The organism is Pseudomonas sp. IT-P44, from assembly GCF_949768225.1.
In the GTDB taxonomy this organism is placed as follows: Bacteria; Pseudomonadota; Gammaproteobacteria; order Pseudomonadales; family Pseudomonadaceae; genus Aquipseudomonas; species Aquipseudomonas migulae.
In genome coordinates this window covers 54,774-108,120 of record NZ_CATKQM010000018.1, presented here as the reverse complement: position 1 = coordinate 108,120, position 53,347 = coordinate 54,774, and the positions used below count along the sequence as shown (strand labels likewise).

The window sequence follows — 53,347 nt, the reverse complement described above, 5'->3', positions numbered from 1 at the left end:
AGTCCGTAGAGTGTTGTTCACTATTGTTCATTGTCAACGGTTCGATTGTTCAATTGTTCAGCCGTCGTTGTTCATTTCTGTTCAGCAACGAAAGCGGTTTCACCGCTGTTTCACGGATTTCCAAACCAGATCAACCACTTGCAATTTCTGGCATGAAACTCGCTCTACTGCTCCGGTCGCTTGACTCCAATAATAAAAAGGCCGAGCCATGTCACTCACTCTGGAGCACGTCAGCCGCACCGTCGAGGGCCAGACCTGGATCGACGATGCGTGCCTGAGTTTCGAACCTGGATCCTTCAACGTTTTGCTGGGCCGCACGCTGTCCGGCAAAACCAGTCTCATGCGCCTGATGGCGGGCCTGGACAAGCCCGACAGCGGCCGCATCCTGATGAACGGCGTCGACGTCACCCAGCGCCCGGTGCGTTTGCGCAACGTGTCGATGGTCTATCAGCAGTTCATCAACTACCCGACCATGACGGTGTTCGAGAACATCGCTTCGCCGCTGCGTCAGGCCGGCGTGTCCAACGAACTGATCCAGAGCAAAGTGCTGGAAACCGCGAAGATGCTGCGCATCGAGAAGTTTCTCCAGCGCTATCCGCTGGAGCTCTCCGGCGGTCAGCAACAGCGCACCGCGATGGCCCGGGCGCTGGTCAAGGACGCCGAACTGATCCTGTTCGACGAGCCGCTGGTCAACCTCGACTACAAGTTGCGCGAAGAACTGCGCCAGGAAATGCGCGAGCTGTTCAAGGCGCGGCACACCATCGCCATCTACGCCACCACCGAGCCCAACGAAGCGCTGGCGCTCGGTGGCACCACGACCATTCTTCACGAAGGCCGGGTGATCCAGAGCGGCAAGTCCTCCGAGGTCTATCACCAGCCGCAATCGGTGCTGGCCGCCGAGCTGTTCTCCGAACCGCCGATCAACCTGATGCCCGGGCGCATCGCCGGCAACGAAGTCAGCTTCGCCAATTTCGTTCACTTCCCGTTGAACGTCGATTTGCGTCCGGTGGGCGAAGGCGAGTTCCGCTTCGGCGTGCGTCCGAGCCATATCTCGCTGGTGCCGAGCAACGACGATGACCTCGAACTGGCAGTGACCGTCGAGGTCGCCGAGATCAGCGGCTCGGAAACCTTCCTCCACGTGCGCAACGAGCATTTCCTGCTGGTGCTGCATTTGCCCGGGGTTCACGAATACGACGTCGATGCGCCGATCCGCATCTACATCCCGACCCATAAACTGTTTGTGTTCGATGCGCAGGGGCGGCTGGTCCAGGCGCCCGGTCGCCGTATATCGAGGGTTGCCTGATGGCCGAAATCCGTTTGCAGAACCTCGCCCACAGTTACACGCGCACGCCGAGCGGCCCCGAGGATTACGCGATCCGCGAGATGGATCACATCTGGGAGCAGGGCGGTGCCTACGCCTTGCTCGGGCCTTCGGGTTGCGGCAAGTCAACCTTGCTCAACATCATTTCCGGGTTGCTCAGCCCGTCCCAGGGTCATGTGCTGTTCGACGGCAAAGCGGTCAACGACCTGACCCCGGAGAAGCGCAACATCGCTCAGGTTTTCCAGTTCCCGGTGGTCTACGACACCATGACGGTGTTCGACAACCTGGCCTTTCCGCTGCGCAATCAGGGCATGGCCGAAGCGAAAATTCACAGCAAGGTGCAGGAAATTGCCGAGGTCCTCGACCTCCAGGCGTTGCTGAGCAAGAAGGCGCGCAACCTCACCGCTGACGAAAAACAGAAAGTCTCGATGGGCCGAGGGCTGGTGCGCGATGACGTCTCCGCCATCCTCTTCGATGAACCGCTGACGGTGATCGACCCGCACCTGAAGTGGAAGCTGCGGCGCAAACTCAAACAGATCCACGAGCAATTCAACATCACCATGGTCTACGTCACCCACGATCAACTCGAAGCCTCGACCTTCGCCGACAAGATTGCGGTGATGTACGGCGGGCAGATCGTGCAATTCGGCACGCCACGGGAATTGTTCGAACGGCCGAGCCATACCTTTGTCGGTTATTTCATCGGCAGCCCGGGGATGAACCTGATCGACGTGCAGCCGCAACCGGGCGGTGTCGGTTTTGCCTCGACGCATTTGCCGTTGTCCGAGGCGCAACTGCAACGCATCGCCGCGTCCGAATGGAAAACCCTGAAGGTTGGCATCCGACCTGAGTTTGTACACGTGTGGGACGAACCGTTTGACGACGCGATGCAGGCAAAGGTCGTACACGTCGAAGACCTCGGCACCTACAAGATCATGACCCTGAACCTCGACGGCGTGACGTTGAAAGTGCGGTTGGCCGAAGACAAACCGGTGCCGGAGGGCACGGCGTACATCAGCTTTCCGGCGCAATGGTTGATGGTCTATGCCGACGATTACCTGCTGGAGGTGCTGCCATGAACAAGGTGCAGAACAACAAGGCCTGGTGGCTGGTGCTGCCGGTGTTTTTGCTGGTGGCGTTCAGTGCGGTGATCCCGATGATGACCGTGGTCAACTATTCGGTGCAGGACATCTTCGACCAGTCCAGCCGCTACTTCGTCGGCGCCGACTGGTACAAACAGGTGCTGCTCGACCCACGGCTGCACGACTCGCTGCTGCGTCAGTTCATCTACTCCGGCTGCGTGTTGCTGATCGAAATCCCGCTGGGCATCGCCATCGCCCTGACCATGCCGACCAAGGGCCGCTGGTCTTCCCTGGTGCTGATCATCCTGGCGATTCCGCTGCTGATTCCATGGAACGTGGTCGGCACCATCTGGCAGATCTTCGGCCGGGCCGACATCGGCTTGCTCGGTTCGAGCCTCAATGCGATGGGCATCAACTATAACTATGCGGCCAACACCATGGACGCCTGGGTCACGGTGCTGGTGATGGACGTCTGGCACTGGACGTCGCTGGTGGCGCTGTTGTGTTTCTCGGGGTTGCGGGCGATTCCGGACGTGTACTACCAGGCGGCGCGGATCGATCGGGCATCGGCCTGGGCGGTGTTCCGACATATCCAGTTGCCCAAGCTCAAGAGCGTGCTGTTGATCGCGGTGATGCTGCGGTTCATGGACAGTTTCATGATCTACACCGAGCCGTTCGTGCTCACGGGCGGCGGGCCGGGCAATGCCACGACCTTCCTCAGCCAGACCCTGACGCAAATGGCCATCGGCCAATTCGACCTCGGCCCGGCGGCGGCATTCTCGCTGGTGTACTTCCTGATCATCCTGTTGGTGTCCTGGCTGTTCTATACCGCCATGACTCACTCTGACGCCAACCGCTGAGGTCCGCCATGAGCAAGAGAAAACTCATTCCACTGCTGATCTACATCCTGTTCCTGCTGGTGCCGATCTACTGGCTGCTGAACATGTCCTTCAAGAGCAACACCGAAATCCTCAGCGGCCTGACGCTGTTTCCGCAGGATTTCACCTTTGCCAACTACAAGGTGATCTTCACCGATCCGGCCTGGTACACCGGTTACCTCAACTCGCTGTATTACGTGAGCCTGAACACGCTGATTTCGCTGAGCGTGGCGTTGCCGGCGGCGTACGCGTTCTCGCGGTATCGCTTCCTCGGCGACAAGCACCTGTTCTTCTGGCTGCTGACCAACCGCATGGCACCACCGGCGGTATTCCTGTTGCCGTTCTTCCAGCTGTATTCGTCGATCGGCCTGTTCGACACCCACATCGCCGTGGCGTTGGCGCATTGCCTGTTCAACGTGCCGTTGGCGGTGTGGATTCTCGAGGGCTTCATGTCCGGCGTTCCGAAGGAAATCGACGAAACCGCCTACATTGATGGCTACAGTTTTCCCAAGTTCTTCGTGAAGATTTTCGTACCGCTGATTGGCTCGGGGATCGGCGTGACGGCGTTCTTCTGCTTCATGTTTTCCTGGGTCGAGCTGTTGCTGGCGCGGACGCTGACCTCGGTCAACGCCAAGCCGATTGCCGCGGTGATGACCCGAACCGTTTCGGCGTCCGGCATCGACTGGGGCGTGCTGGCGGCGGCGGGGGTGTTGACCATCCTGCCGGGCATGCTGGTGATCTGGTTTGTCCGTAACCACGTGGCCAAGGGCTTTGCCCTCGGCCGAGTATGAGGAACTGATGATGGAATGGATGAGTTGGACTGTCCCCACAGCGGCGTTCTTCACCGTCATTGGCCTGATTCTGGTGGGCATGACGACGTGGGAACTACGCTCGCCGAGCGTTCTTCGGCGTGGTTTTTTGCCGATTGCCACCACCCGTGGCGATCGGCTGTTTATCGGTCTTCTCGGCAGCGCCTACCTGCATTTGCTGGTAATCGGCGTCACCGACTGGAGCATCTGGGTAGCGTTCGCGTTGTCCCTGGTGTGGCTGTTGGCTGTGATGCGTTGGGGCTAGTCGAATCGCTCGGCAATGTTGCTCCGAAACCCTAAAAGGAGGTCTCTATGTTCGACAAAAACAATAAGCTGCGACATAGCATTTCATTGGCAGCCATGCTGGCACTCAGCGGTTTGAGCGCTTCGGCCTGGGCCGATGCCTACGAAGAAGCTGCGAAAAAATGGATCGGCAGCGAGTTCAAACCGTCCACCCTGACGGCGGATCAGCAGCTCGCGGAACTGAAGTGGTTCATCAAGGCCGCCGAGCCGTTTCGCGGGATGGACATCAAGGTCGTCTCGGAAACCCTGACCACTCACGAATATGAGTCCAAGGTGTTGGCCAAGGCTTTTACCGAGATCACCGGGATCAAGGTGACCCACGATTTGCTGCAGGAAGGCGACGTGGTGGAAAAGCTGCAGACCGTGATGCAGTCGGACAAGAGCATCTATGACGGCTGGGTCAACGACTCGGACCTGATCGGTACGCACTTCCGTTACGGCAAGACAGAATCCATCACCGACCTGATGGCCAATGAAGGTAAAAACTTCACTTCGCCAACCCTGGACCTCAAGGATTTCATCGGCCTTTCCTTCACCACCGCGCCCGACGGCAAGCTCTATCAACTGCCCGACCAACAATTCGCCAACCTCTATTGGTTCCGCGCCGACTGGTTCGAGCGCGCGGACCTTAAAGCCAAGTTCAAGGAAAAGTACGGTTACGAGCTGGGCGTTCCGGTGAACTGGTCGGCCTATGAAGACATCGCCAAATTCTTCAGCGAAGACGTCAAGGAAATCGACGGCAAGCGGGTCTACGGGCACATGGATTACGGCAAGAAAGACCCGTCCCTGGGCTGGAGATTCACCGATGCCTGGTTTTCCATGGCGGGTGGTGGCGACAAGGGCTTGCCTAACGGTTTACCGGTGGACGAGTGGGGCATCCGCGTCGAGGACTGCCACCCGGTCGGTTCCAGCGTGACTCGCGGTGGCGACACCAATGGCCCGGCGGCGGTATTCGCCACCACCAAATACGTCGACTGGCTCAAGGCCTACGCACCACCGGAAGCGGCGGGCATGACCTTCTCCGAGTCCGGCCCGGTACCGTCCCAGGGCAACATCGCCCAACAGATCTTCTGGTACACCGCATTCACCGCCGACATGACCAAACCGGGTCTGCCCGTGGTGAACGCCGATGGCACACCGAAATGGCGCATGGCGCCTTCGCCGCGCGGTCCGTATTGGGAAGAGGGCATGAAGCTGGGCTATCAGGACGTGGGTTCCTGGACGTTCATGAAGTCCACGCCTGAGAAACAGAAACTGGCTGCCTGGCTCTATGCGCAGTTCGTGACGTCGAAAACCGTGTCGCTGAAGAAAACCATCGTCGGCCTGACACCGATTCGCGAGTCGGACATCAACTCGCAAGCGATGACCGACCTCGCACCGAAACTCGGTGGGCTGGTCGAGTTCTACCGCAGCCCGGCCCGCGTGCAATGGACCCCGACCGGGACCAACGTGCCGGACTATCCGCGTCTGGCGCAACTGTGGTGGAGCCACATCGCCGAAGCCGCCAGCGGCGATAAAACCCCGCAACAGGCGCTCGATGGCCTGGCCAAGGATCAGGACGCGATCATGTCTCGCCTGGAACGCTCAAAGGCCCAAGCCACCTGCGCCCCGAAAATGAACCCCGAGCGCGATGCGCAATATTGGTTCGATCAGCCGGGTGCACCGAAACCGAAACTGGCGAACGAAAAGCCTAAGGGTGAAACCGTGAGCTACAACGAACTGCTGAAATCGTGGGCAGATGCGCGTAAGTAAACGGCGGCACTGAGAAAGGCGAACGGCACCGGAAGGTGCCGTTTTTGTGTGTGCCTGATCCATTGCTTTCGCGAGCAGGCTCGCTCCCACAAGTTTGTGCCACATAACGGATATGTAATTTGCACGCCACCGTCACGAAAGGTTCGGCTTGTTACCTTGATCCCGTCAGCTACTTAAACGAGGAATCAAACATGAAACTTGCCCAAATCGGTGCCGTTGCAGCAGCTCTGGTGATGTCTTCTCTGGCGATGGCCGAAGGCGGCGGTGACCGCACCTTCGACAGAATGATGACCGCCAACGACCGCTCCATTGAGCTGTTCGTCGCCAAGGAACAGGCCCGCGATCCGGTCGTCGTCAACGAAAAGAAAGACGAAAAAACCAAAGATCTGTAAGCGTGCCGCATCGCACCAAGCCTGTCATCGAACGCCGATGCCGGGCTTTTTCATGAGTCCGCACTGGAGGGATATGGATATGGAAGGTTTCAAGTTGCTCGCGTTTGCCGGCGTCATGGCCGTGTCTCTGAATGCACTGGCCGAAGGGGGGCGGCGACCGAACCTTTGAGCGCGCGTTTAGCGCCAACGTCAAAGCCATGGAGCAATACGCCGTGAGCCAAGGCAAAGCGGCGCCGGTAGTGAAGGACTATGAATACGGCATGAAGCTGGATGTAGTGAAAATTGTCAGCGTTGTGAAGCCGCAGCCAGCCTGCGCTGTCGCCCCCGCCGCCATGACCTATGAAGATTCGAAAGGACAGCTCAACACCCTCAAATACAGCGTGGTGGGTGCCTGCCGAAACAACGGTGGCTGAGGCCACACAATCCCCCAACAGTGCGTATTTCAATTCGGGGTGTTTAAAGGTTGTTTGGGAGATGGGGAGCCTTCTGTGTAACTAATCCACCTTTAGCTTATGAAGGGGGATTTAGCGCTTTGGCATTCCTTGAATAACCGCGACCCGTTGAGGGACGCGGTTTTTTAGTGTGCTGGATGACTCAGTTTTTGCTGCTCTTTACGATAGAAAACATCATTCCTGTGTAACGAGTCGTCGTCGCTGAGTAATTAAGGTCGCCCACCTTGCGCTCGGTTGGTTCTTTAGCGTCGAAATTCTTGACCGACTCATGGAAAACGTCCATGACCATTTTTTTGTTCTGCTCAACCGGGATGCCAGGGTTGAGTGCTTCAGTGATCGCAAGCAGAACAGAAAATATCTGAAGTGATTGCTCCTCATTTGGTGAGATGTTAAGGATCACCATGTCCACGTTGCCGTCATTTTTATCGATGGTTCCCATCATCGCCAGGTCCTGGCTGAAAGCATGCGAGAACGTGTCGGTGGCCCCACCCGTCTGAACTTCAAAGTCGGCAGTTTTGAATTCCTTGTTGTATCGACCTACCGCGTCGTTGAACGCGTTATGGAACTCATTGACAGTCAAACCCATGGAGTCTGCGGAACGGTTGGCGTTTGCTTCAACAGTTGCCACGGACTCGAAGCCTTGAGTTTTGGGGTTGAGGTAGTCAACAAGAGCAGAGGCCAGAAGCATGAAGCCCAACCCACCCATGAACAAGGTCCATCGTGTCGGGACCTTGCCGGTTTTTTTGCTCTTGAAAACAGTCGGCGCTATCAGCCCGACAACCGCCACCACCAAAGACAGCAATCCAAACAACGCCACCAACCCTATTAGTACCACCACGATTCATTCCTTTTGATTTACAGTTTTAAAGTGATGACATTCTAATATCGCGCATCTGAAAAGCCCACGGCCGTGGAGTCGCAAGCGAGCGGGACCACGCTCCCTCGCTACAAAATCGGTTAATCAGCGGGCGAAAAAAGGCGCCCCGAAGGACGCCAAAGGATTCACCTCTTACCAAAGGAGCAAGGAGCTTCTAAAGGTGAATGGGTATGAAGGGGTAACTCAGAGAATCGCCAGCGGGTATTCGATAATCACCCGCACTTCATCCAGATCCGATTCATACGCAGTGGCGCGGGTATTGGCCTGGCGCAAACGCAGTGACAGGTCTTTCAACGAGCCGCTCTGCACCACGTATTTGACTTCGATGTCGCGTTCCCAGCGCTTCTGGTCGGTCAGCGGATTGCCGTCGGTATCGCGGCGCATGTACACGGCGTTGGCGCTGGAATAGTCGGCGTCGGTGCCACGGGCGTAACGGGTCATGAACGATAATCCCGGCACGCCGTAGGTCGTCATGTCGAGGTCGTAACGCACCATCCACGAACGTTCCTTGGGCGAGTTGAAGTCGCTGTACTGGATGGAGTTGTCGAGGAAGATCGAATCGGATTGGCGCAGATAATCGAAGTCGTCATTGCCGTTGTTGCGCTGGTGCGAGAGGGCCACGGAGTGCGCGCCGAGTTTCACTCCGACGCGGCCGCTCCAGATGTTGTTGTCGAACTCGCCGAGCAGTTGTTTGCCTTCGTCGACAGCCGTGTAGTAGTTCAGGCCGCCTAACAACGACAGGTCATCCGACAGCGGGTACGTCCACGCGCTGCCTGCGTAGTATTGAATCCAGGCATCCTTGAGGCGACTGGAATACAGACTGAAGCTGAGGTTGTTGTTGAGTGCGTAGTCCCCACCGAAGTAACCAATCCACGGCGAATTGACCGGCCCCGCGTAGAACGTCGCGAAGTTTTCGCGCATGTCGCTGGAAACCGGTTGGCTCATCGCATGCAGGCGACCGCCCTGTACTGACAGGCCTTCGATACTGGTATTGGTGGCGGTGACACCCCGGAAGCTTTCCGGCAGCAGCCTGGAGTCGCCTGCCGCGACGACCGGGTTGGAGGGAAAGACATCGCCCACTTTAACCACCGTATCAAAGGCTCGCACTTTCGCCGCGCCCCCGACCTTGGTGTATTCGTCCCGCGCCTGGCCTTCACTGTTGACCGGCAGTACGTCGAACGAACTGCGGCCTCCGTTGCGGCCATCACCGGTATCAAGTTTTAACCCGATCATCGCAAACGCATCGACACCCACCCCGACAGTGCCTTGTGTAAACCCGGATTCAAACTTGCTGATGATGGCGTGGGCCCAGGCTTCGGAATAACCGTTGCCGGTGGGACTGGACTGACCGTCACGGTGATCACGATTGAAGTAGTAGTTGCGGTTGAGCAGCGTCAGGCTGCTGCCTTCGATAAACCCCTCGGCTTTTTCTTCCGCTAACACCAGGGTCGGCCCCGAACCGACCACCACGGCTAAAGCCGCCATCGACATTTTTGTATTGTTAACCATCAAGCACTCCTTGGGATCGGCAGAACTGGAACGTTCTTCGGCGTGGGTTTTATTGTTCGGCGGGAGGGCAGGGCCCACCCGCGTGATCGCCGGGAGACATCGTTGCAATCTGCGGATAACGCCAAGGTGATGGGGTTATTACAATTTCGTCATGTGGGTGGGTACAGCGCGCGGCGACTCAAGTCAGCGCCGCGAGCTGCTCGATGGTCTGGCCAAGGATCAGGACGCGATCATGTCCCGTCTGGAACGCTCGAAGGCCCAAGCCACCTGCGCCCCGAAAATGAACCCCGAGCGCGATGCGCAATACTGGTTCGATCAGCCGGGTGCACCAAAACCGAAACTGGCGAACGAAAAGCCCAAGGGTGAAACCGTGAGCTACAACGAACTGCTGAAGTCGTGGGCAGATGCGCGTAAGTAAACGGCGGCACTGAGAAAGGCGAGCGGCACCGTAAGGTGCCGTTTTTGTTGGTGTCAGATCCAGTATCAGCGACCTGATTGCCCAGTTGGACACGTTCCCGTGTAGGAGCCAGCTTGCTGGCTCCTACACGGGGATTGGGTTCACACGGTTCGAAATTGTAGGAGCTGGCTTGCCAACGATGGACGTCAACGATAACGCGGGCTGTCTGAATGAACGCGTTGTCCGGTCGTTTTTCGCGGGCAAGCCTCGCTCCTACAGGGTTCGGTGTTTGCTTTTGCCTTTCACCACTCATCAGGCCGAGCGTTAGCTCGCCTTCCGCTTTTGATCTGAGCGCCCCCTCGAGAGGCCCACGGAGCAGGACCGGAGCGAGGGCATGCCGAGCCTAGGCGAGGCACCGAACGAAAGGGGCAAGAGCCCTTGGTTACTTGGGGCTCTTCCAAGTGACTCGCCGTAAGGGCGAAACCCATAGCCGCCGTTACCGCAAAAATGGATATGTACGCCGGAGGAGGGGGAAAAACAGCAGAACCAAACCCCACAAACGCAAAAACGGCACCTGAAGGTGCCGTTTCTGTTTTCAACGATCTACCGCTAAGCGATCAACCCGCCAGACCAGCCTGTTGAACCAGAGCCAGCAACGGCTGCGGATACAGCCCGAGGAAGAACGCCAGTACGGCGATGGCCAGCAGCATCACGCCGCCTGCACGTTGTTCCCAATGCAGTTGCGCATCGTGGCGACGCAGGTTTGGCTCCATCAGGTACAGAGTGACCATGACGCGCAGGTAGTAGAAGACGCCGATGGCGCTGCCCAGTACCAGGGAACCAACCAGCCACCATTGGTGCGACTCGACACCGGTGGCGATGATGTAGAACTTGCCGATGAAGCCCGCGGTCAGCGGGATACCGGCCAGGGACAGCATCATCACGGTCAGTACGGCGGTCAGGTACGGACGGCGCCAGAACAGGCCGCGGTATTCGTACAGGGCATCCGCGTCACGGCCGTTGTACGGCGAGGACATCAGGGTGATCACGCCGAAGGCGCCGAGGCTGGTGATCACGTAGGTGACCAGGTACACGCCGATGGCTTCCACGGCCAGACCCTTGCTCGCCACCAGGGCGATCAGCAGGTAGCCGAAGTGCGCGATGGACGAGTAACCCAGCAGACGCTTGAGGTTGCTTTGGGTCAGGGCCAGCAGGTTACCGAACAGGATCGAGGCGATGGCGATGATGGTCAGCACGTCGCTGAGTACACCGCTGCTCGCCGCTGGCGAGATCTGGAACAGACGCACCATCACCGCGAACACAGCGACTTTGGAAGCGGTCGCCAGGAACGCCGCCACCGGGGCCGGAGCACCTTCGTAAACGTCCGGGGTCCAGAGGTGGAACGGTACCAGCGACAGTTTGAACGCCAGACCGATCAGCATCATGCCCAGGCCCATCTGCGCCAGGGAGCTTGGCAGACCGGTGGCCGCGAGGGCCTGACCGATACCGACAAAGCTCAGGCTGCCGGAATCGGCGTAGAGCAGGGCCATACCGAACAACAGGAACGCGGAACCGGCGGCCGACAGCACCATGTACTTGATACCGGCTTCCAGCGAGCGCTTGTTGAAGAAGGCGTAGGCCACCAGACCGTAGACCGGCACCGAGAGCAGTTCCAGACCGATGAACAACCCGGCCAGGTGCTGCGCGCTGACCAGAACCAGGCCACCGGCGGCGGCCATCAGGATCAGCAGGTACAGTTCTTCGCGGTTGCCCGGGTAACCCGAACCGCCATCGCCGAGGTAGGCGTGGGCGAGGGTCACACAGGCCAGGGTGGCGACCAGGATCAGCGCCATGTACAAGCAGGCAAAGCTATCGATCTGCAGCAGTGGGGTCACGGCCAATGGCGCGACTTTCAAGGCTGGCAGGATCGACAGCAACGCCAGGTTCAGGCCCGCCACGGAAATCAGGAAGGTCTGCGAGTGGTTGCGGCGCCAGGCAATCGCCAGCATCACCACGATGATCGTGGCGCTGGTGATCAACAACGGCGCTAGCGCGATAAAGTGTTGAGTCGTGAATTCCATAGCGCTCTTACCGGGCCGAAGCGAGTTGAGTGAAGGCGGTGCCGAGCCATTGCTGCACGCCATGCATCGTCGCAGCAGAGGTATCGAGGAACGGTTGCGGGTACACGCCGATGTAGATCAGCAATGCCGCCAGACCGACCACCATGATCAGTTCGCGACCGTCCATGCCATGCAGCACCGCGTCCGATTTGGCCGGACCGAAGTACGCACGGTGGATCATGATCAGCGAGTAGACCGAACCGAACACCAGGCCAGACGTCGCGATGATGGTGACCAACGGTGCAGCAGGGAAGGTACCGATCAGGATCAGGAACTCACCGACAAAGTTACCGGTGCCCGGCAAGCCCAGCGACGCGGCTGCGAAGAACAGGCTGAGGGCTGGCAGGTAAGCGATCTTCGACCACAGGCCACCCATTTCACGCATGTCGCGGGTGTGGGTGCGCTCGTACAACTGACCGCTCAGGATAAAGAGTGCAGCGGCCGACAGACCGTGCGCCAGCATCTGCATCACCGCGCCCTGCAGCGCCAGTTGGCTGCCGGAGTAGATGCCGATCAGTACGAAACCCATGTGGGAAACGGACGAGAAGGCGATCAGACGCTTGATGTCGGTTTGTGCGAAAGCCAGGAACGCGCCGTAGAAAATACCGATCAGACCGAGGGTCATGGCGATCGGCGCAAACTCGGCCGACGCATTCGGGAACAGCGGCAGGGCGAAACGCAACAGACCGTACGCAGCGGTTTTCAGCAAGATACCGGCCAGGTCGACGGAACCTGCGGTCGGCGCCTGGGCGTGAGCATCAGGCAACCAGGAGTGGAACGGTACGACTGGCAGCTTGACCGCGAAGGCGATGAAGAAGCCGAGCATCAGGATGTACTCGGTGGTCAGCGACATCTTGGTTTTCAACAAATCGGCGTAGTTGAAAGTAATCACGCCGGTGTCGTTGAAGTTGACCAGTACCAGACCCAGGATCGCCACCAACATGATCAGGCCGGAAGCCTGAGTGAAGATGAAGAACTTGGTCGCCGCGTAGATCCGGGTTTTCTTGCCGTCCGAAGAACTGTGACCCCAGAGCGCGATGAGGAAGTACATCGGCACCAGCATCATTTCCCAGAAGAAGAAGAACATGAACAGGTCGAGGGCGAGGAACACGCCGACGACACCGCCCAGGATCCACATCAGGTTCAAGTGGAAGAAGCCAACGTGACGTTGAATCTCTTTCCACGAGCAGAGTACCGAAAGCACACCCAGCAGACCGGTCAGCATGATCATCAGCAGCGACAGGCCGTCGAGGGCCAGGTGCACGCTGATGCCGAAGCGCTCGATCCAGATGTGCTTGAACTCAAGCGCCCAGGTCGGGTCGGCGCCAGGCGCCGGGGCAAATGAATAGTCACCGGTGGCCCACAGCCAGAGGCCGAGGGAGAGCAACAGGGACATGGTGATCAGCGCAATCCAGCGGGGGAGGGTGGCGCCGAAGCGCTCACCCATCCAGCACAGCAGGCCGCCGATGAAGGGGATCAGGATTAGCCAAGGCAGAATCATGACGGGCTCAATTCCTTTCGCAAGTTCGCAAGGTTCATATTCAGACCGCTACCAGCACGATGGCGCCGATGACCAGCACGGAGCCGGCTGCCATCGATGCCGCGTACCAACGCAGTTGACCGGTTTCGGTACGGCTCAGGGCGGTGTGACCGCCTTTGGCCATACGCGGGATCAGACCGATGGTCTGGTCGAGCGGGTCTTTGCGCAGTACATGGCTGATCGCCAGGTATGGCTTGACGAACAGTTTGTCGTAGATCCAGTCGAAGCCCCAGGCAGCGAACCACCAGGCCGAAAGGAAGCGGCCGATGCCGCTGTTGGCGATTGCAGTAACGAAACGACGCTTGCCGAGGAACAGCAACGCGGCCAGCAGGATACCGGCCAGGGCGATGGCGCCCGAGGCGATTTCCAGACTGTGCTTGGCTTCGCCGCCGGCATGGCCGACGCTTTCCGGCAGCACGCCGTGCAGTGGCGGAACGATCATCGCGCCAATGGCGGTGGACAATACGATCAGCACCGACAGTGGCAGCCAGTGAGCGATGCCGTGACCGGCGTGCGCTTCGGTCTTCACTTCACCGTGGAACGCGATGAAGATCAGGCGGAAGGTGTACAGCGAAGTCATGAATGCGCCGACCAGACCTGCGTACAGCAGACCCTGGTTGCCGCTGGCAAACGCTTCCCAAAGGATTTCGTCCTTGGAGTAGAAACCTGCGGTCACCAGTGGCAGGGCCGCCAGGGCCGCGCCGCCGACGATGAAGCTGGCGTAGGCCAGTGGCAGTTTCTTCCACAGGCCGCCCATCTTGAAGATGTTCTGCTCGTGGTGGCAGGCAACGATCACCGCACCGGATGCAAGGAACAGCAGCGCCTTGAAGAAGGCGTGGGTCATCAGGTGGAAGATCGCGCCATCCCATGCGCCAACGCCCAGCGCCAGGAACATGTAGCCGATCTGGCTCATGGTCGAATAGGCGAGGATACGTTTGATGTCGGTCTGAACCAGTGCCGCGAAACCGGCGAGTACCAGGGTCACGCCGCCGACGATGCCTACCAGATGCAGAATTTCCGGCGCCAGGGTGAACAGGCCGTGGGTACGGGCGATCAGGTAGACACCGGCGGTCACCATGGTCGCGGCGTGGATCAGTGCCGAAACCGGGGTAGGACCGGCCATCGCATCCGCCAGCCAGGTTTGCAGTGGCAGTTGCGCGGATTTACCGACAGCGCCGCCCAGCAGCATCAGGGTGGCCATGACCATCCAGAAGTCGCCGGCCTGGAATTTCTGTGGTGCCAGCACCAGCAGTTCCTGGACGTTCAGCGTGCCCAGTTGGGCGAACAGGATGAACAGGCCGATGGCCATGAACACGTCGCCGATGCGGGTCACGATAAAGGCTTTGAGTGCCGCGTTACCGTTGTTGCGGTTGCTGTAGTAGAAACCGATCAACAGGTACGAGCACAGGCCCACGCCTTCCCAGCCGAAGTACAGGAACAACAGGTTATCGCCCAGGACCAGGAACAGCATGCTGGCGATAAACAGGTTGGTGTAGGCGAAGAAACGCGAGTAACCGGCTTCACCGCGCATGTACCAGGACGCGAACAGGTGGATCAGGAAGCCGACGCCGACGACCACACCGAGCATGGTCAGGGACAGACCATCCAGGTACAGCGCGAAGTTCGGCGTGAAGCCTTCCACCGCCATCCACTGCCACAACACCTGGGTGTAGTGACCGCCTTCAGGTGGCGCAACGTTGAACTGCCAGATCACGTAAGCGGTGACGATGGCAGACAGGCCGATGGAACCGACGCCGATCAGCGCCGACAGGTTTTCCGAGAGGCGTCCACGGGAGAACGACAGCAGCAGGAAACCGATGAGAGGGAATACGAAAGTCAGATAGAGAAGATTCATCCGCGCATCTCACTGGCAGCGTCGATATCGAGCGTGTGGAAGCGGCGATACAGTTGCAGCAGGATCGCCAGGCCAATACTGGCCTCGGCGGCTGCCAGGCTGATCACCAGGATGAACATGATCTGTCCATCCGGTTGCGCCCAGCGGCTACCGGCAACGATGAACGCCAACGCGGAGGCATTCATCATGACCTCCAGGCTCATCAGCACGAAGAGAATGTTGCGGCGGACCATCAGGCCGACCAGACCGAGGCAGAACAGGATGCCGGCGACCGCCAGACCATGCTCCAAAGGGATAGCAGGCATCGTCATTGCTCCTTGGCTTCGTTACGGCCCAAGTGGAACGCCGTCACGGCTGCGGCGAGCAGCAGCATCGAGGCGAGTTCGACCACCAGCAGGTACGGACCGAACAGGCTGATGCCCACGGCCTTGGCGTCTACGGTGGTGTGGCCGACGGCCTGGCCGCTCTGGTGACTGAACAGCACGTACAGCAGTTCAGCCAGCAGCAGGGCGCCGAGAATCACCGGGCCGAGCCAGATGCCGGGCTTGAGCCAGACGCGCTCTTGCTGAACCGAGGCGGGGCCCAGGTTCAGCATCATCACCACGAACACGAACAGCACCATGATGGCGCCAGCGTAGGCGATCACTTCCAGAACACCGGCAAACGGTGCGCCGAGGGCGAAGAACGTCATGGCCACGGCGATCAGCGAAATGATCAGGTAGAGCAGGGCGTGCACAGGGTTGGTGTGGGTGATCACGCGAAGCGTGGACACCACAGCGATACCCGATGCGAAATAGAAAGCGAATTCCATCTTTCTTCCTTAAGGCAGCAAGCTCTTCACGTTGATCGGTTCGGCTTCATTCTGCGCGGAGCCTTTCGGCTTCCCGGCAATCGCCATACCTGCAACACGATAGAAGTTGTAATCAGGGTTTTTGCCGGGGCCGGAGATCAGCAGATCTTCTTTCTCGTAAACCAGGTCCTGACGTTTGAACTCGGCCATCTCGAAATCCGGTGTCAGCTGGATCGCGGTGGTCGGGCAGGCTTCCTCGCAGAGGCCGCAGAAAATGCAGCGCGAGAAGTTGATGCGGAAGAAGTCCGGGTACCAGCGACCGTCTTCGGTTTCAGCTTTCTGCAGCGAGATGCACCCGACCGGGCACGCCACGGCGCACAGGTTGCAGGCTACACAACGCTCTTCGCCATCAGGGTCGCGGGTCAGGACGATACGGCCACGGTAGCGCGGCGGCAGGTAGACCGGTTCTTCCGGGTACTGCAGCGTGTCGCGCTTGCGGAAGGCGTGGCCGAAAATCATCACCAGGCTGCGAAGCTGGGTGAAGAAGCCATGCACGATGTCAAATATGTACTTCATGATTCTCTATCCTCACTGAGCCGCGACGGCGGGCGTGTTGAGCAACACGATCGCAGCGGTCACCAGCATGTTGACGAGGGTCAGCGGCAGGCAGAACTTCCAGCTGAAGTCCATCACTTGGTCATACCGTGGGCGCGGAATCGAGGCGCGCAACAGGATGAAGATCATGATGAAGAACGCGGTTTTCAGTGCAAACCAGATGAACGGGATCTGCGGCAGAATGTTGAACGGACCGTGCCAGCCACCGAAGAACAAGGTCACCAGCAGCGCCGAAATCAACACGATGCCGATGTACTCGCCGACGAAGAACATGCCCCATTTCATGCCGGCGTATTCAATGTGGTAACCGTCAGCCAGTTCCTGCTCCGCTTCCGGCTGGTCGAACGGGTGACGGTGAGTCACGGCGACGCCGGCGATGAAGAAGGTCAGGAAACCGAAGATCTGCGGAATGATGAACCACAGGTTCTGCGCTTGGTATTCAACGATGTCGCGCATGTTGAACGAGCCGACCTGGATCACGATGCCCATCAGCGACAGGCCCATGAACACTTCGTACGACACGGTCTGTGCCGAGGCCCGCAAGCTGCCCAGCAGGGCGAACTTGTTGTTACTCGACCATCCGGCGAACAGCACCGCGTAGACCGACAGACCGGCCATGGCGAAGAAGAACAGAATGCCGATGTTGATGTCCGCCACACCCCAGGTCGGGGTGATCGGGATGATCGCGAAGGCAATCAGCAGGGCGCTCATGGCCACGACCGGTGCCAGGGTGAAGATCATCTTGTCGGCGAACGGCGGGGTCCAGTCTTCCTTGAAGAACATCTTGATCATGTCGGCCGCGATCTGGAACGCGCCGAACGGGCCGACGCGGTTCGGACCGTAACGGTCCTGCCAGAGGGCGAGCAGACGACGCTCGACCCAGCTCAGCAGCGCGCCGCACACCACCACGGCGAGCAGAATCACGATGGCCTTGAGGACCGCGATGATCACGTCAATCACTTCAGGCGTGAACCAGGTCATTGAGCTGCCTCCTGCAGACCGTCAACGGATTTGCCAAAGATCGCTGGCGGAATGCCCGCGATACCGGCCGGCAATGCGACCAGGCCAGCACCCAGCTCTTCGTTGATGCGCAGCGGCAGACGCAGGGTCTGGCCGGCAACGTTCAAGCTCAGCAGGGCACCGTCATTGACACCCAGACGGTCGGCTTCGGACTTGGCCAAAGCGACGTAGGCGGCCGGGATGCGTTCCTGAACCGGCGCGGCTTTCGAAGAGTTCTCTTCGCTGCCGAGCAGGTGGAAGAACGGCACGACCTGCCAGGTGCCCGGGGCCGGGTTGAAGGCGCGCGGAACAGCTGCGAACCAGTTCAGCGAATCACCGGTGCTTTCGATCAGGCGGGTGCCCGGGTCGCCAGCGCGGATGTGACCACCGACTTCGTCCTGGAACTTGTTCCAGGCTTGCGGCGAGTTCCAGCCCGGAGACCAGGCGAAAGGCACTTGCTGACGCGGTTCGGCCGAGCCCGAGTAACCTTCCATGGAGAAGGCGAACGCGGTGTCCTTGTCTTGCGGGGTACGCGGTTCGTGCACGTTGATGTCAGCGCGCATGGCGGTACGACCCGAGTAACGCAGCGGTTCGCGGGCAAGCTTCATGCCCTTGATGCGGAACGAGGCGGACGGTGCGGCATCGACGATACGGTTCAGTTGCGGCGTGCTTGCAGCGACGGCAGCGGTGACGTGGTCCAGTTGGGTCCAGTCGATCGGCTGGTTCAGCAAGGTAGCGCGCAGGGCATGCAGCCAGCGCCAGCCTTCGTGAACCAGGATGCTCGCGTCCATGTACTTCGGATCGAAGACCTGGAAGAAGCGCTGGGCGCGGCCTTCCTGGCTGACCAGCGTACCGTCGCCTTCAGCGAAGCTGGCGGCTGGCAGAACCAGGTGCGCGCGATCGCTGGTGGCGGTTTTCTGGTGGTCGGCAACGATCACCACTTTCGCGGCGGTCAGGGCGGCATCGACACGGGCTTTGTCGGTACGGGTGTACAGATCGTTTTCCAGCACGACGATGGCGTCGGCCTTGCCATCGATCACCGCTTGCAGCGCGGCGTCGACCGATTCGCCACCGAGCATGGCCAGGCCGAGGCTGTTGGCCTCTGGCACGATCAGGCTGATGGAACCGTTCTTCTCGCGCAGCTTCAGGGCTTTGGCGATGTTCGCGGCGGCTTCGATCAATGCTTTGGAACCCAGCGAGGTACCGGCAATGATCAACGGACGCTTGGCCGCGAGCAGGGCGTCGGCAATGCGCTTGGCCAGTTCGAGGGCTTCGGTGTCGAGGCCTTCAACGGCTGGGGCGCTGGCGTCGAGGGCGTGAGCCACGGCGAAACCGATGCGGGCCAGGTCATCTGGAGCGGCGTGAACGCATTCTTCGGCGATGTCGTCGAGCTTGGTTTCAGCCAGGCTGGCGATGAACAGCGGGTTCAGTTCGTGCTGACCGATGTTCTTCACCGCAGCGTCGAGCCAAGGCTGAACGCGCATGCCGTCGGCCATGTCTTCGGCCTTGCCCTTGACCGATTGACGCAGGGACAGCGCCATACGGGCAGCGGTTTGGGTCAAGTCTTCGCCGAGGACGAAGATGGCGTCGTGGTCTTCGATGTCGCGCATGTTCGGGATCGGCAGCGGGCTGTCTTTGAGCACCTGCATGACCAGACGAATGCGTTCCAGCTCGGCGGCTTCGATACCGGAGTAGAAGTGCTCGGCGCCGACCAGCTCGCGCAACGCGTAGTTGCTTTCGAGGCTGGCACGCGGCGAACCGATGCCGACGATGTTGCGACCGCGCAGCAGGTCAGCGGCTTTGTCCAGCGCTTCGTCGAGGCTCAGCTTGGTGCCGTTGGCCAGCAGAGGCTGACGCGGGCGGTCTTCGCGGTTGACGTAGCCATAGCCGAAACGGCCACGGTCGCACAGGAAGTACTGGTTGACCGAACCGTTGAAGCGGTTTTCGATCCGACGCAGTTCGCCGTAACGCTCGCCCGGGGAGATGTTGCAACCGCTGGAGCAGCCATGGCAGATGCTCGGCGAGAACTGCATGTCCCACTTGCGGTTGTAGCGCTCGGAGTGAGTCTTGTCGGTGAACACACCGGTCGGGCAGACCTCGGTGAGGTTGCCGGAGAATTCGCTTTCCAGTACGCCGTCTTCAACGCGACCGAAGTACACGTTGTCGTGGGCGCCGAACACACCAAGGTCGGTGCCGCCAGCGTAATCCTTATAGAAGCGCACGCAGCGGTAGCAAGCGATGCAGCGGTTCATTTCGTGGGAAATGAACGGGCCCAGTTGCTGGTTCTGGTGGGTACGCTTGGTGAAGCGATAACGGCGCTCGTTGTGGCCGGTCATCACGGTCATGTCTTGCAGGTGGCAGTGACCGCCTTCCTCACAGACCGGGCAGTCGTGCGGGTGGTTGGTCATCAGCCATTCAACAACACTGGCGCGGAAGGCCTTGGACTCTTCATCTTCGATGGAGATCCAGGTGCCGTCGGTGGCAGGGGTCATGCAGGACATGACGATGCGACCGCGGGTGTCGTTCTCGTCGGTGTACTGCTTGACCGCGCACTGGCGGCAAGCGCCAACGCTGCCAAGGGCAGGGTGCCAGCAGAAATAAGGGATATCGAGGCCTAGCGACAGACATGCCTGTAACAGGTTGTCTGCCCCATCGACTTCGAGCTCTTTGCCGTCTACGTGGATAGTGGCCATGGTTCAAAGTTCTTCGTTGGCCCGGTGTCAGCGGGCGTGGCTAATGGAATCTTGTTATTCGCGTGAATCAACACAGCCGTTCAAGGCGTCATCACACGAGAAGGCGAACGGCACGGACCGTTCGCCTTTTTTAAGCGTTAAGCGCCGACTACGATCGGCCTTGCCAGAGGCGGGACGACGGCGCTGACAGGCGCGATGCCGGCTTCGAACTCATGGCGGAAGTATTTGATTGCGCTGCCCAACGGCTCAACGGCGCCCGGTGCGTGAGCACAGAAGGTCTTGCCTGGACCGAGGAAACCGACCAGACCCAGCAGGGTCTCGATGTCGCCTGGCTGGCCTTCGCCATTCTCGATGGCCATCAGCAGCTTGACGCTCCATGGCAGGCCATCGCGGCAAGGGGTGCAGAAGCCGCAGGATTCGCGGGCGAAGAACTGCTCCATGTTGCGCAGCAGCGAAACCATGTTGACGCTGTCGTCCACCGCCATGGCCAGGCCGGTACCCATACGGGTGCCCACTTTGGCGATGCCGCCGGCGTACATTTGTGCGTCCAGGTGTTCAGGCAACAGGAAACCGGTACCGGCGCCGCCTGGCTGCCAGGCCTTGAGCTTGTAACCGTCGCGCATGCCGCCGGCGTAGTCTTCGAACAACTCGCGACCGGTGACGCCGAATGGCAATTCCCACAGGCCCGGGTTCTTGACCTTGCCGGAGAAGCCCATGAGCTTGGTGCCCATGTCTTCACTGCCTTCGCGGGCCAACGATTTGTACCAGTCCACGCCATCGGCAATGATCGCCGGGACGTTGCACAGGGTTTCAACGTTGTTCACGCAAGTCGGCTTGCCCCACACGCCAACGGCGGCAGGGAAGGGCGGCTTGGAGCGCGGGTTGGCGCGGCGGCCTTCGAGGGAGTTGATCAGTGCGGTTTCTTCACCGCAGATGTAACGCCCGGCGCCGGTGTGGACGAACAGCTCGAAATCGAAGCCGCTGCCCAGGATGTTCTTGCCCAAAAGGCCAGCTGCCTTGGCTTCTTCCACGGCACGGTTGAGGTGCTTGGCGGCGGTGGTGTATTCGCCACGCAGGAAGATGTAGCCACGGTAGGTTTTCAGTGCACGGGCACTGATCAGCATGCCTTCGATCAGCAGATGGGGCAGTTGCTCCATCAGCATGCGGTCTTTCCAGGTGTTCGGCTCCATTTCATCCGCGTTGCACAGCAGGTAGCGGATGTTGATGGATTCGTCTTTCGGCATCAGGCCCCACTTCACGCCCGTGGGGAAGCCTGCACCGCCGCGACCTTTCAGGCCGGCGTCTTTCACGGTCTGGACGATGTCGTCCTGAGCCATGTCGGCAAAGGCTTTGCGCGCAGCCGCGTAACCGTTCTTGGCCTGGTACTCGTCGAGCCAGACAGCTTCGCCGTCGTCACGCAGACGCCAGGTCAGCGGGTGAGTCTCGGCCGAACGCTTGATGCGGTTGGCAGGACCGAAGGAAGTCAGGGTCATACGTAGCCCTCGAGCAATTTGGCAACGCCGGCAGGCTGCACATCACCGAAAGTGTCGTCGTCGATCATCAACGCCGGCGCCTTGTCGCAGTTGCCGAGGCAGCAGACCGGCAGCAGGGTGAAACGACCGTCGGCTGTGGTCTGGCCCAGGCCGATGCCGAGTTTGCTCTGGATTTCGCTGACTACCGATTCATGGCCGCCGATGTAGCAGACCATGCTGTCGCAGACGCGAATGATGTGGCGACCGACTGGCTGACGGAAGATCTGGCTATAGAAAGTAGCCACGCCTTCAACGTCGCTCGCCGGGATGCCGAGGATCTCGCCGATGGCGTAGAGCGCGCCGTCAGGCACCCAGCCACGTTCCTTCTGGACGATCTTCAGGGCTTCGATCGACGCCGCGCGCGGGTCTTCGTAGTGATGCAGCTCGTGCTCGATGGCCGAGCGCTCGGTTTCACTCAAGGTGAAACGGTCTGTCTGGATAAGCGTGCTGTTCATGCTTAGCGGTCCACGTCGGCCATAACGAAATCGATACTACCCAGGTACGCAATCAAGTCCGCGACCATGCTGCCTTTGATCACCGAAGGGATCTGCTGCAGGTGCGGGAAGCTTGGGGTGCGAATCCGGGTGCGGTAGCTCATGGTGCCGCCATCGCTCGTCAGGTAATAACTGTTGATGCCCTTGGTCGCTTCGATCATCTGGAAGGATTCGTTGGCCGGCATGACCGGGCCCCACGAAACTTGCAGGAAGTGCGTGATCAGGGTCTCGATGTGCTGCAGCGTGCGCTCTTTCGGCGGCGGCGTAGTCAGCGGGTGATCCGCCTTGTACGGGCCTTCCGGCATGTTGCGCATGCACTGGTCGATGATCTTGATGCTCTGGCGCATTTCTTCGACGCGCACGATGCAACGGTCGTAGGCATCGCCATTGGCGGCCAGCGGCACTTCGAATTCGAAGTTCTCGTAGCCCGAGTATGGACGCGCTTTACGCAGGTCGAAGTCGCAACCGGTCGAACGCAGGCCTGCACCGGTGACGCCCCATTCGAGGGCCTCTTTGGTGTTGTAGGCAGCGACGCCGATGGTCCGGCCACGCAGGATGCTGTTGTCCAGAGCGGCTTTCTGGTATTCGTCCAGACGCTTTGGCATCCACTCGACGAAGTCTTTCACCAGCTTTTCCCAGCCGCGCGGCAGGTCGTGGGCGACGCCACCGATGCGGTACCAGGCCGGGTGCAGACGGAAACCGGTAATGGCTTCGATCACCGTGTACGCCTTCTGGCGGTCGGTGAAGGTGAAGAACACCGGGGTCATGGCGCCGACGTCCTGGATGTAGGTACCCAGGAACAGCAGGTGGCTGGTGATCCGGAAGAACTCGGCCATCATGATGCGGATGACGTCGACCTTCTCGGGCACCTTGATGCCGGCCAGCTTCTCGACCGAGAGCACGTACGGCAGGTTGTTCATCACGCCGCCGAGGTAGTCGATACGGTCGGTGTACGGGATGAAGCTGTGCCAGGACTGACGCTCGGCCATCTTCTCGGCACCACGGTGGTGGTAGCCGACGTCCGGTACGCAATCGACGATCTCTTCACCGTCCAGCTGCAGGATGATGCGGAACGCACCGTGCGCGGAAGGGTGGTTGGGACCGAGGTTGAGGAACATGTAGTCCTCGTTCGCACCGGAACGCTTCATGCCCCAGTCTTCAGGCTTGAAGCGCGCGGCTTCTTCCTCAAGCTGTTGCTTGGCCAGGTTCAGGGTGAACGGGTCGAACTCGGTTGCGCGGGCCGGGAAGTCCTTGCGCAGCGGGTGACCTTCCCAGGTCGGCGGCATCATGATGCGGGTCAGGTGCGGGTGGCCGGCAAAGTCGATGCCGTACATGTCCCACACTTCACGCTCGTACCAGTTGGCGTTCGGCCAGATCCCGGTGACGGTCGGCACGCTGAGGTCGCTCTCGGACAAGGCGACCTTGATCATCACGTCACTATTACGTTCGATCGACATCAGGTGATAGAACACGGTGAAGTCGGCGCCGCTTGGCAGCCCTTGACGCTTGGTGCGCAGACGCTCGTCCACGCCGTGCAGGTCATAGAGCATGACGTACGGCTTGGGCAGGTTGCGCAGGAAGGTCATCACTTCGACGAGTTTGGCGCGGGCAACCCAAAGCACCGGCATGCCGGTGCGGGTAGGCTGGGCGGTGAACGCCTCGGGGCCAAAACGGTTATTCAGTTCGACGACCACATCCTGGTCGTCTGCCTTGTAAGGCGGGATGTACAGAGCACTGCCTGTAGTCATGGTTATTTATCGCTTTCGGTCAACGTAAAGAATGAAGCCAGTGTCTCGTTCTATATAAGAAGCAGATCTGGATCAGACTTCGTCGGGGCTGCGCAGGTTGGTGACTGCGATTCGCTGTTCGCGGCGCTTGTCCTTCTCGGAAGGCATCTCGGCGCGATACACGCCTTGATCGCCAACGACCCAGGAAAGCGGACGACGCTCCTGTCCAATCGACTCCTGCAAGAGCATCAAGCCTTGCAGAAAAGCTTCAGGACGAGGCGGGCAGCCAGGCACGTAGACGTCCACGGGCAGGAACTTGTCCACCCCTTGAACGACTGAGTAGATGTCGTACATGCCACCGGAGTTGGCGCACGAACCCATGGAGATGACCCATTTAGGTTCGAGCATTTGCTCGTAGAGACGCTGAATGATCGGCGCCATCTTGATGAAGCAGGTACCGGCGATAACCATGAAATCCGCCTGACGCGGCGATGCCCGGATAACCTCGGCGCCAAAGCGCGCGATGTCGTGGGGCGCCGTGAAGGCGGTGGTCATTTCCACGTAGCAGCACGAAAGGCCGAAGTTATACGGCCACAGGGAGTTCTTGCGCCCCCAGTTGATCGTGCCGTTAAGCACGTCTTCGAGCTTGCCCATGAAGATGTTTTTGTGGACTTGATCTTCTAACGGATCGGAAACGGTTTCCCGTTCGCCAATCGGATACTGCTCGTTAGGAGCATCGGGGTCGATCCTGGTGAGATTGTATTGCATTGCCAAAGCCTCATTGTTTCAGCTTCGCTTGCCGCTTACGACGAGCTTCCGGAGCCCAGTCAAGGGCGCCCACTCGGAATAGGTAGACAAGGCCTGCCAACAGAATTGCTATGAAAACGAGAGCTTCGACGAATCCGGTCCAGCCGCTTTCGCGGACGGACACAGACCAGGCAAAGAGAAAAAGGGCTTCGATATCGAAGATCACGAAGAGCATCGCGACCAGATAGAATTTGGCTGAGAGCCGCAAGCGGGCGCCACCTGTAGGTAGCATGCCGGACTCGAACGGTTCGTTTTTGCTGCGGCCCCAGGCTTTTGACCCGAGGAGGCTGGAGACGCCGAGCATGAAGGCGCAAAGGCCGACGACGCCCAGAAGGAAAATGGCAAAGCCCCAGTTGTGGGCCATGAGTCCTGTCGCTTCGGGCATGCTGGTAATCCTTAACAGAGAGCAAAGGTCTCTGAGCTTGAAAAAGAAACAAAGCAGTGACGATATGTCGCAGCAATCAATCCCGCTGATTTTATGGCACAACACCGTGCAAGTAAAATTCCTATAGCGAAATTATTTATAGGAATAAGGACATAGCGCACCTCCAAAGTCCCGCAGCCCATGCGTTGCGGGCATTAGCAGGCTTTTCATCAATTATGTTTTGTAGGGAATGTAACGAACATAGTTTGAGCTAAATGATAATCAATATTGTTTGAAGCGATTTTCAAACTGTTTAACGGGTAGGTGGGTGGAAAGTTGTCTTATATGCGCGTTACTGCAAGTAGCGGGCGGCACCGTTTTACCCTGTTTTTCTGATCGTGAAACTGCGCTGGATCAAGGATTTTTCCTGAATCACCCCCTTCCTTCTGTAGGAGCGAGGCTTGCCCGCGAAGAATGCGCTGCGGTCTACCTGGCATGTCGCGGTGCATTCTTCGCGGGCAAGCCTCGCTCCTACAGGGGCCGTATCGTGTAAAAAATGAACGCAAAAAAACGCCCCGAACCAGTCGGGGCGTCAGATGTGCGGCGTTGCGGTTAGCTTTTTATTCGGTCCGCAACGGCCGTTCGTTCAGGCGAAGCAGATCAGTGGAACTGTTCTTCTTCAGTCGAACCGGTCAGTGCGGTAACCGACGACGAGCCGCCCTGGATCACGGTGGTCATGTCGTCGAAGTAGCCGGTGCCCACTTCCTGCTGGTGAGCCACGAAGGTGTAACCCTTGGCGGCGTCGGCGAATTCCTGCTCTTGCAGCTTCACGTAGGCAGTCATGTCGTTGCGGGCGTAGTCGTGCGCCAGGTTGAACATGCTGTGCCACATGTTGTGAATGCCGGCCAGGGTGATGAACTGGTGCTTGTAACCCATGGCGGACAGTTCGCGCTGGAACTTGGCGATGGTCGCGTCGTCCAGGTTTTTCTTCCAGTTGAAGGAAGGCGAGCAGTTGTACGACAGCAGTTGGTCCGGGTATTCCTTCTTGATCGCTTCAGCGAAGCGACGGGCTTCGTCCAGATCCGGCTTGGCGGTTTCGCACCAGATCAGGTCGGCGTACGGAGCGTAAGCCAGGCCGCGAGCGATTGCCTGGTCCAGGCCAGCGCGCACTTTGTAGAAACCTTCCTGGGTACGTTCGCCAGTCACGAATGGCTGGTCGTACGGGTCGCAGTCGGAAGTCAGCAGGTCAGCCGCGTTAGCGTCGGTACGTGCCAGGATGATGGTCGGAGTACCGGCAACGTCAGCCGCCAGACGGGCAGCAGTCAGCTTCTGTACGGCTTCCTGGGTAGGAACCAGTACCTTGCCGCCCATGTGGCCGCATTTTTTCACGGAAGCCAGTTGGTCTTCGAAGTGAACGCCGGCGGCGCCTGCTTCGATCATGCTCTTCATCAGCTCGTAGGCGTTCAGTACGCCGCCGAAACCGGCTTCGGCGTCAGCCACGATTGGTGCGAAGTAGTCGATGTAGCCTTCGTCGCCCGGGCCCTTGCCGGCTTTCCACTGGATCTGGTCAGCACGACGGAACGAGTTGTTGATGCGCTTGACCACGGTTGGAACCGAGTCCACCGGGTACAGCGACTGGTCCGGGTACATCGATTCGGCGGAGTTGTTGTCCGCAGCAACCTGCCAGCCCGACAGGTAGATCGCCTGGATGCCGGCTTTGACTTGTTGTACAGCCTGGCCGCCGGTCAGGGCGCCCATGCAGTTGACGAAATCTTTCTCAGGACGGAAGGACGGCTTGGCGCCCTGGGTGACCAGGTTCCAGAGCTTCTCGGCGCCGAGTTTTGCAAAGGTGTGCTCAGGTTGAACCGAGCCACGCAGGCGGACGACGTCAGCAGCGGAGTAAGCGCGTGTCACGCCTTTCCAGCGTGGGTTTTCAGCCCAGTCTTTTTCGAGGGCTGCAATTTGCTGTTCGCGTGTCAGTGCCATGGAGATAAACCTCGTCGCGTCTTTTACGGAAAGTTGTTCTGCGGTGGAAAATTCATGCGCTCGCAGACCAGAAGCTTAGGCGGTCAAGTCGAATTCGGCGGGGTTGGCGACGGGATGAACGATGGGCTCGAGGGGAAGTGAGCAGGTAAGGGCGGACTGGCGAGCGCATTCGGGCGTCGTGGGCCTTTATACGAACTTCAGTGTGATGCCGGGTTACCTAAATACGCTTCCGTCCCTCGGGACAACTTCGTTCCAGTCGGCAACCTCGTCAAACACACCTTGTGGGCGGTACAGACACGAAACGGCTCGCGGGGTAGGTGCGAGCATCGCCTCGAAGGCCCTTGCCAGGGCCCCTGATTAGCGGGAGCGAGGCCATCATGCCTTCGCTTTTTTGGCTCGTCAAACGTTTTGTAGTGCTTTTTTTATGGCACTACATCTTTGGTCTAATACGACTAATCAGTCAGTTTTTGGTGGTTTAGTCCAAAGTATCGACTTTCACCCGCAGGGTCATGTCATCCCGGCCCTGAGTCGAGTAGCTGCGGGTCATGCCCTGTTTGTCGGCCTGAGTCTGGTGATTCACGCCGGCGAGGGTGATCCATTCGCCGAGGCGGCCGGTGACGGTTGTGTCGGTGCTTTGCACGTTCACTACATCGGGACGTTCCTGGCTCATGCGGTCACGGTTGGTACTGATCGACAGGTGAACGATGTCGCCGGTGACGCTGGCGGTGACATAGAAACCCTGGGTGACGTTGCGGTATTCGGTCTGGCTGCGGGGATCGCCATACGAATCGATCTGCGTGCTGGTCAACGGCACGCTCTGGCCGACCTGGATCAGCGCCGGTGTGCCTTCGCTGGCCTGGACTTGCTGAATGCCGCCGTCACGGCTTTCGGTGCTGCGATTGATGATTCGGGTCTGGCTGGGTTTGGCCCCGTTCACCGAATAACCCTGATCGCCCTGGAAGTTGTTTTCGTTGGTGTCGACGGTGATCAGCAGGCGCTTGGGCTGAGTGTCGAGTTGGGCGATAAGCGCTTTAAGTTCGTCGATCTTGCGTTGATCGGCATTGACGATCAGTTGGTTGCCGTAGGCGCTGACCTGGCCGTCCTTGCCGATAAAGTCCTGCGCCATCGGTAGCATGTCGGCGCTGGTGTGGTAGTTCAACGGCACGATCTCGGTGGCTGCCATGACCGAAAAACTGCAGGTCAGCAGCAGCGTGGTGAGCAGGGTGCGTAGGGACATATCCGTTATCTCCGGCCTTGAAGTTTGTGTGTAGGAGCCAGCTTGCTGGCGATGGTCGTCAACGATGACGCTGGAAGCCTGATACCCCGCGGCGCTCTCACGACCATCGCGAGCAGGCTCGCTCCTACAGGTCTTGAGTTTGCCAGTTTGTCGGCCCGGCGTGGGGCAAGTTGAATCGTAGACAGCAAAACGCCCCGGCATCCGAAAATGGCGGGGCGTTTTGTGGTGTGCTTTCGGGCCTCTTCGCGGGCAAGCCTCGCTCCTACAGGTTCAGTGTAATTCTGTAGGAGCGAAGCTTGCTCGCGAAGGCCGCGCCGCGGTTTAAGCGGAGTGCCGCACCATGTCCACGTGCGGAATCCCGGCTTCCAGGAACTCCTCACTGACCAGGCTGAAGCCCAGGCGCTCATAGAACGCCGTCGCTTGCACCTGCGCGCTCAGCATCTGCTGCTTCAGCCCGCGCTTCTCGGCTTCACCGATCACCGCTTGCATCAGCGCATCGCCAACCTTCAAGCCGCGCCAGTCTTTCAGCACCGAAACCCGGCCAACATGCCCATCGGGCAGCAGGCGCGCGGTGCCAATCGGAAAGTCACCTTCGAAGGCCAGGAAATGCACCGCTGTTGCATCATCTGCATCCCATTCCAGCTCGGGCGGAACGGATTGCTCGGCGATGAACACCGTCTCACGAATGCGCCGGATCTCGGCGTTATCCTTTTGCCAGTCTGCGACACGTACGTGAATTTTATTCATCGGCAAACCCCAGGCTTCCTTGCTTGATCAGTTCGCAAATCAAGCCGCGACCGTCTTCGTCGCTCAGCCATTCGCCGAGGTTGTCGATGTGCAGCGCATCGGCGGCACAGATCAACTTCAGCAGATCGCGCAGTTTGCCCGGCAGATAACGGCTCTGACCGCTGGCGAACAGCAGCAGGTCGTCATCGACTTCGGACCAGGCCATGCGGGCGCTCGGGTTGCGGATCAGTACGGCACCTTGCTCCAGGCTGGCAAGCAGGTCGTCTTCTTCGATTTCTTCAGGGCCGACCACCAGTTCCGGGTAGCGTGGTTCGGTCATGAATTGGCCGAACCAGGTCAGCAGCAGGCGTTCGTCGCTCATGTGCTCGGCCAGCAGGGCTTTCAGGCGATCGAGGGCGTCGTGCTGGATCTGATGCGGATCAACTGCCGGCAGGGCGTCGGCGTCGGTGTAACGCTCTTCGTCAGTCAGGAACTGGCTGAGGAAGTCGGTGAAGTGGGTCAGCACTTCAGCGGCGCTCGGAGCGCGGAAACCTACGGAGTAGGTCAGGCAGTCATCGACGGCCACGCCGCAGTGGGCCAGGCGTGGCGGCAGGTAGAGCATGTCGCCCGGTTCCAGGACCCACTCATCGGTGGCTTCGAAATCAGCCAGGATGCGCAGGTCCGCATGTTGCAGCAGCGGGCTGTCGGAATTGCACATCTGGCCGATTTTCCAGTTGCGCTTGCCGTGGCCTTGCAGCAGGAACACGTCGTAGTTGTCGAAGTGCGGACCGACGCTGCCACCCGGCGCAGCGAAGCTGATCATCACGTCGTCGATGCGCCAGCTCGGCAGGAAGCGGAACTGTTCCAGCAGTTCGCTGACTTCCGGCACGAACTGGTCAACCGCTTGTACCAGCAGGGTCCATTCGGTTTCCGGCAGCTTGCTGAATTCGTCTTCGGCGAACGGGCCGCGGCGCAATTCCCAAGGACGCTCGCCGTGCTCGATGATCAGGCGCGATTCAACTTCTTCTTCCAGCGCCAGGCCGGCCAGTTCGTCGGCGTCGATCGGGCTTTCGAAATCAGGGATTGCCTGACGGATCAGCAGGGGTTTTTTCTGCCAGTAGTCACGCAGGAATTCGCGCGCCGTGATGCCGCCCAGAAGTTGAAGAGGAATGTCAGGATTCATGTGTAACCTATTGAAAAAAAGCACTTTTCAGACGGGAATAAAAACGCCCGGCGCTGCCGGGCGTCTCAAACGGGTAAAGCGGTCGATCAGATGCGCTTGGCTTGCTCTACAGCGTTGCCGATGTAGTTCGCCGGGGTGAGCAGTTTCAGCTCGGCCTTGGCGGCGGCAGGCATGTCCAGCCCGTCGATGAAAGTTTGCAGCGCTTCAGGGCTGATGCCCTTGCCACGGGTCAACTCTTTCAGCTTCTCGTACGGGTTTTCGATGTTGTAGCGACGCATCACGGTCTGGATCGGCTCGGCCAGGACTTCCCAGCAAGCATCGAGGTCAGCAGCGATTTTCTGAGCGTTGAGCTCCAGTTTGCTGATGCCTTTGAGGCTGGCTTCGTATGCGATCACGCTGTGGGCGAAGCCGACACCGAGGTTGCGCAGTACGGTGGAGTCGGTCAGGTCGCGCTGCCAGCGGGAGATCGGCAGTTTGCTCGCCAGGTGCTGGAACAGTGCGTTGGCGATGCCCAGGTTGCCTTCGGAGTTTTCGAAGTCGATCGGGTTGACTTTGTGCGGCATGGTCGACGAACCGATTTCGCCAGCGATGGTGCGCTGTTTGAAATAACCCAGGGAGATGTAGCCCCAGATGTCGCGGTCGAAGTCGATCAGGATGGTGTTGAAACGCGCGATCGCGTCGAACAGCTCGGCGATGTAGTCGTGCGGTTCGATCTGCGTGGTGTATGGGTTGAAGCCCAGGCCCAGCTCGTCTTCGATGAAGGCGCGGGCGTTGGCTTCCCAGTCGATCTCAGGGTAGGCCGACAGGTGAGCGTTGTAGTTGCCGACAGCGCCGTTGATCTTGCCCAGCAGCGGAACGGCAGCGACTTGAGCGATCTGGCGCTCCAGACGGTAAACCACGTTTGCCAGCTCTTTGCCCAGGGTGGTCGGCGAGGCCGGTTGACCGTGGGTGCGCGACAGCATCGGCACGTCAGCGAAACGGATGGCCAGTTCGCGGATGGCTTCGGCAGTCTGGCGCATCAGCGGCAGCATGACGTCATCACGGCCTTCGCGCAGCATCAGGGCGTGGGACAGGTTGTTGATGTCCTCGCTGGTGCAGGCAAAGTGGATGAATTCGCTGACAGCCGCCAGTTCCGGCAGCTTGGCCGCTTGCTCTTTGAGCAGGTATTCGATGGCTTTGACGTCGTGGTTGGTGGTGCGCTCGATCTCTTTGACACGCTCGGCGTGCTCCAGAGAGAAGTTTTCCGCCAGGGTGTTCAGCACAGCGTTGGCTTCGGCGGAAAACGCCGGCACTTCGCTGATGGCAGGGTGAGCGGCGAGGCGCTGGAGCCAGCGCACTTCAACCAGCACGCGAGCACGGATCAGACCGTATTCGCTGAAAATTGGGCGCAGGGCCTGGGTTTTGCCGGCGTAGCGGCCGTCAACAGGGGAAACCGCAGTGAGCGAAGAAAGCTGCATGGGGTGTTCTCGGACAGTCGGGCAACGAAATGGGGCGCGTATCATACATGAAAAAATCCGCCGGTCCGTTGCCAACTGACCAGCGTATTACGCGTTACTGACTACAAAACGGTGTTGCGGGCGCGGTTCAGCTGCTGCGCATCAGCGGGTAAAGCTCTTTCAGCAATTTGCGGCGGCTGACGACCAACTGCCAGCGATGACCGCCCAACTGCCGCCACAGGCGTGCCGAACGAATCCCGGCCAGCAACAGCGCGCGGATCTTCGAAGCGTTGCTCGGCTGCTGCAGGTTGCGCATGTCGCCGTGAACCTGAATCCGTTGGCGCAAGGTGCTCAGGGTGTCCTGGTACAGCGCGCCGCAGGCGGCGATCACATTTTCGTGCGCCGGGCCGAAGTGTTCGACCTGGGATTGAATCTGCGGCAGGCGTTTGCCGATCACCTCGAGCATGTCGCCGCGCTTGGCCAGTTGACGCTCCAGCCCGAGCATTGCCAGGGCGTAACGCAGCGGTTCGCGCTGCAGGGTGCTCGGGTCGCGTTCAAGGGCGCCGATCAGTGCGCGATAACCTTCACGCAGATTGATGTCGTCGCCGCCGTAGACTTCCAGCGTGTCCTTGGGGTCGCGAATCAGCAGGCTGCCAAGCATGCAGGTCAGGCCGGCTTCGCTGGTCTGGCCGGTCTTGGCGATCTTGTCGACAAGGACAGCGGCGAGAAACACGCCGCCCAGCGCCGTCAGTTGCTCCTGAGTGGGGCTCATTGCTGCTCGCCTTGAAGGGTGCCTTTGCTGGTCCACGGTTCCGCCACTTCAATCACGCCGCCGCCGAGGCAGATTTCGCCGTCGTAGAACACCACGGACTGACCGGGGGTGACCGCGCGTTGCGGCTCATCGAAGGTTGCGCGGTAGCCGGTGGCGGTTTTTTCCAGCGTGCACGACTGGTCGCTCTGGCGATAACGCACTTTGGCGGTCAGCTTGCGCGGCTCGCTCAGGTCGATCGGGTTGACCCAATAGATGTCCGAGGCGAGCAGGGCGCGGGAGAACAGGTAAGGGTGGTCATTGCCCTGGCCAACGATCAGTTCGTTGTGCTCCAGGTCTTTGATCAGCACGTACCACGGCTCGTCGCTGGCGTCTTTCAAGCCGCCGATGCCCAGGCCCTGACGCTGGCCGATGGTGTGGTACATCAAGCCGTGGTGGCGGCCGATGACTTCACCTTCGGTGGTTTTGATTTCGCCTGGCTGCGCCGGCAGGTATTGCTTGAGGAAGTCGCTGAAGCGGCGTTCGCCGATAAAGCAGATCCCGGTGGAATCCTTTTTCTTCGCGGTGGCGAGTTCGTATTTCTCGGCAATCGCGCGTACTTGCGGTTTTTCCAGCTCGCCGACCGGGAACAGGGTCTTGGCGATCTGTTCGCCGCCGACGGCGTGCAGGAAGTAGCTCTGGTCCTTGTTCGGGTCCAGGCCCTTGAGCAGTTCGGTGTGGCCGTCGATGTCGCGGCGGCGCACGTAGTGGCCGGTGGCGATCAGGTCGGCGCCGAGCACCATGGCGTAGTCGAGGAACGCCTTGAACTTGATTTCGCGGTTGCACAGGATGTCCGGGTTTGGCGTGCGACCGGCCTTGTATTCGGCCAGGAAGTGCTCGAACACGTTGTCCCAGTACTCGGCGGCGAAGTTGGCAGTGTGCAGCTTGATGCCAATTTTGTCGCACACGGCCTGGGCGTCCGCCAGGTCGTCCATGGCGGTGCAGTATTCCGTTCCATCGTCTTCTTCCCAGTTCTTCATGAACAGGCCTTCCACCTCATAACCCTGCTCGATCAGCAGGAGGGCGGAAACGGAAGAGTCCACGCCGCCGGACATGCCGACAATGACGCGCTTCTTTTGTGTGTCAGAAGGGGCTGGATCACGCATAGGGATTCAATGAGTGTCTTGAAAAAGGACGCGATTCTAGCAGGCCGCAGCCCACAAGGCTAAAGAGAAGGGCGGATCAGTTCGAGACCGAAGTGTTTACCGTCCAGATAATCATCGATACAGCGGATGATCAGCTCACTGCGCCAGTTTGCGCGTTGTGCCAGCAGTTCGTCACGCGTCAGCCATTTTGCGCCGACGATGCCGTCATCCAGTTGATAGTCGGGGTGGTGCTTGAGCGCTTTTGCGATGAAGCAGACTCGCTGATACGTCACGCCGTTGCTGGGCGCGGTGTAGAGGTAAATGCCCACCACGCCGGTCGCCTCGACGTCCCAGCCGGTTTCTTCGAGGGTTTCGCGTACGGCGGCTTCGGTCAGGGTTTCGTTCGGGTCGAGGTGGCCGGCGGGCTGGTTGAGCACCGTCCGTCCGTGCTTGGTTTCTTCGACCATCAGGAAGCGGCCATTGTCTTCGACGATGGTGGCGACGGTGATGTGGGGTTTCCAGTCCATAAAGCTTCCTCAATTTCCAATTGAAATACGGACCCTGTAGGAGCCGGCTTGCTGCGGGCGGCGTTCCGACGATTGCGTTTTATCATTCAACATTTTTGTTGGCTGATACACCGCAATCGTCGGAACGCCGCCCGCAGCAAGCCGGCTCCTACAAGGTTGTGGTCAGCCTGTAGAAACAGAAACCCCGGCACTGGGCCGGGGCTTCTTTGCATCCTTACAACCTTAAACCAGCGCAGCGATCGCGGCGTTGAAAGTGTTGCTTGGGCGCATGGCCTTGCTGATCAGCTCGGCATTGGCGTGGTAGTAACCGCCGATGTCCACTGGCTTGCCCTGAACGGCGTTGAGCTCGGCAACGATGGTCGCCTCGTTCTCGGTCAGGGTTTTTGCCAGCTCGCCGAACTGCGCTTGCAGTGCAGCGTCTTCAGTCTGGGCGGCCAGGGCCTGAGCCCAGTACAGCGCCAGGTAGAAGTGGCTGCCGCGGTTGTCGATGTTGCCGACTTTACGCGATGGCGACTTGTTGTTGTCCAGGAACTGGCCGGTGGCCTGGTCCAGGGTCTTGGCCAGAACCAGCGCCTTAGGGTTGTTGTAAGTAACGCCCAGATGCTCAAGGGAAGCGGCCAGTGCGAGGAACTCGCCCAGGGAATCCCAGCGCAGGAAGTTCTCTTCCAGCAGCTGCTGAACGTGCTTCGGTGCCGAACCGCCGGCGCCGGTTTCGAACAGGCCGCCGCCGTTCATCAGCGGAACGATCGACAGCATCTTGGCGCTGGTGCCCAGTTCCATGATCGGGAACAGGTCGGTCAGGTAGTCGCGCAGTACGTTACCGGTCACCGAGATGGTGTCCTTGCCTTCGCGGGTGCGGCCTAGGGTGAAGGCCATCGCGTCGACTGGCGACATGATGCGGATGTCCAGGCCGGAGGTGTCGTGATCCTTCAGGTAAGCCTGAACTTTCTCGATCACTACGCCATCGTGAGCGCGCATTGGGTCCAGCCAGAAGATCGCTGGGGTGCTGCTTGCGCGAGCACGGTTGACGGCCAGTTTGACCCAGTCCTGGATCGGCGCGTCTTTGGTCTGGCACATGCGGAAGATGTCGCCGGCTTCAACCGACTGCTCCAGCAACAAGGCGCCTTTGCTGTCCGTCACGCGGACAACACCGTTGGTCTTGATCTGGAAAGTCTTGTCGTGCGAGCCGTACTCTTCGGCTTTTTTCGCCATCAGGCCAACGTTTGGCACGCTGCCCATGGTGGTCGGATCGAAAGCGCCGTGCAGCTTGCAGTCTTCGATAACGGCCTGGTAGATGGTGGCGTAGCAGCGATCCGGGATCACAGCCTTGGTGTCGTGCAACTGACCGTCAGTGCCCCACATTTTGCCGGAGTCACGGATCATCGCCGGCATCGAGGCGTCGACGATGACGTCGCTCGGCACGTGCAGGTTGGTGATGCCTTTGTCGGAGTTGACCATGGCCAACGACGGACGAACGGCGTAGACCGCCTGGATGTCCGCTTCGATCTGCGCTTGTTGCTCGGCAGGCAAAGCCTTGATGCGAGCGTACAGGTCGCCGATGCCGTTGTTCAGGTTGAAGCCGATCTGTGCCAGCACGTCAGCGTGCTTGGCCAGTGCGTCTTTATAGAACTCGGCAACGATCTGGCCGAACATGATCGGGTCGGAGACCTTCATCATGGTGGCTTTCAGGTGAACCGACAGCAGCACGCCCTTGGCTTTGGCGTCTTCGATCTCGGCAGCGATGAAGCTGCGCAGAGCGTTTTTGCTCATGACCGCGCAATCGAGGATCTCACCGGCTTGCACGGTGGTCTTTTCTTTCAGGACGGTGGTGGTGCCGTCTTGAGCGATCAGTTCGATTTTGACGGCGTCAGCGGCGTCGATCAGGGCAGCTTTTTCGCTGCCGTAGAAATCGCCGGTGCTCATGTGCGCGACGTGGGACTTGGAGTCCGCAGCCCAGGCGCCCATTTTGTGCGGGTGCTTGCGAGCGTAGTTCTTGACCGACAGCGGGGCACGACGATCGGAGTTGCCTTCGCGCAGAACCGGGTTCACGGCGCTGCCCTTGATCTTGTCGTAGCGCGACTTGGCTTCTTTGTCGGCGTCGCTGGTCACGGTTTCCGGGTAGTCCGGCAGTGCGAAGCCCTGGGCTTGCAGCTCTTTGATCGCGGCCTGCAGTTGCGGAACCGAAGCACTGATGTTCGGCAGCTTGATGATGTTGGCTTCTGGCGTAACGGCCAGGTCGCCCAGTTCGGCGAGGTGGTCGGCTACGGCTTTGTCACCCAATTGCTCGGGGAAGCTGGCCAGGATGCGCCCTGCAAGAGAGATATCGCGGGTTTCAACGGCGATATCAGCCGAAGCGGTGAACGCTTCTACGATAGGCAACAGTGAATAGGTGGCGAGGGCTGGGGCTTCGTCGGTGAAGGTATAGATGATCTTCGAGCGGGTGGGCATATTCGGATTAACTCTCTCTTCTTTGCTAAAGCGTGCGCAGAAACTCGAGGGGCGCCGGGTAAGCGCGTTCGTTCAAAGTCATCCATGAGCCGAATGTCGAGATTTGTGCGCGGTGATGTTGGGTGCATCAGTCGAGCGTCAAGCGGGTGGACTGCGGTAACAGTCCTGCTTTTTCGGGTCCAAAGTCTCGTGCTAGAGAGGTCGGCCGTCGTGACTCTGTGGTCAGCGGGCGGCATTATACATAGGTAGCTGGCAATCTGCCGATGGTTCATACGTAACGATTGTCGTCCATTGGTCTAAAGGTCGCAGGGGAGTGCAGGGCGTAGAGTCGTTGGCCGTGCTTGAGTTTGGCGCTTTTCCCTTTGCTTTCAGGCTTGTAGAACACGAACTGCGCAGCTTTGCAGTCGATGGGCAGAACATAGGGTTTGCGCGCCGATTTAACTGGGGTACGCTCGGACGAAGCCAGATGTTCAATCCAAACAATGGAGTTCAGCATGGGATACAAGAAGATTCAGGTTCCAGCAGTCGGCGACAAAATCACCGTCAACGCGGACCATTCTCTCAATGTTCCTAACAACCCGATCATCCCCTTCATCGAAGGCGATGGTATTGGCGTTGATATCAGCCCGGTCATGATCAAGGTTGTCGATGCTGCTGTTAAGAAGGCTTACGGCGGCGAGCGCAAAATTTCCTGGATGGAAGTCTACGCCGGGGAGAAAGCAACTCAGGTCTACGATCAGGACACCTGGCTGCCTCAGGAAACCCTGGACGCGGTCAAGGATTACGTGGTTTCCATCAAGGGCCCTCTGACCACGCCGGTCGGCGGCGGCATTCGTTCCCTGAACGTGGCCCTGCGTCAGCAACTCGACCTGTACGTTTGCCTGCGCCCGGTGCGCTGGTTCGAAGGCGTGCCTAGCCCGGTCAAGAAGCCAGGCGACGTCGACATGACCATCTTCCGCGAAAACTCGGAAGACATTTATGCCGGTATCGAGTGGAAGGCCGGTTCGCCGGAAGCGACCAAGGTCATCAAGTTCCTCAAAGAAGAAATGGGCGTCACCAAGATCCGTTTCGACGAAAACTGCGGTATCGGCGTCAAGCCGGTGTCCCTGCAAGGCACCAAGCGTCTGGCGCGCAAGGCTCTGCAGTACGTGGTCGACAACGACCGCGACTCGCTGACTATCGTGCACAAAGGCAACATCATGAAGTTCACCGAAGGTGCCTTCAAGGAATGGGCCTACGAAGTGGCGGCTGAAGAGTTCGGCGCGACCCTGCTCGATGGCGGTCCGTGGATGCAGTTCAAAAACCCGAAAACCGGCAAGAACGTCATCGTCAAGGATGCCATCGCCGACGCCATGCTCCAGCAGATCCTGCTGCGCCCGGCCGAATACGATGTGATCGCGACCCTGAACCTGAACGGCGACTACCTCTCCGACGCCCTGGCGGCGGAAGTGGGCGGTATCGGTATCGCACCGGGTGCCAACCTGTCCGACACCATCGCCATGTTCGAAGCGACCCACGGTACTGCGCCGAAGTACGCCGGCAAGGACCAGGTCAACCCGGGTTCGCTGATTCTTTCCGCCGAGATGATGCTGCGTCACCTGGGCTGGACCGAAGCGGCCGACCTGATCATCAAGGGCACCAACGGCGCGATTTCCGCGAAGACCGTGACCTATGACTTCGAACGTCTGATGGACGGCGCGAAGCTGGTGTCGTCTTCCGGGTTTGGCGATGCACTGATTTCGCACATGTAAGAAAAAGCAGCTGTAAAAAACCGCCCGGCTCGAGTGATCGATCCGGGCGGTTTTTTCTGGCAGGTGTTTTGGTCGCTTCAGCTGGTTACCGATTGGTGCTCAGCAGCGGCCGAAGCAGCATCTTTTGCTGCTTCGACGGCAGAAATCTTCACGGCATGCAGGCCTTTGGGGCCTTGCACAATGTCGAATTTGACGGCTTGCCCGGCCTTGAGGGTTTTGTATCCGTCCATATCAATGGCGGAATAATGGGCAAAGAAATCGATCTCTTTACCGTCCTCGTCCTTCCCTTCGCGGGCGTCGGTGTTGATGAAACCGAATCCCTTGGCATTGTTGAACCATTTCACCTTACCGACAGCCATGCTCATATCCCTCTGCAACAGACTCCATCACTGGAGTATCATCCAGTACATCCGCAGTCGAATCCTGTAAATAAGATTGACTCCGCGGACCTTTTTTACCCACTGTGGGCTCTATTGGTTGTAACACCGTTTTGCCGATAGTCAAGGTGACCCGGCAGTCGGTATTGAAATCGTTCATAACCGTCCCCACTACTGTATTCGCACAACTGACGAACCTTTCTTTCCATGCATGCAATCAGCCAGATTCGACTAACATTCAATCAGGATCGCCCTGATTTACACGACGACGATTCCGCAGGCATTGCTGTTCAGGAGGCCAAGCCTGCTTTACAGGCGCCGCCGATGTACAAGGTGGTTTTGTTTAATGATGACTACACACCGATGGATTTCGTCGTCGAAGTGCTCGAGGTGTTTTTTAACCTGAATCGCGAGCTGGCGACCAAGGTCATGCTGGCCGTCCACACAGAAGGACGGGCAGTATGTGGAGTGTTTACCCGCGACATTGCCGAGACCAAGGCCATGCAGGTCAACCAGTACGCCAGGGAAAGCCAGCATCCGCTACTCTGTGAAATCGAGAAGGACGGTTAATCGCCGACCACTTGGGTATGAGGTGAAGCTATGTTAAACCGCGAGCTCGAAGTCACCCTCAATCTTGCCTTCAAGGAGGCCCGTTCGAAGCGTCATGAATTCATGACCGTCGAACATCTTCTGCTGGCCTTATTGGACAATGAGGCTGCCGCCACCGTTTTGCGTGCCTGCGGCGCCAACCTCGACAAACTCAAGCATGATCTGCAGGAGTTCATCGACTCCACCACGCCGTTGATCCCTATTCATGATGAGGATCGCGAGACCCAACCTACCCTGGGCTTCCAGCGTGTTCTGCAGCGTGCTGTTTTCCACGTACAGAGCTCGGGCAAACGCGAAGTGACTGGCGCCAACGTGCTGGTTGCGATCTTCAGTGAGCAAGAAAGTCAGGCAGTGTTCCTGCTGAAACAGCAGAGCGTTGCACGCATTGATGTCGTCAACTACATCGCACACGGCATTTCCAAAGTGCCGGGGCATGGCGATCACTCTGAAGGTGAGCAAGATATGCAGGACGACGAGGGCGGTGAGTCTTCTTCTTCAGGCAATCCTCTGGATGCTTATGCCAGTAACCTCAACGAACTCGCGCGCCAGGGTCGTATCGATCCGTTGGTAGGCCGTGAGCTCGAAGTCGAGCGTGTCGCGCAGATCCTCGCGCGTCGACGCAAAAACAACCCGCTGTTGGTGGGCGAGGCGGGCGTGGGTAAAACCGCGATTGCCGAAGGCCTGGCCAAGCGTATTGTCGACAACCAGGTACCGGACCTTCTGGCCAACAGCGTGGTGTATTCCCTCGATCTGGGCGCCTTGCTGGCCGGGACCAAATACCGCGGCGATTTCGAGAAACGCTTCAAGGCGTTGCTCAATGAACTGAAAAAACGTCCGCAGGCGATCCTGTTCATCGACGAAATTCACACCATCATCGGTGCGGGTGCCGCGTCCGGTGGCGTCATGGATGCCTCGAACCTGCTCAAGCCGCTGCTGTCGTCCGGTGACATCCGTTGCATTGGTTCGACCACCTTCCAGGAATTTCGCGGCATCTTCGAGAAGGACCGTGCCCTGGCGCGACGCTTCCAGAAAGTCGATGTATCGGAACCGTCGGTGGAAGACACCATCGGCATCCTGCGTGGCCTGAAAGGGCGTTTCGAGCTCCATCACAATATCGAATACAGTGATGAAGCCCTGCGCGCCGCTGCCGAACTGGCCTCGCGTTACATCAATGACCGGCACATGCCGGACAAGGCCATCGACGTGATCGACGAGGCGGGCGCCTACCAGCGTCTGCAGCCGATCGAGAAACGCGTGAAACGCATCGAAGTGCCTCAGGTCGAGGACATCGTCGCGAAAATCGCGCGGATTCCGCCAAAACACGTCACCAGCTCCGACAAAGAGCTGCTGCGTAACCTTGAGCGTGACCTGAAGCTGACGGTGTTTGGTCAGGATGCCGCAATCGACTCGCTGTCGACTGCGATCAAACTGTCCCGTGCCGGCCTCAAGTCGCCTGACAAGCCTGTCGGTTCGTTCCTGTTCGCAGGCCCGACCGGTGTCGGTAAAACCGAAGCGGCGCGTCAGTTGGCCAAGGCGTTGGGTATCGAGCTGGTTCGTTTCGACATGTCCGAGTACATGGAGCGTCACACCGTATCGCGTCTGATCGGTGCACCTCCTGGCTACGTCGGGTTTGATCAGGGCGGTCTGCTGACCGAAGCCATCACCAAACAGCCTCATTGCGTGCTGTTGCTCGATGAAATCGAGAAGGCGCATCCGGAAGTCTTCAACTTGCTGTTGCAGGTCATGGACCACGGTACGCTGACCGATAACAACGGGCGCAAGGCGGACTTCCGTAACGTGATCGTCATCATGACGACCAACGCCGGTGCCGAAACCGCAGCGCGTGCTTCGATCGGTTTCACCCATCAGGACCACTCGTCCGATGCGATGGAAGTGATCAAGAAGAGCTTCACGCCGGAGTTCCGCAACCGTCTGGACACCATTATCCAGTTTGGTCGCCTCAGTCATGAGGTCATCAAAAGCGTGGTGGACAAGTTCCTTACCGAGCTTCAGGCGCAGTTGGAAGACAAGCGTGTGCAGCTGGAAGTGACCGACGCGGCGCGCAGCTGGCTGGCGGCAGGTGGCTACGACTCGGCAATGGGCGCTCGGCCTATGGCACGTTTGATTCAGGACAAGATCAAGCGTCCGCTGGCGGAAGAGATTCTCTTTGGCGAGCTGGCTGACCATGGTGGCGTGGTGCATATCGACCTGAAGGACGGCGAGCTGACCTTCGAGTTTGAAACCACGGCTGAAATGGCCTGACGGTTGTTGATCTGTTGTAAAGCGAAAGGCGCCTTCGGGCGCCTTTTTTGTTGTCTGCTTGGTTTGGGTACATTTCCATTCTTGCGGTAACGGCCGCTAATGGTTTCGCCCTTACGGCGAGTCACTTGGAAGAGCCCCAAGTAACCAAGGGCTCTTGCCCCTTTCGTTCGGTGCCTCGCCTAGGCTCGGCATGCCCTCGCTCCGGTCCTGCTCCGTGGGCCCGCCGCCATCGGCCATCCCTGGCCGGGGGCGGCTAACCCGGCATCCATGCCGGGTTGCCCACTGCGCAGAACCTCCACTCGGCCTCTCGAGGGGGCGTGTACCTCAAGATCAAAAGCTGAAGGCGAGCTAACGCTCGGCCTGATGAGTGGTGAAAATCAAAATCAAAAGCAAACGCCGATCCCTGTAGGAGCCGGCTTGCCGGCGAAAATCGTTTGGACAACGCGTTCATTCAGACAGCCCCGCGTTATCGTTGACGTCCATCGCTGGCAAGCCAGCTCCTACAATTTTGAGTCGTGTGAACCCAATCCCTTGTAGGAGCCGGCTTGCTGGCGATAGCGGTGAGTCAGTCGACGCATGTATTGGCTGGACGGACGCCATCGCCAGCAAGCCGGCTCCTACAGGGGGAATGTGCAAACATTCAGAACTGGTGCAGTCACCACAGTGCGCAAGTGTGCGCACGACCGATGAGCCAGGTCGGCTTTCAGGCCGCCTCGGCGGCTGTGGCGGTAGTCGCCCCCTCGAGAGGCCGAGTGGAGGTTCTGCGTAGTGGGCAACCCGGCATGGATTCCGGGTTAGCCGCCCCCGGCCATGGATGGCCGATGGCGGCGGGCCCACGGAGCAGGACCGGAGCGAGGGTATGGCGAGCCTTAGCGAGCCACCGAACGAAAGGGGCAAGAGCCTTTTGGTTACTTTGGGGCTTTTCCAAAGTGACCCGCTGTAAGAGCGGAACCAATACCAGCCATCACCAAAAAATGGATATACACACCACACCACACCAAATCGCAGACAAACAAAAACGCCCGGCAAAAGCCGGGCGTCTTGTATTGACTTGATTAGCGAGCGCGGTAAGTGATGCGCCCTTTGCTCAAGTCATAGGGCGTCAGCTCGACGCGCACTTTGTCACCGGTAAGAATACGAATGTAGTTCTTGCGCATCTTGCCGGAGATATGCGCGGTTACGACGTGCCCATTTTCCAACTCCACGCGAAACATGGTGTTGGGCAGGGTGTCGACGACAGTGCCTTCCATTTCGAAGCTGTCTTCTTTCGACATGCAGTAAAGCCCTCGGTGTCCAATGAATGGCCCGGTGCAACTGCGCCAGGCAAAAGCGGCGTGCATTGTGCCCGAAAAATGGGGTTTAAGCCAAGGGGTTCTAGTTCAGGATGACCCAGCGCTGATTAATCAACAGTTCGATCGGGCGATATTGGGTCTTGTAGCTCATTTTTTTGCAGTTCTTGATCCAGTATCCGAGGTAGACCGCCTCAAGCCCCAGGCGCTGGGCCTCGGCGATTTGCCAGAGAATCGCATAGCGCCCCAGGCTGCGGCGTTCTTCAGAGGGTTCGTAGAAGGTGTAGACCGCCGACAGACCGTTCGGCAGCAAGTCAGTGACCGCCACCGCCAACAGCTGGCCCTCCAGGCGAAATTCGTAGAAACGCGAAAATGGCAGGTCACGCACCAGGAAGGTCGAGAACTGGTCACGACTCGGCGGGTACATGTCGCCATCGGCATGGCGCTGTTCGATGTAGCGCTGATACAGGTCGAAGTACTCTTCGCTGAACTTCGGCTTGGTTGGGCGCACCTGCACGTCGGCATTGCGCTTGAAAATGCGTTTCTGCTGACGATTCGGCGAAAATTGCGCTACCGGAATGCGCGCAGGCACGCACGCATTGCAATTCTGGCAATGTGGCCGATAAAGATGATCGCCGCTGCGACGAAAACCCATTTCAGACAGGTCTGCATAGACATGCACATCCATGGGCTGGCTAGGGTCGAGGAACAGCGTTGTGGCCTGCTCCTCGGGCAGATAACTGCAAGAGTGGGGCTGAGTGGCATAAAACTTCAAACGCGCCAACTCGGTCATGATCAACCCTCGGTATAAGCTTTGAATTAAGTGTAAGCCACGCGCGCGAAAGTCGCTCAGCAAACCCAGGTGGCACGGCTGGGTTGATCCAGATGCTGCGCAAGATAGCGGGCAAACTCGCGACGAGGAATGGCGCGGGCGCCCAGGCTGTGCAAATGATCGGTGGGCATCTGGCAGTCGATCAGCACGAAACCCGAGTCTTTCAGATGTTTGACCAGGGTGGCAAAGCCGAATTTGGAGGCGTTGTCGGCGCGGCTGAACATGGATTCGCCGAAGAACAACTGCCCCATCGCCAGGCCATAGAGCCCGCCGACCAGTTCACCCTGATCCCAGACCTCCACCGAATGCGCGTAGCCCCGCTGGTGCAGCGCCAGGTAGGCGTTCTGCATCGCTTCGGTGATCCAGGTTCCGTCGGCATAATCGCGCGGTGCAGCGCACGCGCGAATGACCGCAGCAAAATCCTGATCAAAGGTCACTTGATAGCGTTGCTGACGCAGCAGCTTGCTGAGGCTGCGCGAAACATGCAGTTCGTCGGGAAACAGCACGGTACGCGGATCCGGCGACCACCAGAGAATCGGCTGGCCTTCCGAAAACCACGGAAAGCAGCCATGGCGATAGGCCTGAATCAGACGATCGGCGGACAGATCGCCGCCCGCAGCCAGCAATCCGTTGGGATCGCGCATGGCTTTTTCCAGCGGCGGGAAGGTCAGGGTGTTGCGTTGTAACCAAGTCAGCATGGCATTCGGGCTTACAGAAGGGGAGGGCAGTGGTGGGCGTTTGGGCCCACCGTGAAGTTTGCCGTCAAACGGCCGGAATGTCGTCGAGGTATTTCTCGGCGTCGAGTGCGGCCATGCAGCCGGCGCCGGCGGAAGTGACGGCCTGGCGATAAACATGGTCGGCCACATCGCCTGCGGCGAACACGCCGGGGATCTCGGTGGCGGTGGCATCGCCTTCGCTGCCGCCTCTGATCAGCAGATAACCGTCACGCATTTTCAGCTGGCCTTCAAACAGTCCGGTATTGGGCTTGTGGCCAATGGCGATGAACACGCCGGCCACCGACAGCTCGCTGGTTTCGCCGCTGTGGCTTTCGCGCAGGCGGGCGCCGGTTACGCCGCTGGCATCGCCCAGCACTTCATCGAGATTCTGGTTCCAGTGCAAACGGATATTACCGTTGGCGGCTTTTTCGAAGAGTTTGTCCTGAAGGATTTTCTCCGAGCGCAACTTGTCGCGTCGGTGGATCAAGTGGACTTCCTTGGCGATGTTGGACAAATACAACGCTTCTTCAACAGCGGTATTGCCGCCACCGACTACGGCGACCACCTGATTGCGGTAGAAGAAGCCGTCGCACGTTGCACAGGCTGAAACCCCTCTGCCGGCGAAGGCCTCTTCCGAGGGCAGGCCCAAGTACTGCGCCGAAGCGCCGGTGGCGATAATCAGTGCGTCGCACGTATAAGTGCCGCCGTCGCCGATAAGTTCGAACGGGCGCTGTTGCAACTTGGCTGTGTGGATGTGGTCGTAAACGATCTCTGTGTCAAAGCGCTCGGCGTGTTTTTGCATGCGTTCCATCAGTACCGGGCCGGTCAGGCCTTCGACGTCCCCGGGCCAGTTGTCGACTTCGACAGTGGTGGTGAGCTGGCCACCTGCCTGTATGCCGGTAATGACCACAGGTTTGAGGTTGGCGCGGGCGGCATAAACCGCTGCACTGTAACCGGCAGGGCCGGAACCCAGAATGATCAGGCGGCAATGCTTGGATTCGCTCATAAAACACCTCATAAGCCTTTGTCACGAAAGAGAATGCGTGCTCAAATTGAATCGCAATCGGTGCGCCGTTAGCTATGCTGATCCATGGCCTGCCAGCATGGCATCGTACGAACAAACCCGTACAATGCGTGCCGGTCACTTGAATATTCAGTGCGCCCCGTGTTTATAAAAACCGGAGTGCAGTGTTAAAAGTAGTCCCAGTTGCGCCGGTTAACTTTTTTACCTGCCTGGATTGGGCAGTTTTTTATAGTCATTCAACAGATGGACGCGCCATAGGCGCAGGAAAAGAAGCGTTTTGAAGAAATCCACCGCAGCACCTAAACCAGCCGTCGTTCCGCTCTGGCGCCAGCATTTGCACTACCGGCTCAAGGAAGGTGCATTGATCGCCATCGGCGGCCTGTGCCTGTTCCTGATGATGGCCTTGTTGACTTACGGCAAGGACGATCCGGGCTGGAGCCATAACAGCAAGATCGACGATGTTCAGAACTTTGGCGGACCGGTCGGCTCCTACAGTGCCGACATCCTGTTCATGGTGCTGGGTTACTTCGCCTACATTTTCCCGCTGTTGCTGGCGGTCAAGACCTACCAGATCTTCCGTCAACGCCACGAGCCGTGGCAGTGGAGCGGCTGGCTGTTTTCCTGGCGCCTGATCGGCCTGGTGTTCCTGGTGCTGTCGGGCGCGGCCCTGGCTCACATCCATTTCCATGCACCGACCGGTCTGCCGGCCGGCGCGGGCGGCGCGTTGGGCGAAAGCCTTGGCGACCTGGCCCGCAATGCGCTGAATATCCAGGGCAGCACCTTGCTGTTCATCGCGTTGTTCCTGTTCGGCCTGACGGTGTTTACCGACCTGTCGTGGTTCAAGGTGATGGACGTTACCGGCAAGATCACCCTCGACCTGTTCGAAGTGTTCCAGGGCGCGGCCAACCGCTGGTGGGCTGCCCGTGTCGAACGCAAGCAGCTGGTTGCGCAGTTGCGTGAAGTCGATGATCGCGTGCATGAGGTGGTCGCACCGACCGTTACCGACAAGCGCGAGCAAGCCAAGGTCAAGGAACGCCTGATCGAGCGCGAGCAAGCCCTGAGCAAACACATGTCGGACCGCGAGAAGCAGGTCCCGCCGGTGATTGCCCCCGCGCCGCCGAAACCCGCCGCGCCAAGCCAGCGCGTGGAAAAAGAGAAACAGGCGCCGCTGTTCGTCGACAGCGCCGTCGAAGGCACCTTGCCGCCGATCTCGATTCTCGATCCTGCGGAAAAGAAACAACTCAACTATTCGCCTGAATCTCTGGCGGCTGTCGGCCACTTGCTGGAAATCAAGCTCAAGGAATTCGGCGTCGAAGTCTTGGTAGACTCGATTCACCCGGGCCCGGTGATTACCCGTTACGAAATCCAGCCTGCCGCCGGGGTCAAGGTCAGCCGTATCGCCAACCTGGCGAAAGACCTGGCGCGTTCCCTGGCCGTGACCAGCGTGCGGGTGGTGGAAGTGATTCCGGGCAAGACCACCGTCGGTATCGAGATTCCCAACGAAGACCGGCAGATCGTGCGCTTCTCCGAAGTGCTCTCGACGCCTGAGTACGACAACTTCAAATCCCCGGTCACCCTGGCCCTGGGTCATGACATCGGCGGCAAGCCGGTCATCACCGACCTCGCGAAAATGCCGCACTTGCTGGTGGCCGGTACGACAGGTTCCGGTAAGTCGGTGGGTGTGAACGCGATGATTCTGTCGATCCTGTTCAAGTCCGGCCCGGAAGACGCCAAGCTGATCATGATCGACCCGAAAATGCTTGAGTTGTCGATCTACGAAGGCATTCCGCACCTGCTGTGCCCGGTCGTGACCGACATGAAGGACGCGGCCAACGCCCTGCGCTGGAGCGTGGCGGAGATGGAGCGGCGCTACAAACTGATGGCGAAGATGGGCGTGCGAAACCTGTCCGGCTTCAACGCTAAGGTCAAGGAAGCCCAGGACGCCGGCACGCCGCTGAGCGATCCGCTGTACAAGCGCGAAAGCATTCACGACGAAGCGCCGCTGCTGACCAAGCTGCCGACCATTGTCGTGGTGGTCGACGAATTCGCCGACATGATGATGATCGTCGGCAAGAAGGTTGAAGAGCTGATCGCCCGTATCGCCCAGAAGGCCCGTGCCGCCGGTATCCACTTGATCCTCGCGACCCAGCGTCCGTCGGTTGACGTGATCACCGGTCTGATCAAGGCGAACATCCCGACGCGCATGGCGTTCCAGGTGTCGAGCAAGATCGACTCGCGGACCATCATCGACCAGGGTGGTGCCGAGCAGTTGCTGGGCCACGGTGACATGCTCTACATGCCGCCGGGCACCAGCCTGCCGATTCGTGTGCATGGTGCGTTCGTGTCCGATGACGAGGTTCACCGGGTGGTGGAAGCCTGGAAACTGCGCGGTGCGCCTGAATACAACGATGACATCCTCGCCGGTGTCGAAGAGGCCGGTAGCGGCTTTGAGAATGGCGGTGGCGGCGGTGATGACGATGCTGAAACCGATGCGCTGTACGACGAAGCGGTGCAGTTCGTGCTGGAAAGCCGTCGCGCGTCCATCTCTGCGGTTCAGCGCAAGCTGAAGATCGGCTACAACCGCGCCGCACGCATGATCGAAGCCATGGAAATGGCCGGGGTCGTGACGTCCATGAACACCAACGGTTCGCGTGAAGTCCTGGCGCCTGGCCCGGTGCGCGACTGATTTGATTTGCAAGGATGGTGCGGTGACGCACCGTCCGAACTCCCACGAATGTTATGAGGACTCCCATGCGTCTTATCCGCATGCTGTTGCTGCCGGTTCTGGCTTTGACCACGCTCTCGGCCCACGCCGATGACAAGGACGTGGCACGTCTGACCCAACTCCTGGAAAAATCCCAGACCCTGACCGCACGCTTCTCGCAGCTGACCCTCGATGGCAGCGGCACCCAGTTGCAGGAAACGGCCGGTGAAATGTCGCTGCAGCGCCCGGGCCTGTTCTACTGGCACACCGATGCGCCGGCGGAGCAAGTCGTGGTTTCCGACGGCAAGAAAGTGACCCTGTGGGACCCGGACCTGGAACAGGCCACCATCAAGACCCTCGATCTGCGTCTGAGTCAGACGCCGGCATTGTTGTTGTCCGGTGACGTGTCCAAGATCAGCCAGAGCTTCGCCATCAGCGCCAAGGAAGCCGGCGGGGTGATTGACTTCACCCTGAAGCCGAAATCCAAGGACACCCTGTTCGACAGCCTGCGCCTGTCGTTCCGCAATGGCCTGGTCAATGACATGCAACTGATCGACAGCGTCGGCCAGCGTACCAACATCCTGTTTACCGGCGTGAAGGCCAACGAGCCGATCCCGGCGTCGAAGTTCAAGTTCGACATCCCTAAAGGCGCGGACATCATCCAGGAATAAACCGCAGCCCCTTGTAGGAGCCGGCTTGCTGGCGATGGCGGTTTATCATTCAACAACGATGTTGACTGACCCACCATCGTCGGAACGCCGCCCGCAGCAAGCCGGCTCCTACAGGTATTGCGGTGTTCATAGTGAGGTTTCATAAGCAGTGATGGACCTGTTTCGCAGCGCCCCGATAGCTCAGCCCTTGGCCGCCCGTTTGCGTGCGGCCAATCTGGACGAGTACGTCGGTCAGGAACACGTGCTCGCTCGCGGCAAGCCTTTGCGCGAAGCGCTGGAGCAGGGTGCGCTGCATTCGATGATTTTCTGGGGCCCGCCGGGTGTGGGCAAAACCACCCTGGCGCGTTTGCTGGCGGAAGTCTCGGATGCGCACTTCGAAACGGTCTCGGCTGTATTGGCCGGCGTGAAAGAAATCCGCCAGGCGGTGGAAATCGCCAAGCAACAGGCCGGTCAGTACGGCAAACGCACCATCCTGTTCGTCGACGAAGTGCACCGCTTCAACAAATCGCAGCAGGACGCCTTCCTGCCGTACGTCGAAGACGGCACGCTGATTTTCATCGGCGCGACCACGGAAAACCCCTCGTTCGAACTCAATAACGCGTTGCTCTCCCGGGCGCGCGTCTACGTGCTCAAAAGCCTCGACGAAGCGGCGCTGCGCAAACTGGTGCATCGCGCGCTGACCGAAGAGCGTGGCCTGGGCAAACGGCAACTGACCCTCAGCGATGAAGGCTTTCAGATGCTGCTGTCCGCCGCCGATGGTGATGGTCGACGCCTGCTCAACCTGCTGGAAAACGCCTCGGACCTTGCCGAAGACAACAGCGAAATCGGCGTCGATCTCCTGCAAAGCCTGCTCGGTGACACCCGTCGGCGGTTCGACAAGGGCGGCGAAGCTTTTTATGACCAGATTTCCGCGCTGCATAAATCGGTGCGCGGCTCCAATCCGGACGGCGCGTTGTACTGGTTTGCACGGATGATCGATGGCGGTTGCGATCCGCTGTACCTCGCCCGGCGCGTGGTGCGCATGGCCAGCGAAGACATCGGCAACGCCGACCCCCGCGCCTTGAGCCTGTGCCTGGCCGCGTGGGAAGTGCAGGAGCGCCTCGGCAGCCCGGAAGGCGAGTTGGCGGTGGCCCAGGCCATCACCTATCTGGCCTGCGCGCCGAAAAGCAATGCGGTGTACATGGGTTTCAAAGCCGCGATGCGCAGCGCCACCGAACACGGTTCGCTGGAGGTGCCGTTGCACCTGCGCAATGCCCCGACCAAGTTGATGAAGCAACTCGGTTACGGCGACGAGTACCGTTATGCCCACGATGAGCCGGATGCCTACGCCGCCGGCGAAGACTACTTCCCCGAAGAGCTTGAGCCGCAACCGTTCTATCAGCCAGTGCCACGCGGCCTGGAGCTGAAGATCGGCGAGAAGCTCAATCACCTTGCGCAACTTGACCGTTTAAGCCCCCGGCAGCGGAGAAAATAGTGCTTCCATTGATTGTTGCGGTTTCCGTCGGCGGGATCGCTGGCACGTTGTTGCGCTTCGCCACCGGCAATTGGGTCAACGCTAATTGGCCACGGCACTTCTATACCGCGACGCTGGCCGTTAATATCGTCGGCTGTTTGCTGATCGGCGTTCTATACGGTCTGTTTTTGATTCGCCCGGAGGTGCCTTTCGAAGTGCGCGCCGGGCTGATTGTCGGCTTCCTCGGGGGGCTGACGACTTTTTCATCCTTTTCACTGGATACGGTGCGCCTGCTGGAAAGCGGGCAGGTGCCACTAGCCCTGGGCTATGCTGCCATCAGCGTATTCGGCGGGCTGCTCGCCACCTGGGCCGGCCTGTCCTTGACCAAACTTTGATAACGAGAGACCGACATGCTCGATTCCAAACTGTTACGTAGCAACCTTCAGGACGTAGCGGACCGCCTGGCATCCCGTGGCTACACGCTGGATGTTGCGCGCATCGAAGCGCTGGAAGAACAGCGCAAGACCGTCCAGACCCGCACCGAAGCACTGCAGGCTGAACGTAATGCGCGCTCCAAATCCATCGGTCAGGCCAAGCAGCGCGGCGAAGACATCGCGCCGTTGATGGCGGACGTCGAGCGCATGGCCAACGAATTGAGCGCCGGCAAAGTCGAGCTGGACGGGATTCAGACCGATCTGGATTCGATCCTGCTTGGCATCCCGAACCTGCCGCACGAATCCGTGCCAATCGGCGATGACGAAGACGGCAACGTTGAAGTGCGCCGCTGGGGCACCCCGACCACGTTCGATTTCCCGGTCCAGGACCACGTCGCTCTGGGCGAGAAATTCGGCTGGCTGGACTTCGAAACCGCCGCCAAGCTGTCCGGCGCGCGATTCGCCCTGTTGCGCGGCCCGATCGCCCGTCTGCACCGCGCCCTGGCGCAGTTCATGATCAACCTGCACACCAGCGAGCACGGTTACGAAGAGGCCTACACGCCTTATCTGGTCCAGGCGCCGGCGCTGCAAGGCACCGGTCAATTGCCGAAATTCGAAGAAGACCTGTTCAAGATCGCTCGCGAAGGCGAGGCCGATCTGTACCTGATCCCGACCGCTGAAGTGTCGCTGACCAACATCGTCGCCGGCGAAATCGTCGATTCGAAACTGCTGCCGATCAAGTTCGTCGCCCATACGCCGTGCTTCCGCAGTGAAGCTGGTGCGTCGGGTCGCGATACCCGCGGCATGATTCGCCAGCACCAGTTCGACAAGGTCGAGATGGTCCAGATCGTTGAGCCATCGACCTCGATGGAAGCGCTGGAAGGCCTGACCGCCAACGCCGAGAAAGTCCTGCAGTTGCTGGAACTGCCTTATCGCACCCTTGCGCTGTGCACCGGCGACATGGGCTTCAGCGCCGTCAAGACCTACGACCTGGAAGTGTGGATCCCGAGCCAGGACAAATACCGCGAGATTTCGTCGTGCTCCAACTGCGGCGATTTCCAGGCCCGTCGCATGCAAGCGCGTTTCCGCAATCCGGAAACCGGCAAGCCTGAGTTGGTTCACACCCTGAACGGTTCCGGTCTGGCGGTCGGTCGTACCCTCGTTGCCGTGCTGGAAAACTACCAGCAGGTCGACGGTTCGATCCGTGTGCCGGACGTGCTGAAACCGTACATGGGTGGCCTCGAGGTCATCGGCTAAATGGACTATCTGCCGCTGTTTCACAACCTTCGCGGCAGTCGTGTGTTGGTCGTCGGTGGGGGGGAAATTGCCTTGCGCAAATCCCGCCTGCTGGCCGAAGCCGGTGCGCTGCTGCGGGTGGTTGCGCCTGAAATCGAACCGCAACTGCGTGAACTCGTTGCCGGCAGCGGTGGCGAGTGCCTGCTGCGTGGCTACGTCGAAGCGGATCTGGACGGCTGCGGGCTGATCATTGCCGCCACCGATGATGAACCGCTGAATGCACAAGTCTCCGCCGATGCTCATCGGCGTTGCGTGCCGGTCAACGTGGTGGATGCGCCAGCCTTGTGCAGCGTGATCTTCCCGGCGATCGTCGACCGTTCGCCATTGATCATCGCGGTTTCCAGTGGCGGCGATGCGCCGGTGCTGGCGCGGTTGATCCGCGCCAAGATCGAAACCTGGATTCCTTCCACCTACGGTCAACTGGCCGGTCTGGCTGCGCGTTTTCGCAGTCAGGTCAAAGGCCTGTTTCCGGATGTACAGCAGCGTCGGGCGTTCTGGGAAGATGTGTTCCAGGGGCCGATTGCCGACCGGCAACTGGCCGGGCAGGGCGCTGAAGCCGAGCGCATGATGCAGGCGAAAATCAGCGGTGAAGCGCCGGTTGCCACGGGTGAGGTGTACCTGGTCGGTGCCGGGCCGGGTGATCCCGACCTGTTGACCTTCCGCGCCTTGCGCCTGATGCAGCAAGCCGATGTGGTGCTGTATGACCGGTTGGTGGCGCCGGCGATTCTCGATTTGTGCCGTCGCGATGCCGAACGGGTCTACGTCGGCAAGCGTCGCGCCGATCACGCCGTGCCGCAGGATCAGATCAACCAGCAACTGGTGGACCTGGCCAAACAGGGCAAGCGCGTGGTGCGGTTGAAGGGCGGTGATCCGTTCATCTTCGGCCGTGGCGGTGAAGAGATCGAAGAACTGGCGGCCCATGGCATCCCGTTCCAGGTGGTGCCGGGCATCACGGCGGCCAGCGGTTGCGCGGCGTACGCCGGGATTCCACTGACCCACCGCGATTACGCGCAGTCGGTGCGATTTGTCACCGGGCACCTGAAGGACGGTTCCACCGATTTGCCGTGGGGTGACCTGGTTGCGCCGGCGCAAACCCTGGTGTTCTACATGGGGCTGGTGGGCTTGCCGATTATCTGCGAGCAGTTGATCAAGCATGGTCGCGCAGCGGATACGCCGGCGGCGTTG

Annotated in this window: 46 protein-coding genes and 2 pseudogenes (1 of these 48 running past the window's edge); 18 read left to right on the top strand and 30 right to left on the bottom strand. The window is 59.5% G+C overall.

Features of this window, described 5'->3' with window-relative positions:
• Positions 1 to 208: 208 nt before the first annotated feature.
• The 8 genes and pseudogenes from ACM6IO_RS11525 (at position 209) to ACM6IO_RS11490 (ending at position 6,950) form a co-directional block, all read left to right on the top strand.
• The gene (locus tag ACM6IO_RS11525) at positions 209 to 1,303 is read left to right on the top strand and encodes an ABC transporter ATP-binding protein (RefSeq protein ID WP_008032765.1); all 1,095 of its coding nucleotides are present in this window, start codon (positions 209 to 211) and stop codon (positions 1,301 to 1,303) included.
• Complete coding sequence (locus ACM6IO_RS11520) at positions 1,303 to 2,400, top strand: ABC transporter ATP-binding protein (RefSeq protein ID WP_223415102.1); 1,098 nt, start codon at positions 1,303 to 1,305, stop codon at positions 2,398 to 2,400. Before ACM6IO_RS11525 ends, ACM6IO_RS11520 begins: the two co-directional genes overlap by 1 nt.
• On the top strand, positions 2,397 to 3,263 hold the full coding sequence (locus ACM6IO_RS11515; protein ID WP_008032762.1) for a carbohydrate ABC transporter permease: 867 nt from the start codon (positions 2,397 to 2,399) through the stop codon (positions 3,261 to 3,263). The genes ACM6IO_RS11520 and ACM6IO_RS11515 overlap by 4 nt, the downstream gene beginning before the upstream one ends.
• Positions 3,264 to 3,271: 8 nt before the next feature.
• On the top strand, positions 3,272 to 4,072 hold the full coding sequence (locus ACM6IO_RS11510; protein ID WP_008032760.1) for a carbohydrate ABC transporter permease: 801 nt from the start codon (positions 3,272 to 3,274) through the stop codon (positions 4,070 to 4,072).
• A 10-nt stretch (positions 4,073 to 4,082) separates the two neighbouring features.
• Positions 4,083 to 4,355, top strand: a complete 273-nt coding sequence (locus ACM6IO_RS11505) for a DUF2160 domain-containing protein (RefSeq protein WP_032829048.1) — start codon at positions 4,083 to 4,085, stop codon at positions 4,353 to 4,355.
• Positions 4,356 to 4,402: 47 nt separating this feature from the next.
• Entirely contained in the window at positions 4,403 to 6,145 is a 1,743-nt protein-coding gene (locus ACM6IO_RS11500) for an extracellular solute-binding protein (RefSeq protein WP_150631122.1), read from the top strand.
• Between the two features lie 191 nt (positions 6,146 to 6,336).
• Positions 6,337 to 6,537 carry a co-regulatory protein PtrA N-terminal domain-containing protein gene (locus tag ACM6IO_RS11495; protein ID WP_192227327.1) on the top strand — a complete coding sequence of 67 codons (201 nt, stop codon included), beginning with the start codon at positions 6,337 to 6,339 and terminating at the stop codon, positions 6,535 to 6,537.
• A gap of 79 nt (positions 6,538 to 6,616) precedes the next feature.
• Positions 6,617 to 6,950, top strand: a pseudogene (locus ACM6IO_RS11490) (DUF2790 domain-containing protein).
• Between the two features lie 181 nt (positions 6,951 to 7,131).
• Here the strand turns inward: ACM6IO_RS11490 and ACM6IO_RS11485 are convergent.
• Together ACM6IO_RS11485 and ACM6IO_RS11480 are read right to left on the bottom strand one after the other, a co-directional pair.
• Positions 7,132 to 7,827 (bottom strand): hypothetical protein, encoded by a 696-nt coding sequence (locus tag ACM6IO_RS11485; protein WP_192227328.1) that lies wholly within the window; start codon positions 7,825 to 7,827, stop codon positions 7,132 to 7,134.
• 222 nt (positions 7,828 to 8,049) lie between these two features.
• Positions 8,050 to 9,375 (bottom strand): OprD family porin, encoded by a 1,326-nt coding sequence (locus ACM6IO_RS11480; protein WP_192227329.1) that lies wholly within the window; start codon positions 9,373 to 9,375, stop codon positions 8,050 to 8,052.
• A gap of 196 nt (positions 9,376 to 9,571) precedes the next feature.
• Between ACM6IO_RS11480 and ACM6IO_RS11475 the strand changes: the two are divergent.
• Positions 9,572 to 9,793: pseudogene (locus ACM6IO_RS11475) on the top strand (carbohydrate ABC transporter substrate-binding protein); the annotation flags it as partial.
• Between the two features lie 596 nt (positions 9,794 to 10,389).
• On the opposite strand, the gene nuoN reads toward ACM6IO_RS11475, so the two are convergent.
• From nuoN to ACM6IO_RS11360, 23 genes are all read right to left on the bottom strand, one after another.
• Positions 10,390 to 11,853 carry an NADH-quinone oxidoreductase subunit NuoN gene (nuoN, locus tag ACM6IO_RS11470; RefSeq protein ID WP_008032749.1) on the bottom strand — a complete coding sequence of 488 codons (1,464 nt, stop codon included), beginning with the start codon at positions 11,851 to 11,853 and terminating at the stop codon, positions 10,390 to 10,392.
• A 7-nt stretch (positions 11,854 to 11,860) separates the two neighbouring features.
• The gene (nuoM, locus tag ACM6IO_RS11465; protein ID WP_008032746.1) at positions 11,861 to 13,393 is read right to left on the bottom strand and encodes an NADH-quinone oxidoreductase subunit M; all 1,533 of its coding nucleotides are present in this window, start codon (positions 13,391 to 13,393) and stop codon (positions 11,861 to 11,863) included.
• Between the two features lie 40 nt (positions 13,394 to 13,433).
• Positions 13,434 to 15,287, bottom strand: a complete 1,854-nt coding sequence (nuoL, locus tag ACM6IO_RS11460) for an NADH-quinone oxidoreductase subunit L (RefSeq protein ID WP_008032743.1) — start codon at positions 15,285 to 15,287, stop codon at positions 13,434 to 13,436.
• Positions 15,284 to 15,592 (bottom strand): NADH-quinone oxidoreductase subunit NuoK, encoded by a 309-nt coding sequence (gene nuoK / locus ACM6IO_RS11455; protein WP_007940879.1) that lies wholly within the window; start codon positions 15,590 to 15,592, stop codon positions 15,284 to 15,286. Before nuoK ends, nuoL begins: the two co-directional genes overlap by 4 nt.
• A 2-nt stretch (positions 15,593 to 15,594) precedes the next feature.
• Positions 15,595 to 16,098, bottom strand: coding sequence for an NADH-quinone oxidoreductase subunit J (gene nuoJ / locus ACM6IO_RS11450; protein WP_008032738.1), 504 nt, complete (start codon positions 16,096 to 16,098; stop codon positions 15,595 to 15,597).
• A 9-nt stretch (positions 16,099 to 16,107) separates the two neighbouring features.
• On the bottom strand, positions 16,108 to 16,653 hold the full coding sequence (gene nuoI, locus ACM6IO_RS11445; RefSeq protein WP_008032736.1) for an NADH-quinone oxidoreductase subunit NuoI: 546 nt from the start codon (positions 16,651 to 16,653) through the stop codon (positions 16,108 to 16,110).
• Between the two features lie 12 nt (positions 16,654 to 16,665).
• The gene (gene nuoH, locus ACM6IO_RS11440) at positions 16,666 to 17,673 is read right to left on the bottom strand and encodes an NADH-quinone oxidoreductase subunit NuoH (RefSeq protein WP_008032732.1); all 1,008 of its coding nucleotides are present in this window, start codon (positions 17,671 to 17,673) and stop codon (positions 16,666 to 16,668) included.
• Positions 17,670 to 20,384: an NADH-quinone oxidoreductase subunit NuoG gene (gene nuoG / locus ACM6IO_RS11435; RefSeq protein ID WP_414911488.1), complete on the bottom strand. Its 2,715-nt coding sequence runs from the start codon at positions 20,382 to 20,384 to the stop codon at positions 17,670 to 17,672. Before nuoG ends, nuoH begins: the two co-directional genes overlap by 4 nt.
• A 137-nt stretch (positions 20,385 to 20,521) precedes the next feature.
• On the bottom strand, positions 20,522 to 21,877 hold the full coding sequence (nuoF, locus tag ACM6IO_RS11430; protein ID WP_008032727.1) for an NADH-quinone oxidoreductase subunit NuoF: 1,356 nt from the start codon (positions 21,875 to 21,877) through the stop codon (positions 20,522 to 20,524).
• Positions 21,874 to 22,371: an NADH-quinone oxidoreductase subunit NuoE gene (gene nuoE, locus ACM6IO_RS11425; protein ID WP_008020715.1), complete on the bottom strand. Its 498-nt coding sequence runs from the start codon at positions 22,369 to 22,371 to the stop codon at positions 21,874 to 21,876. Before nuoE ends, nuoF begins: the two co-directional genes overlap by 4 nt.
• Positions 22,372 to 22,373: 2 nt before the next feature.
• Positions 22,374 to 24,158 carry an NADH-quinone oxidoreductase subunit C/D gene (gene nuoC, locus ACM6IO_RS11420; RefSeq protein ID WP_008032726.1) on the bottom strand — a complete coding sequence of 595 codons (1,785 nt, stop codon included), beginning with the start codon at positions 24,156 to 24,158 and terminating at the stop codon, positions 22,374 to 22,376.
• A 72-nt stretch (positions 24,159 to 24,230) separates the two neighbouring features.
• The gene (locus ACM6IO_RS11415; RefSeq protein WP_008032725.1) at positions 24,231 to 24,905 is read right to left on the bottom strand and encodes a NuoB/complex I 20 kDa subunit family protein; all 675 of its coding nucleotides are present in this window, start codon (positions 24,903 to 24,905) and stop codon (positions 24,231 to 24,233) included.
• Between the two features lie 10 nt (positions 24,906 to 24,915).
• Complete coding sequence (locus ACM6IO_RS11410) at positions 24,916 to 25,329, bottom strand: NADH-quinone oxidoreductase subunit A (RefSeq protein WP_003223812.1); 414 nt, start codon at positions 25,327 to 25,329, stop codon at positions 24,916 to 24,918.
• Positions 25,330 to 25,968: 639 nt separating this feature from the next.
• Complete coding sequence (aceA, locus tag ACM6IO_RS11405; RefSeq protein ID WP_008032724.1) at positions 25,969 to 27,294, bottom strand: isocitrate lyase; 1,326 nt, start codon at positions 27,292 to 27,294, stop codon at positions 25,969 to 25,971.
• Between the two features lie 475 nt (positions 27,295 to 27,769).
• A complete protein-coding gene (locus ACM6IO_RS11400; protein WP_008041242.1) occupies positions 27,770 to 28,531 on the bottom strand; it encodes a secretin N-terminal domain-containing protein in 762 nt (253 codons plus the stop codon).
• Positions 28,532 to 28,852: 321 nt separating this feature from the next.
• The gene (locus ACM6IO_RS11395) at positions 28,853 to 29,278 is read right to left on the bottom strand and encodes a GNAT family N-acetyltransferase (RefSeq protein ID WP_017339601.1); all 426 of its coding nucleotides are present in this window, start codon (positions 29,276 to 29,278) and stop codon (positions 28,853 to 28,855) included.
• Positions 29,271 to 30,440, bottom strand: a complete 1,170-nt coding sequence (locus ACM6IO_RS11390; RefSeq protein ID WP_414911487.1) for a JmjC domain-containing protein — start codon at positions 30,438 to 30,440, stop codon at positions 29,271 to 29,273. The genes ACM6IO_RS11395 and ACM6IO_RS11390 overlap by 8 nt, the downstream gene beginning before the upstream one ends.
• Before the next feature lie 86 nt (positions 30,441 to 30,526).
• Positions 30,527 to 31,897 carry an adenylosuccinate lyase gene (gene purB, locus ACM6IO_RS11385; protein ID WP_008032719.1) on the bottom strand — a complete coding sequence of 457 codons (1,371 nt, stop codon included), beginning with the start codon at positions 31,895 to 31,897 and terminating at the stop codon, positions 30,527 to 30,529.
• A 127-nt stretch (positions 31,898 to 32,024) separates the two neighbouring features.
• A complete protein-coding gene (gene hflD, locus ACM6IO_RS11380) occupies positions 32,025 to 32,648 on the bottom strand; it encodes a high frequency lysogenization protein HflD (protein WP_008032717.1) in 624 nt (207 codons plus the stop codon).
• Positions 32,645 to 33,790, bottom strand: coding sequence for a tRNA 2-thiouridine(34) synthase MnmA (mnmA, locus tag ACM6IO_RS11375; protein ID WP_414911486.1), 1,146 nt, complete (start codon positions 33,788 to 33,790; stop codon positions 32,645 to 32,647). Before mnmA ends, hflD begins: the two co-directional genes overlap by 4 nt.
• Positions 33,791 to 33,849: 59 nt before the next feature.
• Positions 33,850 to 34,296: an NUDIX hydrolase gene (locus ACM6IO_RS11370; RefSeq protein WP_008032714.1), complete on the bottom strand. Its 447-nt coding sequence runs from the start codon at positions 34,294 to 34,296 to the stop codon at positions 33,850 to 33,852.
• Positions 34,297 to 34,518: 222 nt separating this feature from the next.
• Positions 34,519 to 36,744, bottom strand: coding sequence for an NADP-dependent isocitrate dehydrogenase (locus tag ACM6IO_RS11365; RefSeq protein ID WP_192227333.1), 2,226 nt, complete (start codon positions 36,742 to 36,744; stop codon positions 34,519 to 34,521).
• 268 nt (positions 36,745 to 37,012) lie between these two features.
• Positions 37,013 to 37,240, bottom strand: a complete 228-nt coding sequence (locus tag ACM6IO_RS11360; protein WP_032829130.1) for a hypothetical protein — start codon at positions 37,238 to 37,240, stop codon at positions 37,013 to 37,015.
• On the opposite strand from ACM6IO_RS11360, the gene icd reads away from it, so the two are divergent.
• Entirely contained in the window at positions 37,239 to 38,495 is a 1,257-nt protein-coding gene (gene icd / locus ACM6IO_RS11355) for an NADP-dependent isocitrate dehydrogenase (protein ID WP_008033986.1), read from the top strand. The genes ACM6IO_RS11360 and icd overlap by 2 nt on opposite strands.
• 77 nt (positions 38,496 to 38,572) lie before the next feature.
• Here icd and ACM6IO_RS11350 read toward each other — a convergent pair whose 3' ends face one another.
• The gene (locus ACM6IO_RS11350) at positions 38,573 to 38,854 is read right to left on the bottom strand and encodes a cold shock domain-containing protein (RefSeq protein WP_192227334.1); all 282 of its coding nucleotides are present in this window, start codon (positions 38,852 to 38,854) and stop codon (positions 38,573 to 38,575) included.
• A 225-nt stretch (positions 38,855 to 39,079) separates the two neighbouring features.
• Between ACM6IO_RS11350 and clpS the strand changes: the two genes are divergently transcribed.
• The gene (clpS, locus tag ACM6IO_RS11345) at positions 39,080 to 39,442 is read left to right on the top strand and encodes an ATP-dependent Clp protease adapter ClpS (protein WP_015094394.1); all 363 of its coding nucleotides are present in this window, start codon (positions 39,080 to 39,082) and stop codon (positions 39,440 to 39,442) included.
• 30 nt (positions 39,443 to 39,472) lie between these two features.
• Entirely contained in the window at positions 39,473 to 41,743 is a 2,271-nt protein-coding gene (gene clpA / locus ACM6IO_RS11340; RefSeq protein ID WP_008033994.1) for an ATP-dependent Clp protease ATP-binding subunit ClpA, read from the top strand.
• Between the two features lie 1,055 nt (positions 41,744 to 42,798).
• Here the strand turns inward: clpA and infA are convergent.
• The 4 genes from infA to trxB form a co-directional block, all read right to left on the bottom strand.
• Complete coding sequence (gene infA, locus ACM6IO_RS11335) at positions 42,799 to 43,017, bottom strand: translation initiation factor IF-1 (RefSeq protein WP_002553999.1); 219 nt, start codon at positions 43,015 to 43,017, stop codon at positions 42,799 to 42,801.
• Between the two features lie 100 nt (positions 43,018 to 43,117).
• Positions 43,118 to 43,825: an arginyltransferase gene (locus ACM6IO_RS11330; RefSeq protein ID WP_008029519.1), complete on the bottom strand. Its 708-nt coding sequence runs from the start codon at positions 43,823 to 43,825 to the stop codon at positions 43,118 to 43,120.
• A gap of 56 nt (positions 43,826 to 43,881) precedes the next feature.
• Complete coding sequence (gene aat, locus ACM6IO_RS11325; protein ID WP_192227335.1) at positions 43,882 to 44,562, bottom strand: leucyl/phenylalanyl-tRNA--protein transferase; 681 nt, start codon at positions 44,560 to 44,562, stop codon at positions 43,882 to 43,884.
• A gap of 64 nt (positions 44,563 to 44,626) precedes the next feature.
• Positions 44,627 to 45,586 carry a thioredoxin-disulfide reductase gene (trxB, locus tag ACM6IO_RS11320; RefSeq protein WP_008029514.1) on the bottom strand — a complete coding sequence of 320 codons (960 nt, stop codon included), beginning with the start codon at positions 45,584 to 45,586 and terminating at the stop codon, positions 44,627 to 44,629.
• A gap of 295 nt (positions 45,587 to 45,881) precedes the next feature.
• Here trxB and ACM6IO_RS11315 point away from each other — a divergent pair, with 295 nt between their 5' ends.
• From ACM6IO_RS11315 to cysG, 6 genes are all read left to right on the top strand, one after another.
• Positions 45,882 to 48,290 carry a DNA translocase FtsK gene (locus ACM6IO_RS11315; RefSeq protein ID WP_414911485.1) on the top strand — a complete coding sequence of 803 codons (2,409 nt, stop codon included), beginning with the start codon at positions 45,882 to 45,884 and terminating at the stop codon, positions 48,288 to 48,290.
• A gap of 65 nt (positions 48,291 to 48,355) precedes the next feature.
• Positions 48,356 to 48,979 (top strand): outer membrane lipoprotein chaperone LolA, encoded by a 624-nt coding sequence (gene lolA / locus ACM6IO_RS11310; protein WP_008043813.1) that lies wholly within the window; start codon positions 48,356 to 48,358, stop codon positions 48,977 to 48,979.
• 151 nt (positions 48,980 to 49,130) lie between these two features.
• On the top strand, positions 49,131 to 50,453 hold the full coding sequence (locus ACM6IO_RS11305) for a replication-associated recombination protein A (RefSeq protein ID WP_008029505.1): 1,323 nt from the start codon (positions 49,131 to 49,133) through the stop codon (positions 50,451 to 50,453).
• Entirely contained in the window at positions 50,453 to 50,827 is a 375-nt protein-coding gene (gene crcB, locus ACM6IO_RS11300; RefSeq protein WP_192227337.1) for a fluoride efflux transporter CrcB, read from the top strand. The genes ACM6IO_RS11305 and crcB overlap by 1 nt, the downstream gene beginning before the upstream one ends.
• Positions 50,828 to 50,842: 15 nt before the next feature.
• Positions 50,843 to 52,123 (top strand): serine--tRNA ligase, encoded by a 1,281-nt coding sequence (gene serS, locus ACM6IO_RS11295; protein WP_414911484.1) that lies wholly within the window; start codon positions 50,843 to 50,845, stop codon positions 52,121 to 52,123.
• Positions 52,124 to 53,347 carry the 5' portion of a siroheme synthase CysG gene (cysG, locus tag ACM6IO_RS11290; RefSeq protein WP_008029501.1) on the top strand. 171 nt of this gene lie beyond the right edge of the window, so the window shows 1,224 of its 1,395 coding nt (coding positions 1-1,224); the start codon lies at positions 52,124 to 52,126; the stop codon falls past the right edge of the window.

Bases quoted from the DNA above. Each gene is read 5' to 3' on its own strand.
- ACM6IO_RS11525 (WP_008032765.1), top strand. From the start codon at position 209: ATGTCACTCACTCTGGAGCACGTCAGCCGCACCGTCGAGGGCCAGACC.
- ACM6IO_RS11520 (WP_223415102.1), top strand. From the start codon at position 1,303: ATGGCCGAAATCCGTTTGCAGAACCTCGCCCACAGTTACACGCGCACG.
- ACM6IO_RS11515 (WP_008032762.1), top strand. From the start codon at position 2,397: ATGAACAAGGTGCAGAACAACAAGGCCTGGTGGCTGGTGCTGCCGGTG.
- ACM6IO_RS11510 (WP_008032760.1), top strand. From the start codon at position 3,272: ATGAGCAAGAGAAAACTCATTCCACTGCTGATCTACATCCTGTTCCTG.
- ACM6IO_RS11505 (WP_032829048.1), top strand. From the start codon at position 4,083: ATGGAATGGATGAGTTGGACTGTCCCCACAGCGGCGTTCTTCACCGTC.
- ACM6IO_RS11500 (WP_150631122.1), top strand. From the start codon at position 4,403: ATGTTCGACAAAAACAATAAGCTGCGACATAGCATTTCATTGGCAGCC.
- ACM6IO_RS11495 (WP_192227327.1), top strand. From the start codon at position 6,337: ATGAAACTTGCCCAAATCGGTGCCGTTGCAGCAGCTCTGGTGATGTCT.
- ACM6IO_RS11480 (WP_192227329.1), bottom strand. From the start codon at position 9,375: ATGGTTAACAATACAAAAATGTCGATGGCGGCTTTAGCCGTGGTGGTC.
- nuoN (WP_008032749.1), bottom strand. From the start codon at position 11,853: ATGGAATTCACGACTCAACACTTTATCGCGCTAGCGCCGTTGTTGATC.
- nuoM (WP_008032746.1), bottom strand. From the start codon at position 13,393: ATGATTCTGCCTTGGCTAATCCTGATCCCCTTCATCGGCGGCCTGCTG.
- nuoL (WP_008032743.1), bottom strand. From the start codon at position 15,287: ATGAATCTTCTCTATCTGACTTTCGTATTCCCTCTCATCGGTTTCCTG.
- nuoK (WP_007940879.1), bottom strand. From the start codon at position 15,592: ATGCCTGCTATCCCTTTGGAGCATGGTCTGGCGGTCGCCGGCATCCTG.
- nuoJ (WP_008032738.1), bottom strand. From the start codon at position 16,098: ATGGAATTCGCTTTCTATTTCGCATCGGGTATCGCTGTGGTGTCCACG.
- nuoI (WP_008032736.1), bottom strand. From the start codon at position 16,653: ATGAAGTACATATTTGACATCGTGCATGGCTTCTTCACCCAGCTTCGC.
- nuoH (WP_008032732.1), bottom strand. From the start codon at position 17,673: ATGACCTGGTTCACGCCTGAAGTGATTGACGTGATCATCGCGGTCCTC.
- nuoG (WP_414911488.1), bottom strand. From the start codon at position 20,384: ATGGCCACTATCCACGTAGACGGCAAAGAGCTCGAAGTCGATGGGGCA.
- nuoF (WP_008032727.1), bottom strand. From the start codon at position 21,877: ATGACCCTGACTTCCTTCGGTCCTGCCAACCGCATCAAGCGTTCGGCC.
- nuoE (WP_008020715.1), bottom strand. From the start codon at position 22,371: ATGAACAGCACGCTTATCCAGACAGACCGTTTCACCTTGAGTGAAACC.
- nuoC (WP_008032726.1), bottom strand. From the start codon at position 24,158: ATGACTACAGGCAGTGCTCTGTACATCCCGCCTTACAAGGCAGACGAC.
- ACM6IO_RS11415 (WP_008032725.1), bottom strand. From the start codon at position 24,905: ATGCAATACAATCTCACCAGGATCGACCCCGATGCTCCTAACGAGCAG.
- ACM6IO_RS11410 (WP_003223812.1), bottom strand. From the start codon at position 25,329: ATGCCCGAAGCGACAGGACTCATGGCCCACAACTGGGGCTTTGCCATT.
- aceA (WP_008032724.1), bottom strand. From the start codon at position 27,294: ATGGCACTGACACGCGAACAGCAAATTGCAGCCCTCGAAAAAGACTGG.
- ACM6IO_RS11400 (WP_008041242.1), bottom strand. From the start codon at position 28,531: ATGTCCCTACGCACCCTGCTCACCACGCTGCTGCTGACCTGCAGTTTT.
- ACM6IO_RS11395 (WP_017339601.1), bottom strand. From the start codon at position 29,278: ATGAATAAAATTCACGTACGTGTCGCAGACTGGCAAAAGGATAACGCC.
- ACM6IO_RS11390 (WP_414911487.1), bottom strand. From the start codon at position 30,440: ATGAATCCTGACATTCCTCTTCAACTTCTGGGCGGCATCACGGCGCGC.
- purB (WP_008032719.1), bottom strand. From the start codon at position 31,897: ATGCAGCTTTCTTCGCTCACTGCGGTTTCCCCTGTTGACGGCCGCTAC.
- hflD (WP_008032717.1), bottom strand. From the start codon at position 32,648: ATGAGCCCCACTCAGGAGCAACTGACGGCGCTGGGCGGCGTGTTTCTC.
- mnmA (WP_414911486.1), bottom strand. From the start codon at position 33,790: ATGCGTGATCCAGCCCCTTCTGACACACAAAAGAAGCGCGTCATTGTC.
- ACM6IO_RS11370 (WP_008032714.1), bottom strand. From the start codon at position 34,296: ATGGACTGGAAACCCCACATCACCGTCGCCACCATCGTCGAAGACAAT.
- ACM6IO_RS11365 (WP_192227333.1), bottom strand. From the start codon at position 36,744: ATGCCCACCCGCTCGAAGATCATCTATACCTTCACCGACGAAGCCCCA.
- icd (WP_008033986.1), top strand. From the start codon at position 37,239: ATGGGATACAAGAAGATTCAGGTTCCAGCAGTCGGCGACAAAATCACC.
- ACM6IO_RS11360 (WP_032829130.1), bottom strand. From the start codon at position 37,240: ATGCTGAACTCCATTGTTTGGATTGAACATCTGGCTTCGTCCGAGCGT.
- ACM6IO_RS11350 (WP_192227334.1), bottom strand. From the start codon at position 38,854: ATGGCTGTCGGTAAGGTGAAATGGTTCAACAATGCCAAGGGATTCGGT.
- clpS (WP_015094394.1), top strand. From the start codon at position 39,080: ATGCATGCAATCAGCCAGATTCGACTAACATTCAATCAGGATCGCCCT.
- clpA (WP_008033994.1), top strand. From the start codon at position 39,473: ATGTTAAACCGCGAGCTCGAAGTCACCCTCAATCTTGCCTTCAAGGAG.
- infA (WP_002553999.1), bottom strand. From the start codon at position 43,017: ATGTCGAAAGAAGACAGCTTCGAAATGGAAGGCACTGTCGTCGACACC.
- ACM6IO_RS11330 (WP_008029519.1), bottom strand. From the start codon at position 43,825: ATGACCGAGTTGGCGCGTTTGAAGTTTTATGCCACTCAGCCCCACTCT.
- aat (WP_192227335.1), bottom strand. From the start codon at position 44,562: ATGCTGACTTGGTTACAACGCAACACCCTGACCTTCCCGCCGCTGGAA.
- trxB (WP_008029514.1), bottom strand. From the start codon at position 45,586: ATGAGCGAATCCAAGCATTGCCGCCTGATCATTCTGGGTTCCGGCCCT.
- lolA (WP_008043813.1), top strand. From the start codon at position 48,356: ATGCGTCTTATCCGCATGCTGTTGCTGCCGGTTCTGGCTTTGACCACG.
- ACM6IO_RS11305 (WP_008029505.1), top strand. From the start codon at position 49,131: ATGGACCTGTTTCGCAGCGCCCCGATAGCTCAGCCCTTGGCCGCCCGT.
- serS (WP_414911484.1), top strand. From the start codon at position 50,843: ATGCTCGATTCCAAACTGTTACGTAGCAACCTTCAGGACGTAGCGGAC.